The organism is Yokenella regensburgei (assembly GCF_051486985.1).
Lineage (GTDB): Bacteria > Pseudomonadota > Gammaproteobacteria > Enterobacterales > Enterobacteriaceae > CBFFRJ01.
On the sequence record NZ_JAHVDV010000029.1, the window covers coordinates 1 to 56,886 of the forward strand.

The following is a 56,886-nucleotide window of genomic DNA, read 5'->3' on the forward strand; positions in this document are numbered from 1 at the left end:
GTTTTATTCTCATGACGCCGTGTTATCGCTGTAAATTGTGAGGGGTAAAAACAGTGAAAAACCACTCGAATGGCTCCTCGCCCCTTTAGGGAGAGGGAGAAAGGCTAGCCCAGCTGATTTTTTGAAGGTGGGTGCTAAGTCTGCAAACCACTCGAACGGTTCCCTCGCCCCCAGGGGAGAGGGAGAAAGACTGGTCCAGCTTGCTTTTTGAAGGCAGGTGCTAAGTCTGCAAACCGCTCGAACGGTTCCCTCGCCCCTTTGGGGAGAGGGGCAGGGTGAGGGGAACATGCGGCTCTGAGGGTCATTCCGTTCACCTTATGTTCCTTGTTTCTCTGTCGCTCCAGAACCCGTGAACGTGCCAGGGTGGTTCACCGCCACCACCCTGGCGACCCGGGCTCCCGGCTAAGAAAATCGCCGCTGCGCGGTTCACGACGCTTCATCCTTCAGGCTTATCGGGGGCGGGCGGAGGAAACCTCCCTGTAAAGCCGCCCTCGCCGCGCATCCCTGCRCGGCGCCCCGGCCTTGCGGATACGCGTCGYCGATTTTCAGCCGGACCTGGTCATCGCGGTGACGGTTTTATTCTCATGACGCCGTGTTATCGCTGTAAATTGTGAGGGGTAAAAAYAGTGAAAAACCGCTCGAACGGTCTCCTCGCCCCTTTGGGGAGAGGGAGAAAGACTGGTCCAGCTTGCTTTTTGAAGGCAGGTGCTAAGTCTGCAAACCACTCGAACGGCTCCTCGCCCCTTTGGGGAGAGGGGCAGGGTGAGGGGAACATGCGGCTCTGAGGGTCGTTCCGTTCACCTTATGTTCCTTGCTTCTCTGTCACGCCAGAACCCGTGAACGTGCCAGGGTGGTTCACCGCCACCACCCTGGCGACCCGGGCTCCCGGCTAAGAAAATCGCCGCTTCGCGGTCCACGACGCTTAATCCTTCAGGCTTACCGGGGGCGGGCGGAGGAAACCTCCCTGTAAAGCCGCCCTCGCCGCGCATCCCTGCGCGGCGCCCCGGCCTTACGGATACGCGTCGCCGATTTTCAGCCGGACCTGGTCATCGCGGTGACGGTTTTATTCTCATGACGCCGTGTTATCGCTGTAAATTGTGAGGGGTAAAAATAGTGAAAAACCGCTCGAACGGTCTCCTCGCCCCCAGGGGAGAGGGAGAAAGACTGGTCCAGCTTGCTTTCTGAAGGTGGGTGCTAAGTCTGCAAACCGCTCGAACGGTTCCCTCGCCCCTTTGGGGAGAGGGCCAGGGTGAGGGGAAAACATCAATCCCTGTCAATCGCAAACGGCTGCCAGGCCTGACGCACCGGCATTACCTCCACACGGTTGATATTCATATGGTCCGGCAGCGTGGCGATATAAAACATCTGCCCGGCGATATCCTGCGCGGTCAGGGGCGTGGTGCCACGGTACAAATTATCGGATGCCGTCTGGTCTCCTTTGGTACGTACCAGCGTGAATTCTGTCTCCGCAATCCCTGGCGCCAGATCCGTCACGCGCACGCCCGTGCCTAACAAATCACAACGCAGGTTGTAGCTGAACTGCTTCACAAAGGCTTTGGTTGCGCCGTAGACGTGGCTGCCCGGATAGGGCCACTGCCCGGCAATGGAGCCGATATTAATGATGCTGGCACCAGCACCGTGTCGGATGAGCGTCGGCAGCAGGGCATGTGTCACATTCACAAGCCCCGTCACGTTGGTGTCAATCATCGTCTGCCAGTCTTCCAGCGCGACCTGTTGTGCAGGCTGCGGTGCCAGCGCTAACCCGGCATTGTTAATCAGCGTGGTGATGTCAGCAAATTCCGCGGGCAGGGCGGCAACGGCCTGCTTTACGGCAGCGTTATCGCGCACATCAAGTTCGATGATATGAACGGGCACGCGCCCCTGAAGCGACTCTCGTAGCGCTTCCAGGCGCGACAGGCGACGCCCACTCAGCACCAAAGACCATCCCGCGTCAGCAAACACATGGGCGGCAGCTGCGCCGAACCCGGATGTTGCGCCAGTAATAAAGACCACTTTGTTTACCTTCGTCATTGCAAGCTCCTGTTCGGGTTTCGTTCTCACTATAAAAACGCGCGTGAGGGGCATACAGAGCCAGTTAGTCAGCGGGGATGTGACACCCGTGTCACAAGCCACTAACCAGACTGGCTCTACCCGCCTGAGAAGGGTGCGCCGCATGATGAATCTTCCACAACGGTATGAGAGGAGCAAGGCATGAAACTGGCACTTCAGCGAGAAATGGCGATAACCAATGATGAGGTACGTCAACTGGACCGCGCATACGTTTTCCATTCGTGGTCCATGCAGGGCAACCTCAATCCCCTGGTGATTGCCGGGGCACAAGGCTGTGAGCTCTGGGATTATGAGGGCAACATCTATCTGGATTTCAGTAGCCAGCTGGTCAATGTGAATATCGGCTACCAGCATCCGCGCGTGCTGGCCGCCATGAAAGCGCAACTGGAAGCACTGACCACGATTGCACCGGCAACGGCAAATCTGGCGCGCGGCGAAGCGGCAAAACGCATTGTCGACCTGGCTCCGGCGGGCTTTAGCAAAGTGTTCTTCACAAACGCAGGCGCGGATGCCAACGAAAACGCCATGCGTATGGCGCGCATCTATACCGGGCGTGACAAGATTTTTTCGGCCTACCGCTCCTACCACGGCAACACCGGTAGCGCCATTGTGGCGACCGGCGACGCACGCCGCATTCCGAACGAATATGCCCGAGGGCATGTGCACTTCTTTAACCCCTATCTCTACCGCAGCGAATTTAATGCCACTACTGAAGAAGAGGAGTGTCAGCGTGCGCTGGCACATCTGCGCCGGATGATTGAGTGCGAAGGACCGAACGCCGTGGCCGCCATTTTGCTGGAGTCGGTGCCGGGTACTGCCGGGATCCTGGTGCCGCCGGCAGGCTATATGCAGGGGGTACGAGCGCTGGCCGATGAGTTTGGCATCCTGCTTATTCTTGATGAAGTAATGGCCGGTTTTGGGCGTACCGGAAGCTGGTTCGCCTTCGAGCAGGATGGCATTGTGCCGGACCTCATCACCTTTGCTAAGGGCGTGAATTCCGGATATGTTCCCGCAGGTGGGGTGATCATCTCAGAAAAAATCGCCCACTGGTTTGACGACCACTTCTTTGCGGGCGGCCTGACCTATTCCGGTCACCCCCTGGCGATGTCGGCGATTGTTGCTACCCTGGATGCAATGAAAGAGGAAAACGTGGTGGAGAACGCGGCAACCATAGGTAATGGCGTGTTGCGTTCCGGGCTGGAAGCGCTGGCCGCCAGACATCCTGTCATTGGTGAAGTGCGTGGACGCGGTATGTTCCAGGCGCTTGAGCTGGTGACGCACCGGGGCAACAAAACCCCGGTTGCCGCCGCTGACATGGGGGCGATAAAAAACGCACTCATCAACGCAGGTCTGCTGCCTTTCGTGGTGGAAAACCGCATTCATGTGGTACCGCCCTGCACCATGAACGCCGCCGAAGTACAAAAAGGGTTGGCTATTTTTGACCGGGTGCTGGGGCAGTTTAGCGCTCTGGTGGAGTAAGGGGCATACCTTAACTGGCGGTGGCGTCCCGCGTGTAGAGCCTGGCGTGGAAGCGGGTCAGGGTAGCTCTGATGCTATTCGCTGACTGGATCCTGTCCAGGCTTGTGGCTATGCTCAACCTCTCTTTAATGGCGAGACATAGCGATGAGTCCAACGCTTCCAGAGGTTATCAGCTTTATCCGTGAGTATGCAGGGCTGCGAAAACAACCTATTGATGCAAATGCGTATATTGAGAAAGATCTCCATATTTGCGGTGATGATGGTGTGGAGCTTTTACAGGAGGCAGAGAAATTTTTTGGCGTCTGTTTTGAGACGGATGAGCATAATTTAAGGACGCTTTTTTCAATGAAAGAAAATGAGTACCTCTTTACTAGTGAGGGTCTGGATCTGCTCGGCATTAGCTATTTTTTTGAATGGGTACGCGGCATCCCGCATCCGACGACCCGGGATCTTACAGTCGGTGAATTTCATCAGGTATTAGTGAAGCTCAGGTCACAACAAGAGAGCGAGAAGCGTCGCTAAAACCGGGGCATATCAGCGCTACGGCTGGTGGGTAAGCGTTAACAGAATTGAGCTTCCAGCCCACGTCTTTATACATTCAATTATATATGTTAACTTATTTAACATTATTTCAAGTTGTGGAAGGGTTTCCACACTTTTAATGATAAAGATGAACGATGAAATCAATCTCAAAGGAAAGAAGATGAAAAAGAATTTATTTGCTTTGTCACCCGCTCTTTTAATCGCTCTGCCCTGGCTTGTTGCTCCCGCCTATTCTGCGCCGCCCGTTCGTTCTGTTGACGTCAAATCTTTCGATGTCGCTGGCGTAAAGACCGGAATGAGTGTTGAAGAAGCTCGCGCGGCAATGCAAAAAAATTTCGGTGTCTCAGCAGATAAAATCAGAGCCTCTGAGTCCATGAAAAATCAGTACGCTACCATTATTACAGGTAGCCCGCAGATTCAGCACCTTGTGTATGAAAATAATGGCACAAGAATGCAGGTGAATTTTCAACCGCGTATCCCCTACAACAAAGCTAACCCCATGGCCGCTTACCTCATTACCTATGAGATCCCCTGGACTAAAGAAAATGAGAAGGCGATGAAAGAGGCCGCCATCGCAAAATATGGCCCAATTTCAAGTGGTGGAATGAATCCGGTATGGTGTGAAAAACCGTTGCCTACGTCAGGTATGGGTTGTGAAACCAATACCGCTCAACTGACGGTTGGCAGTACCTCGTTGAGATTATTTGATCCTGCCTGGCAAAACGCTGCCACTGAATATATGGCGCAGCAAAAAGCGACCAAACCTCAATTCTAATTTCGCCTGCACCTTTTATCGCCCTTGCCCTGCAAAGTGCGGGGGAGGGCGATGTGGTATCAGACGTCCTTTGGCGCTAACAACCTTCTCGCGCGCCAGCACTTACCCCATCCGGTGCTCACCACGCGTCATGGCTGCCCGGTCAAAAAAGCGTTCAATGCGGCCATTTGCCATAAACGCTGCGCGATCGGACATATGGGCAATCACATCGGCATCGTGGCTCACCAACAGATAGCTCATTCCGTGCGTGGCCTTCAGGCGGTTGAGCAGATTAAGGATTTCCGCCTGCACCGACATATCCAGCGCCGAGGTTGGTTCGTCGAGCAGCAGGATCTGCGGATGCAGCAACAGCGCACGGGCAATGGCGACACGCTGGCGCTGACCACCGGAGAGCTGATGTGGGAAACGCCGCGCCGCATCTGCCGGTAGCCCGACCTGTTCCAGCGCCGTTGTTACCTTTTGCTCAATCGCCTGCTCACCATGAATTTTTAATGGTTCAGCAAGGGTGCGATAGAGGGTGTGATTGGGGTGCAAAGACGCATAGGGATCCTGAAATACCATCTGCACATTGCGCCGCAGGTTTCCCTGAAAACGGGTTTGCGCTTTTATCGGGCGACCAAACAGCGACACCTCACCCTGCCACTCCCGCTGTAAGCCTGCCAGCACCCGCAGCAGAGTGGATTTACCGCAGCCGGAGGCGCCGATAAGACTAAAGGTTTCCCCTTTTTCGACGGCAAAACTGGCGTCCGAAACCACGGTTTTTTCACCGAAGCTCACCTTCAGGCCGCGAATATCAACGACTGCCATGATTAACCTCACTAAAGGACAAAGCGCGATCGAGGGTAGGTAGCATCTGACCAAAGGTGCGCGCATCAGGGCGGCAGGTCCAGAGGGTACGGGTATAAGGGTGGGTGGCATGAGGCAAATCAGAGGCCGCCATCGCATCCACACACTCGCCCTGGTACATTACCATCACGCGGTGACAGTGCTCCGCCACCAGCGGCAGGTCGTGGCTTATCAGCAACATCGCCATTTGCCGCTGTTCGCACTGGGCGACCAGCAGTTCCAGGATCTGGTTACGCAGCCTGGCGTCCAGCGCAGAAGTGGGTTCATCGGCAATCAGCACTTTAGGATCGTTAATCAGCGCGATGGCAATCATCACGCGCTGGCCCATGCCGCCGGAGAGCTGACCGGGGTAGCGTTGCAGTACGTCAGCAGGCAGTTCCACCGCCTGCAAAACCGCATGAATTTTCTCCAGCCGTTGCGCGCGGTTGAGCCGCTGATGCAACGTCAGGGCTTCATCCAGCTGCGACAGGACGGATTTGACCGGGTTGAGCGCGTAGCGGGGATCCTGCAACACCATTGCCACCCCATTGCCGCGCAGACTGCGCCAGCCTTTCGCAGACAGGGTGCGCAGATCCTTACCCAGCACATTAAGTTCTGTTGCACTGACTTTTCCAGGCTGGCGCACCAGCCCCATCAGGGCGCGGGCGGTCATGGATTTCCCGGAACCGGATTCGCCCACCAGCGCCAGACGCTCGTTACCCAGGGTTAAGCTCAGGTTTTTTACCACCCTGGCACCGGGATAATCTATGTTCAGCCCCGATACCTGAACGCGTGTCTCAGTCATGGTGTGGCTCCAGTACGTCCCGCAGGCCATCGCCCAGCAGGTTAAAGGCAAGGCTTGCGATAAGGATAAGGGCGCCGGGGGCTGCGGCAATCCACCACTGGTCAAAGATGACCTGCATGCCATCAGCTATCATCGCCCCCCATTCCGCCATTGGCGGGCGGGCACCGAGCCCCAGGAAACCCAGGCCGGCGGCGGCGAGAATAATGCCCGCCAGGTCGAGCGCCAGGCGCACGATAGCAGAGGGTAAGCAGAGCGGCAGAATGTGTCCTGTTAACAGTCGGATTCCCCGGATACCCATCATTTCCGCTGCCGCCAGATAATCACTGTGCCGCAGGCGCTGGATCTCACTGCGTGCCTGGCGTGCATAGGCAGGCCAGGTGGTGAGAGCCAACGCCAGCGCACCATTCACCAGTCCCGGTCCGAGCATCGCCACAAAAGCAAACGCCAGAATCAGGCGCGGCATCGACATCACCACATCGGTAAAGCGCATTAATATACGCTCCAGCCAGCCGCCGTAATAACCGGACAAAATACCCATCAGTAACCCTGCGGGAAGCGTAATGACCGTGACCAGCGCCACCAGACCCAGCGCCGGGCGGGTGCCATAAATCAGTCGGGAAAGCAGGTCCCGCCCGTAGCTGTCTGTCCCGAGCCAGTGTTCGGCATTCGGGGCCTGCAGGCGCGAGGCGGCATCCTGCCAGTTCGGATCAAGTGGTGCCAGCCACGGAGCAAAAAGCGCCAGCAGCAAAAACAGCATGACAATCAGCAACCCTGTCACGGCGGCAGGGGAGCGGCGCAGACGGCGCAAAAAGAGAGACGTCGGCATCAGTGCACCCTCGGGTCGGTTAACCGTACCAGCAGGTCGGTCAGGTTATTGATCAACACAAAGCACACGCCAATCACCAGCGTACCGCCCATAATCGCGGTTGTGTCTCCGGCAAAGAGGGCGGTCGTGAGGTAGCGGCCAATGCCAGGCCAGGAGAAGACGGTCTCCGTCAACACTGCCCCTTCGAGCATCCCGGTGTAGGCCAGCGCCACCACCGTCAGCAAGGTGCCGCGAATATTCGGCAGCACATGGCGCAGCAGAATGGTCATCTCCCCGGCACCTTTAGCGCGGGCCAGCAGAATGTACTCTTTATTCATCTCCCCCAGGCATGCCGAGCGGGTAAGGCGCGTGATGCTGGCAAGAGAGTAATAGGCCAGCAGCAGCACTGGCAGGATCAGATGACTGATAGCATTTTTGAAGGCGGCAGGATCGCCGGAAAGCCAGGTATCGATTAACGCAAAGCCGGTTTGCGGCGTCACCGTGTACTGATAAATATCATCCAGACGGCCCGGTCCTGCACTCCACTGCAAACGGGCATAAAACAGCGCCAGCATCAGCAGGCCAAGCCAGAAAATAGGGACAGAATTACCCAGCAGCGTAAAGGTACGCACCGCCAGATCCCAGGGTGAACCGGCAAAACGTGCACATAATACGCCGGCAACCACGCCGAACACTGTGCCCACAATAAGCGCCAGGGTCGCCAGCTCAAGGGTGGCCGGAAAGGCAGAGAGTAAATCCTGTAATACCGGCTGCCCGGTGGCGCTGGCGGTGCCTAAATCACCGTGGAAAAGAGCGAGCAGATAGTGCCAGAACTGCACGGGCAGGGGCTGATCGAGCCCAAGCTGGTGGCGAACCTGGTCGTAGGTGGACTGGCTGGCGTGATCGCCGACTATCTGCAGCACCCGGTCAACGGGAGAGAAAGCGGACAGCGAAAAAGTGACCAGCAACAGGCCAAAAAGGGTCAGGGCGAGAGTGAGCAGCGCCTGTACGACGCGGATCACGCTGGGTGAAATAGCGGACATGAATAACTCATTGATAGCAGCTGTCTGGAAAACTGCCCCTCATCCCGCACCTTTGTCTTAAGCGGGTAAACAGGTACAACGTGCTTTGTACTGCCCCCTCTCGCGTGGGGGAGAGGGGCAGGCTGAGGGGCATAATAAGCATTACTTCGTTACGCGGTCATACCACACCATATCCGCATTCAGACCCTGCTGGTAGCCCTTCACGTTGTCTCGTACCACGATCTGGGTTTTACCCTGATCCACAAACACGTACGGTGAATTGTGCTGCAGTTCCTGCTGCATGTCTTTGTAAAGACTCAAGCGCTTCGCCGCATCCGGCTCGGCGACGGCGGCCAGCGTGGCTTTACTCAGTTCCGGGATCTGCCAGCCGTTCAGTCCGGCAACGGTGCTGGATTTGCCATCGTTATAGGCAAATGCGCTGGCGTTGGAGTGCGCGTCAAAATAGTCCGGGATCCACAGACGAATCGCGGCCTGGTGCTGTTTGGCGCGAACGCGGGCATAAACCTGGCTACCGGCAGCCGGCAGCAGATCCACTTTTACGCCGCCCTGAGCAAAGCTCGCCTGCATGGACTGGGCAATAGTAATGAACGGAGGCTTGTTCTCAACGTCCAGCGTGAAGTGAGCATCTTTAATTCCCGCTTTAGCCAGAATCTCTTTCGCTTTGGCTGGATCAAATTTGAACGGATTGTCTTCCAGCGCACCCGGCAGCCCCACCGGCAGGAAGCTCTGGTGTACAAAGTACTGACCTTTCAGAAGGTTTTTGGTAATGCCCTCGTAATCCACCAGCCAGCGCGAGGCTTCCCAGAACGCCGGGTTACTGAGTAGCGGATTGGCATTGTTACCGGCGTTAAACACCAGATAGTTCTGTTCAGCAGAGGGAATACTCAGCACTTCAATGCCTTTTTTACCCGTCAGGGCGCTAATCTGATCCGCCCCCAGGTCACGGGCGATATCCGCATCACCCTGTTCAATCAGCAGACGACGCGAGGCAGGGTCCGGCACGTTCTTAATAATAATGTTCTTCACTTTCGGTGCACCGCCCGGAGAGGTCGGGTTCGCGTCAAGCACAATGGCCTGATGTGGCTGGTACACGCGCATTTTAAACGCGCCACTGCCTGCGGAATGCAGCTTAAGCCAGGCGTTGCCGAAGTCGTTCGCTTTCACATTGGCGCTGACCAGTTTCTCATCCACGATTGAGGCAATCGGGGTAGAAAGAATGTTGAGGGCCACCGCAGGGCTGACGTCTGCCGTCCAGTGAAGCTGCACGGTATGCTCATCCACTTTCTTCAACTGGCTGGCGATGTTACTGGCTTCCCATCCCAGGACGTTGAGGATAAATGCCGGTGATTTGTTCATCGTCACCGCACGGGTGTAGGAGAAAATCACATCATCGGCGCGCAGCGGGTTGCCGGAGGCAAATCTGGCATCGCTTTTGAGTTTGATAGTCAGCGTTTTCGCGGCGGCATCAGCCTGCCAGCTCTCGGCCAGCACCGGGTTAATCTTTTCAGGGTTCTCACGATCCGGCTGCACCAGGCGCTCATACAGGCTCGGTACGGTCTGAATACTGGAGAGCTCATTGGCCTCTGCCGGATCCAGACTGACGATATCGTCCAGGCCTTGCGCCACGACCAGCGTATCCGGCGGCGTTGCGGCATAGCTGGTGGCAGAGAGCAGCGTCATGATGACGAAGGACAGCAGTTTTTTGGTCATATGAGATCCCTGTAACGTTAAGAAAGTATGTGTATTTTGTATCGCTAAAGTAGGCTGCTTCCGATTTTTCTTAAAGTCCAAATTCGTCTTTCTTTATGCACTTACGGCATAAGACAGAATTTTTTGGCATGACCGAAGCGCGGATGGCTGAGGTTTACTGCGTCCACCGGTTACAGGAGCCAGAAAGGCCAAAGCCAGAGGTTAACTTAAGGCCGTTTCACCCTTTGCGAAAACCTGAAGAGAAATAAAGGTGCAGCCTGTGGGTTGCGGGTGAAGAGGGAGTAGCACCATGCGCTGGAGAAACACACTCACAACAGATTTTTTGAGCGCTTTAGCCAAACGTAGCCTTAAGAAACGGTCAATGTTAATCGGTGCAGGACCCTGAATAAAAGGCGGGAAGGCAGGGAAATAGGCGATTTAAATTTATCTCCTTCAGGTGAAGAAATATAAGCTGACAGCCTTAGGCTGCATCAGCGAACGCCTGAAAGCTATCACTGGGTTATCAGAGGATGCCATCATGCAGCCTATAAAAGAATCGTATAATTTTTATGCTGATAATGGCGCTCTATTCTGTACGGCTTTCAGCACCATCCGGCGAAAATATCTCATTAGCCTTGCCTGAAAACTATCAGTCCAAATGGCCTCGGCGTGACAAACGTCAAAATTATGCCAGGATTATTTTAAGATTTATAAAATCGCTTTAAAAATTAGGGAGGAAAAATGATAGTACGTGGTATTGAACATATTGGTATTACCGTTAGTGATCTTAAGCAAGCAGAGAATTTTTTTGTTAATGCATTTAATGCGGTAGTGCTTTATCGCCTTGTTCCACCAGACTTCCCCGGTAAAGAGATTACGGGTGACAATATGTATCCTTTGAATGGTTTCCCGGTCGAAATGAATGTAACGGGTTTATCTATGTTACGCCTTGCCAACGGCTGTAATATTGAACTCTTTCAGACATCACCTTCAGCGCAGGATCATCAGGCTAACCCTGCAACACCGGGAATTAACCATTTTTCAATATATGTTGATGATATCCTTCTGGCGGGTGAAAGAATGCGTGAGAATGGTGCAAAAATGTTTGAGGGGCCGTCGGACTGTTTTGCTCAGGAAGAGGGAAAGGGCAATCAAACATGGTTTGGGATAACGACTTTCGGTGTTCTTATTGAATTAATTACCCTTCCTGCCGGGCTAAATTATGATGAGCAATCGACAGCAGCGCGATGGCTGCCATCGTCTTAATTGTAATAATCCAGACGAGCTTTAAGCGCGTTTAACGACAGTGCGTGATAATGTTAATTGCATTCTGCGTTCCCTGGTGGCATTAGTGCTTTTATTACCGGGGGCGTAGAAAATTCCCCAAAAATGGATTTGGTTGCTTCTGAAAAATCTGCGCGACCGCATGTGGCTCTATCTTTAACACCCGTCGAGGAATTCAGTTTTCCAGTCAGCGAGTTTATATTCGCAAGAAAACCCTGGTGATAATAACAGCAATAATGGCAGGCCGCATGAAGTATAGGTTGCACTGTTTTGCCAGCATTCATCAAAGACTCAATCCTGACAGGACGCTGAAGCACTCAAAAGGTAATGCATTAATTATGTTTTTATTTTTTAAATTATTATGCGACCTGACGAAAGAATGTCGCACCATTGTTTCTTATATTCCCAGCCTTTTAAATATATTCCCAGCGAGAAAATAGTCGGGATCTTAGAATGGGAACCTGACATTTTTGCTTCTGTAATATTTTGCCACAAAAGCGCCGTTCCTGCTCCTACGTTCATAAAGTTAGGATCCACCCCACCATTTATATCATCAAAATATAACCAAGTGGATGATTCTGCACGATAAATAAGATCATAAGCAGCTGGCTGGTTATTTATAAGCAAGACGTTGCCAAACAGTAGATCGTTTAGTTCTTTAAAAACATCTTCCAGAAGCGTTTCATCAAAGCACTTTATTTTACCATTCCAGCGCAAGTTAAAAAGCTCACAATAAATCTGACTAAGCGCTTTTGCAGAGAAACCAGAAATGCTTTTAAATTCTCCCCCTGATTCTTTAATTTTTCTTATCTCAGCGTTTCGCTTACGCACAGTTGTTTTTGAGAAATCCTCTTTTACGTAAGCAATTTTGTGCTTTAAAAGATCTGAGTATATACCGTTATGGTAGCTATGCTGTGCAAGCGGAGAGAGCCGTTTAGTTTTATGTGGCATAAATACTTTGCTGCCAGGAGCAACTGGAAAAAGCAAATCATCAAAAATAAAAGGAATTTTGGGATTATGATACACCAGAGAATCATTGAAGGTGCAATATGCAGCATTGTGTCTATTATAATAATTTATTTCAATACCCAGTGTCGCCCTTAGATAATTGAGAACGCGTGGGTGAACGCAGACACTACCGCCGAATTTATAGTAGAAATTAGCATAAACTTCAGGTGTGCAAGTATTCCAGCCGTATAAACTTCTTTTAAACATTTGAATGCTCATTAGTTAAGCTAAAAGAGATTTGCTAAAAAATAAGGAAGCGAGTGTTTTTATTAAAACGTTGTTGTGCTTTATTGGACTCAGTGTAACAGAAAGGATTTTATACTTTCAATCACCTCACGCATTTTTAAAGATTAATTTAGATATGGGGCTGCCCCCACTTGCATTGCCCCTTATGTTTGGAACATAATCTTTTGTTAAAGTAATGCCAGGAAAATCATGCAGCTTCCATTTATCTGAAGCATCTCAAAACCATCATGTTTAGTTAGTTTAATACCAAACACTGTTACAACTTGATGATGTAAAGTGTGCAATACGTGTACGGCACCGCATAATTAAAAGCTAATAAAAATATTGTGTTATAAATACTAAGATATTATTTACTTAACCCAGTTTCTGTGTTTGTTTTTATAAATTTCACTAAAAGTTAGCCGGGTAGCCCCGGCTGTCATTTTAAAAAGTATACGAGAACCCTGTCCAAAATGTTAACAGGGAATCTTTTGCAACCATTGGGCTTTTGCTTACTTCGTTGGGAATGAAAGTATACCGGGAACCACCATAGATATTCCATTGCTCTGTCAAGCTATAAATAATATTGAATTCAGCAAAAGGTGCCCAGCTATCCCCGGGCGTATATTTAGTGTTCCCACTTCTTGCAGCTTCATCTGAACTAATACCGTAATAGTAGCGGTTAAATTTACGATCGCTCCAGTTAACACCTACAGCAGGTAACAAATTGAACATACCCAGCTGAATGGGATAGCTCCATGTTTGACTAAAGTTGTATCCATTACTGTTATTCAGAGCATCAGCAGCCAAAACGGTTTCAAATATGCCCCATTCATCAGATTGATGCGTATAACTTACACCCGTCATTATGCTGCTGCGACGATCGTTAAGTTTACGCATTTGCGAGGAGTGGCTATCTGTTGCCTTATAAGAAAGTGGCAGATAGTAACCTAATATTGCCATTTGGTCTGAGGGCGTTTTGAAAAAATCATATCCTGTACTCAGTCCATGAAACCAGAATCGACCCGTTTCATATTCTATATTAGGGAATAAAAGATTATTTTTATTCTCATTAACGCCTTTGTAAATTTTAGAAGACCAGCTTCCTGTTAAACCCAATGAAAACTCATCAGCCTGAGCTGTAGTTATCAATAATCCATTGAGAATAAACGCGGTCAGCGCTGGATTAATGAGGGACTTTCTATTTATAACCATGATACCTTGCCATAAAAATATTTAACTAAAAATCTTTAGAATAAACCTACGTTGAAGATAAAACTCAAGGGTTATTCATGAATAATCACTAATTGACTTTTTAAGAATGCATTTGTATGCATTTCATACTCGTTATCGCCAAATTCTTCGAACTGAAGCCCCAGCACCCCGTCCAGTCCGCATGAGTAAGCAATACAATCCCATGCTACCGATTTGATTGGCCGAAGAGTTTTAAATTCACCATTTTTAGTACCCGTTTCAAGAAGGTCTACCAACGTAGCATGCCATTCCTTAATAGCTTTCCTTAGTGCGTTCAGCATAACTTCATCGTGATACGAAAGCACTTCCGCTTCCTTCCATAACTGGCTGTAGTGACGAACCTCTTCAATGTTTTTTGTGAAAAGGCACCAACCTATCATTTCCAGAGTTCCTGCATTTTCCTGGCAACCGGATTTTTTAAGCAGCGCCAGGGAATCTGTCACAGATAATAAAAATGCTTCCGCTTTGAGTTCAGATGCAGAAGAAAAGTGACGATGAATCTGGCCCAGGGCTATCTGCGCCTCTTGCGCAATTCTTCTCACAGTCATTGCGGTTAGCCCATCTGCAAAAGCGACTTTTACAGCTGTTTCAAGAATCATCCGGCGTCTTTCATTATGACTTAAGTATGACATATCAAACTTTTCCTCATTTCACACCAAAAGGTGGACAAGCGTTCATCTTCACTATAAATTCAAGCTGAACAGTTGTCCATCTTTTTGGTTTGTTAATGGTGTAATCAGATGTTAATCAAGTGGCGTATTCTTATTATCATTATATTCATATACTTACCTGTTTCGCTTGATGCTACTATTCTGTATGTGGTTGCGCCTGTTTTAAGTACTCAGCTCAAAACCACATACACAGAATTGCTGTGGATTATGGATATATATCCCATCGTTATGGCTGCTTTATTGATACCAATGGGTGCGCTGGGTGATCGCCTTGGCTTTCGAAAAATGGCTTACCTCGGCAGCGCACTTTTTGGCGTGGCCTCGGTGGGTACAGCGCTCGCTGATACACCGTTGCAGCTCATTTCCGCTCGTGCATTACTTGCCGTAGGGGCAGCAGTAATTGTTCCAGCTACGCTTTCAGCCGTAAGGATTTACTATCCGGTAGAAAAAGATCGTAATGTTGCTCTGGGGATTTGGACGACCATTGGCACGGGCGGCGCACTGGCAGGTCCTCTGCTAGGTGGAATGTTACTGGAAAAGTTTTATTGGGGATCGGTTTTTCTTATAAACATACCCGTTGTACTTGTCGTATTTATGTTGCTTCGCAAAGTGGCTCCGAATGCTCAGCGAGAGAGTAAACAGCCACTTAACCTTTCTCAGTCATTATTGCTAATGAGTGGACTTCTGCTGCTGATTTACGCTTTCAAAGGTCTTGCCAGGCAGGAATCTATGACTGTTATGTATATTTATATCAGTCTTGTTGCCATTGTTTTGCTGGGTCTTTTCATCATCCTACAGCTTGTGTTGCGTACTCCTTTACTTGATATGGGACTTATCAAACAGCGCAATGTCATAGCAGGTCTTATCCTTGCTTTAACCTCGATGATCTCACTAGTTGGATTTGAACTGGTTATCTCTCAGGAACTTCAGTTTGTTCATCAGTTTACGCCTATCGAAGTCGGTATTTATGTATTACCGCTGATGCTGGCATGTTGTCTTACCGGCCCATTCGCTGGGTATTTAATAAATCGTTTTGGCGTTAAAATCATTGCCACCGCAGGGCTTGGCGTGTCAGCTTGTTGTCTTTATGCCTTGTCGGGTATTGATTTTGTTAAGGAGTCCTTCAACGCGAAAATCTGGATGTTTTTATTAGGGATTAGCGATACCGCTGCATTAATGGCTTCTTCTTCAGCCATTATGACGGCAGCGCCAGAAAATAAAGCGAGTATAGCCGGGTCGATAGAAGGTATGTCTTATGAACTAGGAACAGGCCTGGGAATTACTATTTTTGGTTCTGTACTTGCGAGCATTTACTCTACCTCATTTCGGCTTCCCGAAATTTTTTCTGAAACTATTTCGCTTACGGCTGGAACTTCATTCAGTGAAGCGGTGACCATTTCAGAACAACTCGATGAACCAGCACGTACCGCGCTTCGTAATGCTGCCTCATCTGCATTTATTCATTCTCACTCCATTACACTCCAGTCGGCAGCATTAATTTTAGTTTTACTCATGATGCTTACCCTTTTTATTTTTAAGCATAAATGCGTGTCTGGTTATTAATTGTCACCCTTTACTTGATTTTAATCGGAAATATTAAATGAATATCAGAAAGCTGGCTATTTACACAACTTTTTGTCTTGGTTTTATCACGGGTTGTGACTCTTCTGAGCTTTCCGGGGGCCCCTCTTCACCTCCAAAAGCAAAGGTTGTCACTAAAACGCTTGAAGCTGAGGACATCTACCTGATTCGTTCTTTCCCGGCTCGTATTTCTGCGGTTAAAACCGCACAGATTCGCCCGCAGGTTGGAGGTATTATTCAAAAGCGATTATTCATGCAGGGCTCAGAAATACGCCAAGGGCAACCATTATTTCAAATCGATGCCGCGCCTTTTGAGGCAGATGTCGAAATGGCTAGCGCAGCGGTTGCAAAAGCGAAAGCAACCTATCAGCAAATGAGTAAAAAAGCTTACCGGTTCTCTTTACTCAAAAAAAATTCTGCTGTGAGCCAGCAGGATCTTGACGATGTTCAGGCCAGTAGCGCCCAGGCTGCGGCAGACCTTGCAGAAGCGTTAGCTTCATTGAACAGAAAAAAACTGGATCTGAATTACGCGACCGTAAAGGCACCTATAAGCGGGCGTATCGACCAGGAATTCGTTACAGAAGGTGCACTGGTAAGCCCGGGGGATTCACAAGCTATGGCTGTAATCCAGCAGCTTGATCGCGTTTATGTTGATGCCAGAGTTCCTACAGAGGAGCTTCGCTCAATTTATTTTGCAGATGATAATGAGACTTCTGTTCAGAAAAGTCGAGAGGCAACGGCGGCTGTTCTGGATGGAAATAATAACTCCTACGATGTCGACACTCATCTGCTTTTTTCAGGCATCAGTGTTAATGATGAGACCGGAGATGTTGTGCTTCGGGCAGAAGCGGATAACTCGCGCCGGATTTTATTGCCGGGAATGTTTGCAAAATTGCAAATTACCCGCCTTATCCAAACAGGTGGGCTGGCTATTCCAGAACAGGCGATAAGCAGAGCTGAAGACAAAACTACCGTATGGATTGTTGGTCAGGATAACAAAGCGAAGCGCATCGAGGTCAAGACCGGTGAACAAACAGCGAAAGGAATAACGGTAACAGCTGGCCTGAAAGCTGGCGATAAAATAGTGATCGAAGGTCAGGACAAGCTACATGAAGGCGCAGAGATTATTGATCTTTCAAATAAAAAACATAGCTAACTTGGTAATGACTCTTTATCACGGGAAATTATGATGTCACAGTTCTTTATACGCAGACCTATATTTGCCTGGGTTATTGCGCTTTTTATTATTCTTTTGGGTGTGATCGCTATTCCGCAACTTCCGGTCGCTCAATATCCGTCCGTTGCACCACCGAGCCTCTCTATTACGGTGACTTATCCTGGGGCAACCCCTCAGACGATGAATGAATCGGTTATTTCACTCATTGAACGTGAGTTATCAGGTGTTGACGATCTGCTTTATTATGAATCAACCAGCGATACCTCCGGCGTTGCTTCTATTACCGTTACTTTCAAACCCGGTACAGATATCCGGCTTGCACAGGTTGATGTGCAGAACCAGATTAAAGTCGTGGAACCTCGACTGCCACAAGCTGTCCGACAGAATGGATTAAGCGTAGAGGCTGCCTCTTCAGGATTTCTGATGATGGTGGGCCTCAACTCGCCTGATGGCAAGTTCAGCGAAGCCGACTTGAGTGATTACTTTGCGCGAAAAATTACAGACGAGCTTCGTCGTATTGATGGCGTCGGAAAAGTACAGGCGTTTGGCTCGGAGAAAGCCATGCGCATCTGGGTTGATCCTGCAAAGCTCATTGCTTACAAGCTCTCCATCAGCGATATCAATACCGCCATTACAGAACAAAATGCGCAGGTCTCCCCCGGCAAGCTGGGAGATTCTCCAGCAACCGCGAATCAGTTGACAGCCTATCCCTTAGACGTCAATGGTCAGTTGGGTACCCCAGAGGAGTTTCGTAACATCGTCCTCAGGGCGAATCCGGACGGCTCGCGGGTATCATTGGGTGATGTGGCCCGGGTTGAGCTTGGATTACAGTCTTATTCATTTGCCATCAGAGAGAACGGGCACGGTTCAACCGCCGCCGCTATTCAGCTCTCTCCCGGCGCGAACGCCGTTCGGACGTCTGATGCGGTTAAGGCAAGGATGGAGGATCTTGCAAAATCCTTCCCGTCAGGCATGGAATACTCCATACCTTTTGATACTTCGCCCTTCGTAAAAATCTCGATTGAAAAGGTTGTTCATACCTTTATCGAAGCGATGGTGCTTGTTTTCCTGGTGATGTATCTCTTTCTGCAAAACGTGCGCTACACCTTTATACCCGCGATCGTTGCGCCGGTTGCGTTGCTGGGCACTTTCACGGTGATGATGCTGGCCGGTTTTTCCATCAATGTTCTGACGATGTACGGCATGGTTCTGGCCATAGGGATAATTGTCGATGACGCCATTGTCGTGGTGGAAAACGTCGAGCGTTTAATGGCGGAAGAAGGGCTATCACCTAAAGAAGCTACGGTTAAAGCCATGAAGGAGATCACCGGCGCGGTCGTTGGTATTACCTTAGTTCTGACTGCCGTCTTCCTGCCAATGGGGCTCGCTTCTGGCTCAGTGGGCGTAATTTATCGCCAGTTTACACTGTCGATGGCGGTTTCCATTCTGTTTTCCGCGTTTCTGGCATTAACGCTGACGCCTGCGCTATGCGCAACGCTACTGAAACCCGTTACTGCTGATTCTCATAAAAAGAACCGGTTCTTCACGTGGTTCAACACATCCTTTGATCGCCTGACAGGCCGTTACGAAAATGGCGTGACCCGGGTCATACGTAAGACAGGAAGGATGTCATTCATCTATCTGGCATTGTGCGGTGTTCTCTATTTCGCCTTTAAATTCTTACCGTCGTCATTCCTGCCAGAAGAGGATCAGGGATACTTCATCACCTCAATACAACTGCCAGCCGATGCCACGATGAAACGTACTGAGGCGGTGGTGAAGGCCTATGAGAAACAGGTGATGGAACGTCCGGGCGTGGAACGTAACGTTTCAATTCTGGGGTTCAGCTTCTCCGGTGCGGGCACAAACTCTGCGATGGCGTTTACCACGCTCAAGGACTGGGACCAGCGCAACGGCGCAACAGCGCAGAATGAAGTGACAAATATTCAGAATGTGCTGGGCGATATTCCTGAAGCGACTATAACCAGCCTACTTCCTCCCGCTATCTCTGAGCTAAGTACCTCATCCGGTTTCACCCTACGTCTGGAAGATCGTTCCGGGCACGGTTATCCGGAGCTGGTGAACGCTCTCAATATGCTGCTTGAGAAAGCGGGGCAAAGCGAAGCACTGTATGGTGTTTATATGGATGGCCTGCCTGATGGTATGGGTCTCAGCCTGAAAATTGATAGACAAAAAGCGGAAGCGATGGGGGTCTCTTTCAACGAAATTAATCAGACGCTTACTGGTGCACTTGGCTCAAGTTATGTAAATGACTTCCCAAATAATGGTCGTGTACAGCAGGTCATAGTGCAGGCTGAAGCGGAATCACGCATGCAGCTGCCCGAAATTCTCTCCCTCAATGTGCGCAATAAAAATGGCGGGATGGTGCCGCTGTCGGAGTTTGTCCGCCCACAATGGCAAGTCTCGCCAGTTCAGATGGTTCGCTACCAGGGCTACCCGGCCTTCAGGATAACCGGCTGGCCAAACTGGGGTTATTCGAGCGGGGATGCAATGGCTGAAATGGAGAAAATTGCCGCAGATTTACCGGCGGGTTTTGCCATCGAATGGACGGGGCAGTCGCTACAGGAACAGCAGTCAGCTTCTGAAGCGCCGATGTTAATGCTGCTCTCAATGCTGGTTATTTTTCTGGTGCTGGCTGCACTTTATGAAAGCTGGTCGATACCGGTTTCAGTCATGCTTGTTGTGCCGTTGGGGCTTATCGGAGCAATGATTGCTGTCTACCTCAGAGGTATGCCAAATGATGCCTTCTTCAAAGTAGGGATGATCACTATCATCGGTCTGTCCGCTAAAAACGCCATCCTGATCGTTGAGTTTGCACGTCAGTTGCAACAAGACGGTGAAAGTCTGCTGAATGCTACGGTTAAGGCCGCACGGATGCGTTTAAGACCGATCATGATGACATCGCTGGCCTTTACTCTCGGAGTCGTGCCCTTAATGCTCGCCTCAGGGGCAAGTGCCACGACTCAGCAAGCGATTGGTACAGGGGTATTTGGCGGCATGGTCACCGGAACGCTACTGGCGATCTTTTTCGTGCCTGTATTCTTCATGACAGTGTTAACGCTGGTTGACAAATTTAAAAAGAAATCTGGCATCTGATTGTTTGTAATTTTCAGGAGAGGTTTGCCTCTCCTGTCGCCAATTATTGATCCCTTTACGGGTAGAAATGGCATTTTTCTCACATCTACAGCACGTCTTAAGTTGCAAAGCGTATATAAGATGACCTTGTGTAGGAGCGTAAGGGGAAGAAAAAACGATATAAACATTTTATCATCAGATGTTGTGATTATCAGTCCGGATTCGCCGACTTTTCAGCGAAAGAGCGGCGTACCGGCGCTGTCTACGATCTCATTAAGGAATAAATTTCGTGTTATCAGGCCGGGGGGCTGAAGAAGTTATCAGGTGTCTCGCTCCGATTAAGCAACCTTGATGACATTTATATATTCTTCTCCTGCCCGCTAACCGGAAGGAAATAATCTGGGAACATGTCAGCTTATTTTATTAATCTAAAAACATGGAGAGTGCTGGCATGCTTTTAAGAGGGGGAGGCTTTACTGTGGCTGCATCTGTAAACATGCGGGTTAGACCATTAAAGTAATGGCGATGTAACGCCATTACTTCTTATATCAGAGGTAGGTGTGCAAATATTCGGCCATACAAAGTACCGCCATTGCCTGCCCGTAGGGCATGGGGGTGAGGGGGATTTGACGGTAGTAGTCTAAATCGGGTCCCATTTCAGTGCCAAACGAGGATTGAGTCAGTTCCCCTTGCTCATTAATACAGCTGACTACGCCCCGAATCGCCTTTTCTGCCGTAAGAGCATATTCAGGACTAATGTAACGTTTACGTACGGCTTTCAACATTCCATAGGCGAAACCTGCAGTCGCTGAACTTTCAAGATATGATTTCTTGTCATTAAGAAGCGTATGCCACAGGCCACTTTCATCCTGAAGTTGCGCCAGCGCGCTTACCTGGCTCTTTAGCACTTCCAGTAAAAAACGACGCGTTGCATCAGACTCTGGTAGCCCAAGTAAGTCTATAAAGTCCGGGATCGCCACCGTCAGCCAGCTATTACCCCGTGCCCAGAGTGCGCGCGAGAAATTATGATTACCCTCGAATGTCCATCCGTGAAACCACAGGCCAGTCTCACGATCCATCAGGTACTGAATATGGGTAAGAAACTGGAACTTTGCCTCTTCGATATACTCTTGTCGCCCCAATAACTGACCAATTTTTGCCAGTGGCATGACGGTCATCATCAGCGTGTCATCCCACAATTGTTGATTATTTTCTTTATGTATAACGACGTGCTGAATCCCACCTTTTTCAGTACGCGGCATATAGTGCATCACCCATTCAGCCCAGCGTTCGAGCAGCGACAGCCAGACCGGGTTACGTGTTTCTTCATAACGATAGGCTAAGGTCAAAAGCGGGCAGACAGTATTAACATTTTTAGTGGGCGTACCTTCCGCTAATCGCGCGGCGAACCAATCGTCGATTATAGCAAGCACCTCTGGTTCGCCAGTTTGCTGATAGAACTGCAAAATGCCGTACAGCCCAATACCGTGCGTCCACTCCCACCCGGCTGCCCAGCCTTTGGCATCGATAATTCGGCCATCATCCAGATGCAGAGCAAACTCGCCTGTTTTGTCTTCAATTGAAATCAGATTCTGTGTGACTTTATGAATTAGTGTGGTTAAAGAATTACGCGAAATAAAGTGTTCTTGCTGACGTAATAGCGCGCTGTGCTTTACTGGATAAATCGTCATTGTCTCATTCTACCTGTTTGTCATTTACTGAAGAGGTAAAACCGTTATTCGGTGTTTCAGGTTTAATGCCCTACCGCTACGACTGTAGTGAAAGTAAACATAGGTTTCCCTTACTCTCCGTTCGGAACCAGAAGCACTTTTACAGCCTCCGGCGTGCCGAAGGTTTGAAAGGCGCTCACCCAGCTTTCAAGAGGAAATTTATGCGTAACGATGCCATCAGCGGTTAATAGTTTGCGACTGAAGAGATCGATAACGGTCTCATAGCAACCCGGGCTTAAATGCGCGCCACGAATATCAAGTTCTTTCCGATCGCCAATAATTGACCAGTCCACGGAAGTTTCCCGGCTAAACACGCTGAATTCAACAAAGCGGCCCAGTTTGCGGATCATCTGTAGCCCCTGCGTGACAGCAGCAGGATTACCTGACGCCTCAATATAAACATCGCAACCATAACCGCCTGTCAGCGCTTTTACCTCTGTAATGACATCCTCTTCTAGTGGATTCATGACCACATCTGCCCCCAGCCTTTTTGCCAGTGCCAGACGGTAAGGCATGGTATCGATAACAATTAGCTTTTTAGGTGTTTTCAGTTTGATAGCCTGAATCATTCCCAGCCCAAGCGTTCCGGCACCAGCAAGCACGACGACATCATTAAACTGAATGTCTGCGCGGTTTACAGCATGTACGGAACAGGAGAAGGGTTCAATGAGTGCACACTCTTCCAGCGATAATGATGGAGGGATTTTATGCACCCGGCTTGTGGGTTTGAAAAGCATGTATTGCGTCATGCCACCATCAGCATCCTCTTTTTGAAAGCCGTAAATATCATGCTTTTCGCACATCCAGTACTGACCGTTACGACAGAACCTACATTTGTCGCAGGGAACAATCTGTTCAGCTATAACCCGGTCGCCCTCCCTGACGCCAAAGTGCTCCAGTGCATTTGGACCTGCTGCCTCCACCGTACCAAAAAATTCATGGCCGCTTACGACGGGGGTTTTGACATAGGGTGGAAAAGTTTCATTTCCCCAGAACATTGGGGCACCGTGATAACAGTGAAAATCAGAAGCACAAATGCCGCATGCGCCAATCTTTACAAGAAGCTCATTGCGTTGAGGTTCAGGCAGAGGCGAAGAGACTAAGCGATAGTCATGAGGGCCATAATTGACCAGTTGTTTAATAACGGTGGGGGTAGTGTTCACATCAACTGTCCTTTAATCGATGAAGTCGATTCAACATACAATGTTTTCGTGAACATTTTTAAGTGCAAAACTGATTTTGTGATAAGGGTAACATTTGAATTTTATTAGTTATTAAATATCAATAACTTAAAAATGAAACGCCGTTTCTATTTTTAATTAAAGAGGGTTGAATCATGTGTGGGAAAAGGATTAAAATGTTTATGTAAACATCAGGTGATCAGCGGGAAAATTTATTAATGCTTTGAATTAACGAAAGTTCTTCAGGAAGCCATTTATTACGGTACGCGGCTGCCAGGGCTTGCCTTCAACGGCTGCAATGAGATTTTCAGCCACGATTTTGGCCCACAGTTTGTAATCATGAACAACAGAAGGGTAGAAAAATCCAAAGGCTTCCGCATTGGGGATATCGTCAATGGAAAGAAAGTCGACGTCCTTCAGAGACCAGTTTATCGAGACATTGTGCGCCGCTAACGAGATAGCACCATTGATGCCAACTATTGCATCATAGTTACTTACGCCCGCAGCAAAATGGGCCGCAATCATATCACGCGCGTTTTCATAGCGGTAATCGGTATAAAGATATGTGATTTGCGTTGCAGATGGCAGGTTCTCGCCGATGCTCTTTGTTCGGGCTCTGGTGATCCGCGACTGTTCCGGACCACCAATGATGAGAACTTTTTGGTGCTTCTTTTTCTTTATTACGGTAGCAATCATTTCTCCGGCGCGTTCATCGTTGACGTAGACGGCAGGCAGTGTGGTATCAAACTGTCGATCAAACTGAATAAGCTTTATGGCAGAGTTGCAAAGTATCCTCAGATGGCTGGTATCATAATCGGGTGAGTCATCAATAACGGATAACACGACACCTGCCGCTTTATAGCCTGTGAGTGTATTGATTGCTTTTACTTCTGAATCCCGGCTACCTCCGGTAGTAAAAATCATTACCGAATAGCCTTTCGACTCCGCATGTTTGCAAAGCTCCTGAATCACGTAGGAATAACTTTGATTAAAGGTGTCATCCGTCACGATGCCGATTATAGGGCTAAGTGTGGTCTTAATATTCTGCGCGAAGATGTTAGGGACATAATCGACTTCAGCGGCAATACGCAATATCTTTTCTCGCGTATCGATTTTTACTTTCTCAGGGTCGGTAAACGTCCTGGAAACGGTAATGCTGCTAACCCCCGCAAGGCGAGCAATGTCGGTGATGGTTGGTGCTTTTTTACCCGTTTCTTTCATGTCTACACATTTATCCAGCCAGAAAAAGTCACTATACCATCATAAGAGGTGAGGTTCTGAAATTCACCTGTTACAGCGCTACGTAAATAATGACTGGATGCCTGACCGGATGTTGTCTTCAGGGCGATACGCTGGCGTGGTGCTTAAATCAGAATTTTCCACGCAGGATAGGGCGTGAATAACGCAAGGGTAATAACTAATCAAGATAGCGTAAATGTGTGGCAATCCCCCATCTGAGTGAGGTGCATCTTCCGTTAATCAGGTCGAAAACCGAGTAACTCGCGTTGGGCTGCGCATATCTGGGGAAATCACTGACAACCCCACTTTTAAGCCTCGCCAGAACGCCCTGAATGACATGCCCGTGAGAAACAAGACAAAGTGTTTGATGATGTCGTGTTTTTTCCAGACTGTATAAAAAATCCAGCACCCGCTGAGAAGCATGCAGGAGAGACTCACCGCCTGGTGGCTGATACTGCGCATCACATTTGAATAACGCATTTGCATCGTCAGGGCGCTGTTGCAGGAGCTGTGCTGATGGCATGCCTTCAAACTCACCCAATGCCTGCTCTTTCAGGGCGGGCTCAGCGAGAAGTGAGCAACCAAAGCCCTCGGCCAGGCTCTGACCCATTTGCCAGGCACGCCCAAGCGGAGAGGCGTAAACAGATTCTACCCGGTACGCACTTGCTGCCAGGGTTGCCAGCAAGGCTGATGTCTGACGCTCCCCCTGTTGGGTCACCGTACTATCACTCTGCCCCTGAATAATTCCTCTCACGTTCCACTCTGTTTGCGCATGCCGGACAAGTATCACTTTCATCAGTAAGGGCCATGTCAGTTTTTGAATTAATTACACCAGACCAAAGCTGTCTGTTTAATGTAGCGGGATGCGTTCTGCTCCGAAAAAAACAGCGTCAGAGGTGGCTGAGTACCGTTACGTTCAGTCTCAGAGGTGAAGTGTTACATGTAGTTAACGTTCCCTTCTGGCTGGTCAAAGACAGGAAGCACAAGGATAAGGTTTGCTATGCGCTAAAAACAGAAATATATCATTCGTCTTAGTAGACGATAACGTGCTCCTCTGTCCTACTTCAGCAGCAATCGTATTCCAAGCAAGGCCATAATGCCTCCGCTTAGTTTATCTATAAACTTACGGTATTTAATGTACGCCTGGCGTGGCCCGTGAGTTGATAATAAGCATGCAACGACGGCATACCAAAGCACGTCAATAACAAATGCCATTGTAGGCAGAATGATGTACATCACCGGCTGAATATTTTTGCTAAGCGCAGCGGAAAAAATACTGGCAAAAACCAGTGCCGTATGGGGATTGCTGATCTGGGTAAATACGCCAGTCATAAAAGCTTTTGTGGCGCTGAGTTCCTCTGCTCTGGTGAAGTCATTAAAATGATTTGGAGGACGACGAAACATTTTTGAAGCTAACCATAAAAGGTAACAACCCCCTGCCACCTTGAGGCCGGTGTACAGTGATGGGATCATCGTCAGCAGGGTGTGAAGGCCCGCTAACGCTATGGCAGCAAAAACAAACGCACCAAAACCCATACCTGCAGCAACAGATAACGCGGCCCGTCTCGAAGTGGACATAGCCGTTCGGGCGACAAGAAGAAAGCTCACTCCCGGGCTCATTGCGCCAAACAGGATAGCTACGCCAATAGCAGAAAGCGCAATCACATCACTTGTCATTCATCTTCTCCGTCAGTAAAGAGTCCAGGCAGCTCCCTCATTACGCTAACCGCCATCCTTAAACGGCTTGTGATTAACAACATAACACAATGCCAATAATATCTGCCCCTGATACAAAACAAAGGCAGGAAAGGGAAACACGCATGGGGTCTGAGAGGGCTACACGCAGATAATTTTATTGAATTAACTAATTAAATCTGAATATCTTTATCGAAAGCAAAGTAAAGAAGCGATCACAATGATTTCAATCAGGGCAGCGGAACTCAAAGATATTCCATCGTTAAAACGGCTTTTCCTGCAGTTAGGCTACAAGCCAGACAGCGCGAACTTAGAACAACGTATCAGTGAACAGCATGACAGGCTATGTACTTTAGTTGCTGTATCAGAGAATGAAGTTTGTGGCGTGATTGTCATAAACTTCATTATGCCTGTTCATGAAGATAGTTTATGGGCATTAGTTTCAGCGCTGGTAATAGATGAGTCGGCACGCGGACAGGGAGTAGGGCAGCAACTTCTCATTGCCTCTGAACACATTGCGGCTTTAAAGAAATGTTCTCAGATTGAGCTTTCAAGCAGTGAAAAAAGGGTCAAAGCGCATAACTTTTATGAAAAAAACGGATATAAAGAAGTAAGAAAGCGCTTCGTAAAGCTCCTTCGCAATCTTCCCCCCGCTTGATTAACACCAGGATGGAGTAAGTAGCCTCCGCCTCTGGCACTAAGCGGGCCATCCGGTACACCGCGAACCCGGTCTGTCGCGAAAAGCAGGCGTCAGTGCCCGCAAGGTTTTTGTGCGCCTGGCTACGCTGAAACCTCAATGAATGAACTGACTGCACAGGCGGGGCTGACCCGCGGTGCGCTTTTCCGCCATGTTTAAAAGTAAAGTCCGGATATAATCATTTACTCTGCTGCACAAGTTTTTAAAAAGAGGCATCAATAGATTATATCAGGACATAGTAATTCTAAAAATTACACCTGCTGTTTACGTTTCGGTAATAATTCTCGCGAGAATATCCTGGTCATAACGGCCGAAATTTTTCCCATATAAGGTGAAGCCACGCGCATTTTCACTTTCTGGCTGGACACTAAAGCGTAGGGTGAAAGGTTCAGATTCTCTGTTATGAAGTATTTTTTCAATCGTGATGTCAGATATTTTTCGTCCATCAATGAACGAGCCGCTTTTATTTATTCTTAATAATTTTAAAAAACCATATTGGTTTAAATGAGGCGGCCACCACACCGGGTTTCCACTGTATTTAACACCACCGATATCACCCGGGCTTTGCCAATAACCTAAATCCACATCGTTAAGAGAGAAATGTATATCAGAAGGCCAATCGTTATTGTAGTATGGAGCCTCAGAGCCAATCTCGAAAGAAATTTGGATCTCACTTACTTTATTACCAGCAGAATAATTAGGAATGCGATATTCTAAATATCCGGTCGTAAACCAAATAATACCGGCATCGATATGTTTTGGATCGGCAAAAACCTGCGGATTATCAAACTCACCAATAATCATCTCTTTGGTTGCCATTCCACAAGTTGGCATTACTTTGAAATTACTATATTGCCCAACTTTAAGCTCGGATTCGTAAACATTATCTTTGTTAGAACCTCCAAACTCAATAAGGATTTTGTCCTCAATGACATAACAATTTTTCTGAATACCATTCTTGGCGTAATTAGAGATGGTTTGTACGATCCCTGCGTCTTCAAGTTTTTTAATGTGCATTGTAACGGCGCCGTTTGTAATCCCTAAATGTTCGGCTAGTGCATTCATATTCATGCCATTACGTTCACTGAGTATTTCTATGATGCTGATACGAACAGAAGAATTAAGTGCTTTAAAAACTGCAGCTCCGGTCGATAATTTATTAATAAACAACATTAATAGCACCTACTATATATACATCACATATGGGCAAGTATAAACCTTTTTAGGTTTTTGTAAAACAGTATTTGGGAACAGGAAAATACTGGCCAATATAATGTACCTGGAATAAGGTCCACTACGGCATTGTGATTAACATCACACTTCATACAGGGCATACCTGTTGTTTAATCGAGCAACAGGTATGCCTGGCATGAGTGAATCTCTCAGGACGTCTTTTGCTTACGCAGGTACCCGCGTTTTTATTTCATACCGCCATATTTTATAACTAAAAATATAATCAGGATAATGATGATAAAGGTAACCGTTACACCTGTAAAATGCGGCATGGATGACCTTCTGATAATCACAAAAAGTTGAGAACGGACAGCACGACCATCTTCCCTCTAAGCTTCGCTCACTTTTTTTGCTGTCGGCGAAAAATTTTCAACGTCCATTGAACGATAGTATTTATCATTTATGATGTACCTAAACATTACCAGCCCCGTAAGAAGATGAAATACGCCCGGGATAATGGTTAACATTAATGTTATACCTAATATTGAATTTGATGACTGAATTGCGTTTGGTACATAACCAAAATTGGTAAATAAGAAGCCAACAAGCGCACCAGCAATGCCCATACCAAATTTTTGACAGAACGCAATCCCTCCAAATGTCAGGCCTGATACGCGCTTGCCTGTTTTATGAAATCCATAATCTATAGTGTCAGGGATAGATGCCCAAAATATTGGCGCATAAAGTGTAGAGCAAAATGATAACAGGAAAAACAAAGCGTAAGATAAAAGATTGCTGCCCGTTCCCGCCAATGCAAAAAATAATACTGATATAATAAAAGTCGCTATCTGGCTGTATCTGAATACTTTAATTTTACAATACTTTTTAGTCAGCCATGTGGAAATAATTACCGAGCAGATAAAGGCGCAAACGCCAACGGTCAGGAAGTATGAAACCGTTGAAGCATCTCCCCCCATATTGTATTTCGCATAATAAGCAGCCACCGTTCCTCTTAGTACTGATCCAACAGACACGAATATACATGCCAGGCAAAGAATGATCCATTGCTCATTCTTAAAGAGTGTTCTTACCTGATCTTTAACCGGGATATCTTCTCCACCGTGATGTATACGTTCCTTTGTTGAAAAGTAACAAAATAAAAGGAACAGGGTTCCTAATAACCCCATCAATCCCATTGCATATTGATATCCTGACTGAATATCGTTTTTCCCCAAATAGGCAGCCAATTGCGGTACGACTATTGACACCATAAATGCTGCCGCTTTGGCAAAGAATAGACGATAGCCATTTGCTGATAACCTTTCCTTAGGATCGTCTGTCAATACGCTGATTAATGATATATATGGAATAGTTATTGCTGTGAACATCAGCGTGACAAAGATATAGGAAGCATATGCATACATCAATTTTGCGTTATAATCTAAATCAGGTGTGCTGAAAGCAAGGTAGATAGAGATTCCAAAAGGAACGGAAAAATATAAAATATAAGGACGGTATCGCCCGTTTTTTGTAGAAAATTTTTCCGTCAGCAGCCCCATAAGCGGGTCGGTTACTGCATCTAACAATCTTACGACAATAAAAAGTAAAGCAAGGTCTTCAGAACGAATGCCGAATACGTCAGTATAAAAAAAGGTGATAATCAGCATCATGGAAGAGAAAACCAAATTAATGGCCATATCCCCAGAACCAAACCCAATCTTTTCGAAAACGCTCAGCTTATATTTATACATAGACTCATGCCTTCAATGATAAAGTTTATCTGCCAATAACTGCTACCGCGTATACGTAAAAATATTAATTAATTTTCACTGCAATCATCTGCTTCGTATTTTTTAAATAGTAAACTGGCGTGGCAAAACCTACGCCAGCTCCATGATCTATAAATAGATTAAATGTTATAACATTTTTACTGGCAGTGGATTTTATACCTGACCATATTCCACGAAAGAGGTTCGAGCATTAACCTATTTATTTCGGCTCCAGTTTGTTTCTCACAAGGTAGCACTTTCCCTGGGTTTGAAAGCGTGTTTGTTGCGTATACATCATCATTTTCTAAAGCTATATGTTGAATCATCTCCAAATGTCCAAACGAGCGAAAATCACACTGAATTTCTAACCTTTCGGTTAAGGATTTATTGATTGAAAATAAGGTTAGCTCGGTTTCATTTTCACTCAACACGGCGACAGCATCCAGCATGGGGACATCGGTAAAGTCCTTACTGTCATATTTAGGAGAATCAATAATCCCTTGAATTGCGGTGCCACGGCCATACTTTGAAGTATAATAAATGGGATAGAAAATTGTGTTTTTCCATAATTTACCATTTTTATCGGTCATTACCGGCGCAAGTACATTCACTAGTTGGGCATAAGCGGCGATTTTTACACGATCACAATTGCGTAATAGTGAGATTAACATAGCCCCGGCAACCAGTGCATCTTCAAAGTTATAAGGTTCTTCTAACAAAGCGGGGGCTATCGGCCATTCGTCACCGCGGTCGCGAATACTCGCCATATCATCCTTACGTGTATGGTACCAGACATTCCACTCGTCCAGAGAAATATAAATATCATTGTTTGATCTGTTTTTAACTTTCATATAATCAATCAAACTACCGATGGATTTAATGTAGTCATCAAATGCCAGCGTTTTGGCCAGGAAATTGGCCGTATCTTTTTCCACATTCAGGTAGTATTGGTGTAATGACAAATAATCAATAAAAGGGTGTGCTTCCTGAAGAAGCGTTTGCTCCCAATCACCAAAGGTTGGATATTCTTGTCCAGCGCTACCTGCCGCCACTATCTCAATCGATCCATCCTGCCGCTTCATTGCCTTTGCAGTCTCGCGCGCGACGCGTGCATATTCAAAAGGTGTCTGCTGACCAACTTGCCATACGCCATCTAACTCGTTACCGATTGCCCACGTTTTAATACGATGCGGTTCTTTGTAACCGTGAGAGATGCGTAGATCGCTGTAATAGGTACCGGACTCTCTGTTGCAATAATCAAGTAAATTGAGGGCATCAAGGATCCCCCGGGTGCCGACATTGACCGTCATCATGGCTTCAGCACCCACTTTTTTTAACCAGTCCATGTATTCATTTGTTCCGATCTGATTGGTTTCTATACATTTCCATGCCAGATCGGGTTTACGGGGTCGCTTTTCTTTAGGACCTACGCCATCTTCCCAAACATAGGTAGCTACGAAGTTACCCCCAGGCAGGCGAATCATTGGAACATTCAGTTCATTGACTGCTGCAATGACATCCTGACGAAAGCCATCACTGTCGGCCGTTGGATCTTGCGGATCATAAATCCCGCCATAGACGCAGCGCCCTAAATTTTCTACAAAGGATCCATAAATACGGTTATCGATTTTTGAAATAATATAATCTTTGTCAAAGACGAATCTGGCTTTTTTAGTCATTACGTATCTATCCTTTTCTGTTATTTAGCGGAATATGTATTGTTTAATCTGATATTTTTTGCAGCAGTATCTAATTCAGGACTTCTTAAGGTTGCCAGCAGTAAACCTGCCATTATTTGTACGCCGACAATAAAGAACAGCCCCATTTGGGTACTACCTGTAAGATCTATCAGATAGCCAAAAAGGTAAGGGCCGACAAATCCACCGAGATTCCCTACACCGTTTATTAACCCTGTGGCTGCGCCAATAGCTGCGGAACTGATAACAATTGAAGGAATTGTCCAGAAGACGGGACTAAAACCGGCCCAAATTCCCTGAGCAATAAGAATGAATATAATTGAAACGAAAGGTGCACTACCCGTCATAGCGGAAACAGCGAGCGCCACACCACAGATTAGTAATATAGAAACGGCATGCCATTTACGCTCTCCGGTTCTATCTGAGTGGCTGGAGACAAAAAACATGACTGCCAGACCGATGAGCGGCGCTATCGTGGATAAAATACCTACCAGCGTATAACTCGATCCGGTTACTGAATTTGCTATGGTTGGCCACCATATACTAAGACCATAGTTAAACATGTTGTTAAGAAGGAAAACGATTGTCAGGAGCCAGACAAATTTATTCTTGAGCACGACTCTCATTACGCTCTTGTCTTTATTTTTTGCCGAGTTTTGCTCATCGTTTGAAAACTCTCTTGCTAAATATTCTTTCTCGGTTTGGCTAAGGAATTTTGCTTCAGTCGGGGTTTCAGCAATTAGCCATACCCAAAACAACACACCAATTAATACCGGGATGCCCTGGAAAACAAAAAGCATCTGCCATGAAAAATGATCAACTAAGAAGCCAGAGAGAGGTCCTACGATAAAATTGGAGACCGTTGCGCCAATCGACCAGTAACCGATGGCTCTTGCTCGTTCACGTTGTGGAAACCATTTACCAATCAAAATCAATGTGGTGGGATACAGCATACTCTGACTCAAGCCCAGTAAAAAACGCATCGTCAGTAGTTGCCCACCGCTTTGTACAAAACCCATTGAAACGCAGACTACGCCCCATGCCACCATGCAGTAGGTGATGATTTTTTTAGCGCTTACTTTCTGCGCCAAATGTCCACCGGGGATTTGCAGTAATAAATACCCAATAAAAAATATTCCTCCTACCAGACCTGAGATCGTGGCCGATAGATCGAACGACTGTCCCATCCCGTGGAAGGCATAACCAATGTTATTGCGGCAGATCAGAGCCAGGAGGTACATGACTGCCAGCATGGGAATAATACGGGTAAATCTTTTTCTGTCTGACCAGGACTGAGTCCCCGAATCGCTGTGCACTGAATTCATCTTTGCAACCTTGTAGTGTTTTAGTAAAACCTAAAATATTTATCAAAAGTCTAAAATTAAATTAATTTCGACACACAAGGTTGTCAATGTTCAGTCGCTGATTGCTTTAAAGATAATTGCTTTAAATATCAAATATTTAAATATTGTGATCAAAGCCGAGATCGCCATTTATTTTTCATAAAATACAATAGGTTAAATTTTGTTTAGCGCTGGGTTTGCGGGAGACTTGTGGAATATCAATTTTGTGATTTATCTATCTAAATTTATTTAGCTGTTTTGTGAAATGGTGGGTTTTCTCAAGGCAGGTGAATGATGAAATTTTGTACAGTGGTTAGCGCGTTGATTATCCAGCAGATGGCTTACACCATGTTGATCCAGGCGCTGCGTTTACATCTTTGTGATGCGAGCCGTTCCAGTGTGGGCTGGCTTTTTGCACTCGCCGATAAGCAACTAAGCGCAGCCATTAGCACGATGCACAGGAATCCTGGCCATAACTGGACGCTGCAAACACTGGCTGAAAATCTAGGTATGTCACGCTCAAGCTTTGCCAGACATTTCAAAGAAAAAGTCGGCACCTCACCGATGGAGTACCTTACCCGCTGGCGCAGGCTGTTGGCCTGCGATCGTCTAAAAAACATCCGTCACTCCGTCGCAGTGATTGCCAACGCTATGGATTACGAATCTGAGAGTGCATTTGGTAAAGCGTTTAAACGTGTGATGGACTATTCACCCAGGCAACATCGTTAGATGGCGTCTGAAAAGGGAGGAGGTCTGCAGTTTTTATATTCCCGGAGTAGCCTGAGCAGGGTGACTTGACCCCACCATGCCAGAGAGCCTTCATTTGCACATCTCGATTTCGCAGGAAAAGGCGCCTACCTGCCGCTTGTCGGCGACTTTCTCAGCTTCAGTGAGATTACTGACACGCTTAATCAGCTTGGGCACCCGGTAACCTTTAAACAGGCTCCACGCGACGTCTATGCCGGTTTCTTCCCTGGCGCTGAAGCACTGGACGATACGCTGGCCTATTACGAAAAATATACCTATCCTGGCCCGGGTTCACACGAAGCTGCGATTGCACTGGCAAATAATGTTGCAGGCTTTCAACCAGCCACTTTTCAATCCTGGGCCAGAGAGAATTTTGTACTTAACAGGAAATAGATCCCCTCAGATTGCCTTAATTTACCCACGAAGGGGATGAATCATTTTGCGGCGATCCTAATTTAGCCCCGCTTTGAGCGCTCCCGGATTGATGCGGAATTAACTTTATATTTCCGCGTCTGGCACTAAGCGGACAAGCTGACTGAGCTAAGGGCCCGCTGTGAGTGAAAGCGGGCATTGACCGAACGTTCCTGCGGCTAACGCTACCACTTTTAAATAAAAAGGCCACCTATGGTGACCAGTTTAATGAGCCTTTTCGTCATAAGGGCTATTCAGCAAAACACTTCCGGGCATGCTCTTCCACGAACGCCGTGACGGTTTCCGGCGCTTCAAGCGGCGGGAAATGGTTCACGCCTTTCAGGATTTTCAGCTCCGCGCCACCGCCCAGCACCTGCTGCAGCGCCGTTGCAAACGGAGGCGGGTTAGGCGCGTCATTTTCACCCTGCAGAATCAACGCAGGCGCGGTGATTGCATCATACTGATCGGCCATTTCATGATTCAGGAACGCGGCGGCATTGGCCTGCATCGAGTGCGCTGGCCATTTTGCAGCCTCTGCGCCCATACTTTCGGTAACCCCAAACGGCTCATAAAACGCTACAGCGCCGGAAGGCGTTGATACCGCCTCGCAGACCATATCGACCGTCATACCCGCTTCACGCATCTGCTTCCCATCCACATAACAGGCGGTATACACCAGCCCGGCAACCTGCTGCGGATAGTTCACCGCAAACGTGGAAATGATATTGCAGCCGATGGAGTGAGATACGAGCACGACCGGGCCCTTGATGCCAGCGGCATCAATCACGGCTTTTAAATCTTCAGCATGGCGGGGGATGCTGTAAGCCTCCGGCTGCAGTGGTTTGGCCGAGCGCCCGTAGCCGCGGCTGTCGTACGCAACCGTGTGGAATTTTGCAGACAGCGCGTCAGTCTGCGCCTGCCAGATATCACTGATGCCAAAGTAGCCGGCGACAAAAACAACCGGCATGCCCTGGCCCTTTGCATCAAAATAAATCTCAATGCCGTCATCAGTAGTTGCGTAAGACATTCTTTATTCCTCATGTATTAACCGTCAGGAAAGTTTAAAGAGTGTTCGGCGCTCTCCGTGAGTGGCAGAAAAGTCAAAATGCGATGCCTTCGGGTCAAATTAACGGCAGCCGGAAGATTACCAGGAGTGCACGACAGATGGCCTTACGGTATCTGCTGGCGGCTGTGCCGGATATAAACGCCTCGTCCAGCACCATAAAAAGCGTAAGGTTTACGAAGAGGTATTTTTGTCCCTATTCCATCGAATGTTGTGCTGGGCGTTTCTGGAAAACCATAACAACACAGTACAACCGGACCTTCACCGGCTTCGAGATACAGGAGTGTTATTTCGTTCACATTGACTGACTTACGCTGCATGGAATTCTCCCGAATTAATAAAGTGTTCATGCGCATCGTCGGCTTAAAAGCAGCATACACGCTGTGTTACGAAAGTCCGCTTCTGGCACGCGCTGGGCATTGCTGGCTGAGCTTGAGCTCCACTGTGAGCGAAAAACGGACATTGCTACCAGCATGGCGTGTGAAGCAACGGGGGGCAGGTCAGAACTTACTTTCAGGCTCACTATTTTCCTGACGCTTTGCTTTTCTGTATTTGTTGCAAAAGGCGTTATGCGCAAAGCAGGCTCAGGCAATATGTTATTTGATATATTATGTTTCCTCCGCAATTTTTAAATTTTCTGAGCTATGAAATGGTTTCTGATCTGTCCTCAACCAGTCAGTGTCGTGACATCGAAGAATATTCCCTTGAGCTTATATTAGCTATCCCTTTGAAAATTAATCGGTAAGAAAGCAAAAGTGAATATATCTTCCTGACTGCATAATTTTTGTCGGTTTTAGTTAAAGTCAGAAAAACTCATGCCGATATTTTATATGTTTTACGTCTCTTCAGGCTGCTATCTCAAATTATGTGGATCGAGGTTAAAATGTTCAGGAACTTGGCTATCAAGAAAAAATTCTCTTTTGCCTTTGGGGTCGTTTTAGTTTTGTTATTGGCGCTGTGCGCAGCCTTCTACAATAATTTTTCCAACATCGTTAGTACCAATGAATGGAACATTCATAGCTGGCGCGTCATTGATAAAAGCCGCGCCCTGACCCAAAGTCTGGTGAATATGGAAACCGGTCTGCGCGGCTATGCCATTAATGGTAAAGAGGAAATGCTGGCTCCGTGGAACTCGGGTAAAGAGGATTTTGCTAAATTTTGGCAGGAAACTAAAGACTTAACGGCGGATAACCCTGCACAGCAGACACGCCTGGATAATTTGCTTAATCAGGAGAAAGAGTGGCAGGAGAAGTTTGTCGCTGAGTTGCTTGAGCACCGTCGCGCATTAAATGCCGGGTCAATGACGCAGGGGGATTTCACTACCGCCTTCGAAGCCAATACCGGTAAGCCGCAAATGGATCAGATGCGTAAAACCATCGATGAAATCGTCCATGATGAAACGCGTCTGCTTCGCGAACGCCAGAATTCTGTCGATTCTGTACAGACACAGACCGGGCTTACCTTGTTTATCGGCGCGCTGTTGGGAGTAGTCATCGCTTCCGCTTTAGGCTATATCCTTGCCCGCACCATAACCCTTCCGCTTGGGGAGGCGGTAAAAGCAGCTAAGGCGATTGCCGCAGGCGATCTCTCTTCCCGTTTGGTAGCACGTTCAAAAGATGAAACCGGTGTACTGATCGGTGCCCTTACCGCCATGCAGGAGCAGCTCAAAAAAGTGGTATCGGATATTCAGAACGCGGCGTCCTCCATCGATAGCGCTTCTAAAGAAGTCGCGATGGGCAATACTGATCTCTCTGTACGAACTGAACAGCAGGCTGCCTCGTTGGAAGAAACCTCAGCCAGCATGGAGCAACTGACGGCGACCGTGAGGCAAAACGCCTCTAATGCGCAAAACGCCAGCAGCCTGGCTTCCAACGCGTCCGAGGTTGCGCAGCAGGGAGGAAAAGTGGTGGACGAAGTCGTCTCGACCATGGCAGCCATTTATGACAGCTCACAAAGCGTGGTCGATATTATTGGCACCATAGAAAGCATCGCTTTCCAGACCAATATCCTGGCGCTCAACGCTGCGGTGGAAGCCGCCCGCGCAGGCGAGCAGGGCCGCGGTTTCGCCGTGGTGGCAAGCGAAGTGCGTGCACTTGCTCAGCGTAGCGCGACTGCAGCAAAAGATATTAAATCGCTGATTGAAGCCTCGAATCACCGCGTATCCGTAGGCACAGAGCTGGTCGCACAGGCAGGCAAAACCATGGCTGAGATAGTCACGGCGATCAGCAATGTCTCAGTGATAATGTCAGAAATCTACACCGCCTCCGGCGAGCAGGTTAATGGTATTGAGCATGTAGGTATCGCTATCACGCAGATGGATGAAGTGACCCAACAAAACGCCGCGCTGGTTCAACAGGCCGCCTCAGCTGCCGCGTCGCTGGAGGATCAGGCTGCTCAGTTAAACCGCTCGGCTGCGATTTTTAAACTCGCCTGATAACTGGATTTACCTTTAAATAACTGGCACATATGTTTACGTCCGCTCTGAGCAAGGAGCGGAAGATATTGCATGACCAGGCTCGTAGATTCACTTCATCGATAATTAATATTAAATGAAGGGGTTTATTGCGAAAAGAGTGTCTTCAATATGAACCCCTATGAAAAACACTACAGGCAACTGATAGCAGACGAAGCTAACGCCTGGGCAGGTAAAGGCTATGCCAGGGCTAAAAACAGCAGGAAAAAATCTTTCACTGGCTCAACACGCATCAGTATTTTCCTAAGCCAGGCACGCGGGTACTTGAGAAGGGGTATGGGAATGGAGCAATGGCAGCCCAGTCTCTTGCTGAACGGGGATATTCTGTCTGGGGATAGACTTTTCGGAAAAAGCTATCCGGTGGGCAAAAGAGCATTTTCATCAAGCTGGTCCCTCTGCACATTTTTTTGTAGGAAATGTTTGTCGTATCCATCATTTTAAGGACTCATCGTTTGAGTTAATTATTGACGGCAATTGTTTGCATTGCCTCATTGACGATGACCGGGCTCTCTTTTTTTCAGAGGTGAAGAGATTGCTCAAACCCGGAGGAAGGGTTGTGATCAGTTCTATGTGCGGAATCCCTGATTATTCTTCAGACATTAGCGCTTATGATCCGGTCAGGTACCATTTACTAAAATAAGGTCAACCCTGGCGTACTCTGTAACTACTCGCGGCTTTAACTGATGAGGTACAGGAAGCACAATTTAATGTGCTTGCAATAGGAGTTAATAACAACCCGTGGTGGGCTCATGCCACACGGGTATGTGCATCATCCGGTGCTTCTTAACAGGAATTGAACAGTCAAATAATTACCCTTTGTCCGTTTTGAGCGAGTGGCGACATGATACTAGTTGGTGTCAAAGGATGGACCCTCAACCAGTACAAATGTTCCGGTTGCAGCACCTGCCCGTATTGACCTGGCTGCCTGATATCCAGGGCTTTTATAAAAACGTTTGGCCTCGGCATAAGAAGCAAACTCAAAGACAACATGCCGTTCATGTGAATCACCCTCAAGATTTTCATACTGCCCAGACCAGGCAATTATCTTCGGATTGAATTCCTGCATTGCCTCTTTGGCAGCTCTGGCATATTCAGCGTAAGCGACAGGGTCTGATACAGTTACATGGGCGATTAAATAACCTTTATTCATTTTTCTTTGTCCTTCGTGGGTGATGTTGTATTTCAGTGTAAACGCCCAGACATAGGTGACGAAGCTGAGATGTTTACAATGGTTCAGGTTTAACTCTGCGTTTTAAAAGTGAAAGGGTTCGGATAACGTTCTGCATCCTGATGTTCGATCATCCATCCCGGGTAATGAGGAGACATCGCGCTTATCGCATCAAGATGCGTCAGTTCTTCGGCTGTCAGAGTGATGTCTGTCGCGCCAAGATTATCGGTGAGCTGGGTGACCCGTTTTACCCCGATAATCACGCTGGTAACCCATGGCCTGGCAAGTAACCATGCCAATGCGATTCTGCTTACCGATACAGCGTATTTGTCTGCAATGACTCGCATTTCAGCAACGCATCGCCACGCGAGATCGCGATCAACGGGGGGAAAATCTTCTATAGGTGTGATGGGATCACTCGCATGTATCTGGAACAGATCAATATAATCGACCTGCAGTCGTTCCAGGCTTCGCTGCACTGAATCCATGATGTGTCCGCGTGAGGCACCCTTATCGTTCGGCCCGGATCCCATCACACCACCCGTTTTTGTGGCAAGAATGATATCGCTACGTACCACGCCAAGCTCTTTAATCGCCACTCCCGTTATACGCTCAGACTGACCAAAGGAATAAATGTCAGCGGTATCAATAAAATTAATGCCGGCAGATAATGCCTGCGCGATAAGCTGGTTCGCTTCTTTCTGCGCGACAGCACCGATTGAGGACCACATACCCGCATCCGCGTTTCCACCCAGGGTCATCGTACCGAGACACAATTCCGAAACGAACAGGCCTGTCCGGCCAAGCTGGTTATATTTCATTTGATCAGCCTCTTTTTATTTAACATCTTTAAGCTTTAGCGGGATGAAACTGCGCGGCAATATTTGCGACACGTGCCCCATACCGGCGTGCCGTTTCGAGATCACCGATGGACATCTCTTCAGGCGAAGCGTCAGCGGGGGTTTGTGCCATTGGACCGATATTTGATCCCATCCGGTTAAGATCATCACGCAACGACGCTTTGGTGTTTGAGGATTTGATATCCATGTTCACCCAGATACCGCCGTGCTGACCAGCCAGTAGAAAGAAATAGGCCAGGGTATTCAGTTTGTCACCATTGATGCTGGCGCTGTTGGTAAAGCCGCCAAAAATTTTGTTAACCCACTTACCCTCAAACCAGGGTTTTGACGAGGCATCGGCAAATTTTTTGAACTGCCAGCTTGGCCCTCCCATATAGGTTGGCGAACCGAGCAGAATGACATCGGCCTCGCTGATTTTCTCCCATGCGTTTTCAGCAATATTTCCTTCGGAGTCGATGGCTATCAGTGTGGCACTGGCACCGTCCGCGACAGCCGCTGCCATCCGTTCCGTATGCCCGTAGCCAGAGTGATAGATAACAACGGCATTAATCGTTCTCATGGGATGAGACATTTTGATTACCTCCAGAGAGAGTCAGTGGGATATAAAGTGTTAATGCAGTCTATTAGGTATTAATATCCGCATAAATGGCCCAAAAAATAACGCACTGTTACCCGGATGGTGAACAATGAAAAACCTCGAATCACTGATTATTTTTGCGCGTGTGGCAGAAATGAAGAGTTTTACTCAGGCGGCTGAAAGTCTGGGTATCAAGAAAGGACGCGCTTCAGTGGTGGTCCGTGAACTGGAACATGACGTAGGAACTACACTTTTGCACCGCACAACGCGAACCGTGCAGCTAACGGAGGACGGACGTGCTTTCTATACACGCGCACGCGATCTGTTATCGGAAGCTGAAGATTTGCGGTCAATGTTCACAAATTTCGGTAGGCCATTGCGGGGCCGGTTACGCGTTGATATGCCAGCCGTGCTGGCGGAAAGCGTGGTAATCCCGGCCCTGCCAGCGTTGCTAAAAGCACACCCTGAACTGGAGCTTGAGCTTTCAAGTACCGACCGTCGTGTCGATTTGGTTCCTGAAGGGTTCGATTGCGTGGTTCGTCTGGGGCCCATCGTGGATGAAACACTTATTGCCAGGCCCCTGGGACATTTACGCATGATCAATGCAGCAAGCCCGGACTATCTGGATTGCTTCGGTATGCCGCTGACGATTAATGATTTGCTTAACCAGGGACACAGAATGGTTCATTACATGCGGAATTTTGGTTCAAAACCTGACGGATGGGAGTATCCGACAGGCGATGGTTACAAGTCTCTTATGTTACCAGGCACAATGAGAGTCAACAGCGTACCGGCTTATCATGAGGCCGGACTGGCGGGTTTAGGTTTAATTCAGGGAGGGTATTCCTCGCTCATGCCGCATATCAAACGTGGTGCCCTGATTGAGGTCCTTCCTGATCTACGCCCTGAGCCGCTCACCGCATCATTTGTCATCGCGCACCGGCGCAATTTGTCGCCGCGTGTAAAGGCTTTTATGAGCTGGACAGAAGCGATTCTAAAACCTTATTTTGACTGATAATTCTGATAGTCGAAGATACATTTCAGGCACTATTGTGTATTAATCAAAAGGGAGCAGAATAATTTTAGGTCGTTGAGTTCTGTCACTAAAATGCCCCCTGCCTGCCACACATATTTACCATAATGTTACAGCGGCGAACTGGTTGTTTTGCTCATTTCCTCAACCCATCTATCACCGTTACAGGAAGGATCATGACTGACTTCACGCTGACTTTAATCCGATCGATGATTGCCGTTCTTGGTCCCTTCTGCCATGCCTCACTTCCGTAAAATGCTTCCTGCGATACCTTCATATGTTCAATATTATCGAATGCCCGGAACAGGTAGTACGAATCCTCATCATGCAGGGAGCAGCCAAAGGCAACGATATCGAGCCCAGCCTCACGATGGAGAGGCGCACTTATCCCGGACATAATTTCATGGAATTCCTGCCTGGTACCGGGTTGCAGGACATACTGCATTAACTCAACGGCTTTCATCAGTTCGGCTTCATTGGTATGCATACTTAAATTAACCATACTATCCCTGTTGCGAATTAAGTCCCGATGACTACAGGCTGATGTTTTTTCAACAAGTCCTGCCTGCCCGGATTACATTCCTGTTTTGTCCCTGGAAGATAAAATTTACCAGAAAAATCAGGAGCAGTACCGCCCGGACACCCCGGCCTGCCGGGCGTGTTACTCGCGCTACCGCCGTCTGAATCGTTCCCACCATCAGCGCCGTCTGCACTTTTATTCCCTATATAACCACCCGCCCCCGCTTTTCCGACAGAGCCGCCATGACCGGCGCTCACAGAAAAAGCGAACATGGCGAAAAAACAGGCCAGAAAATATTTACACATCTGTATCTCCCCATTCGTAAAAATCAGCCTTTGCGCCTGTTAGTATCACTGAGAAAGATACCCTAACTAAAGCTTTATACCGGCTGGATTAACTGTTTCTAAATGTCAAATTTACCGTAACACCCCTGCAGCGTACTGCATCAGCAGGAGTCACCGCCTGGCTGTTTACATTGCAGAGACAAGTAATTCAGCTTCATCTCCATAATCCACCTGTGCGCAACCTCCATCAGCAGTTCAGGAACATCAATTTTGTTTGCAAAAAAAGCATAAAATGAAAGCTCCATACCGGCACCCTTGGCCGTAATTTTTGATTTAAATGTCCTGATAATCTTTTCCCTTCATTTCTACTGCACGCGCTCTCCTTTTTCAGTTGGCTGTAGGTGACTTTATTTACCGATAACATCAGTCACCCGTACCTTTTGAGAGCACCTCAGTGCGTCTCTACGGCCTGTCGGCACTTTCCAGCACATTTTCTTTGACGAATGCCCAGAAAACGCCACTATTGATTCCGCTAAGTCTGCATGCCTGTGCAGTGAGATCTATTCTCCACCAATTAATGCATGCAGATGCTGGAAACGTCTGATTCTGGCACAACGGGGCGCCTGTCGTGGATATCCACCATTCCCTGGTCACTGGATGATGTCAGGATGACAAAACCTTCCTGACCATGCTCAATGTTAAAAATTGCGCGGCCAAGTGCCGCCATAAACAGCGGCCGGAGCGGGAATAGCAGGCAAAACTGGTTGAATATCAGCTGTTGATCGCCCTGCAACAGCGGCAACGTGTCCAGGAGAGCGTACACCGAAACGGCAGGGCGGGCGCGGGATGAATATGTATAAATAAAGAATTTTATTAGATAGTTTATCTTGTGTAACTTAATAAAATTGGCTAATTTTTAAGTTACACAAAATAAACTATACAGGGAGAAAGGTTTGTGAAAACGAAAAGTTTTAATTATTCACAGATTGCAGATTCAAGGATTGAAGGTGTTGGTCCTCACGCGAGTTATTCAGTTAACCTTAATGTAACTGAAGAAAATATACCAAATGGGAAAAGCGTAAACATATCAGTTACAGGTAAAACAACCGCTGCAAGGGCGGCCGGAAGTGGTAGCGTTTTGTTCTGGTGTAACGTCAAAGATTTTTTAAATAATAAGATATATAAACTTGACAGGAATAGAGGCGAATCTTTTGTTATAGATGTTAATGAATATTTTATCGACTCTGCTAAATTTCAAACCCCCAAGAAAGATCTTTCATTACCTAAAATAGAGATCGAGTCTGGTTATATTTATGATGGAGGTTATGTTGGTAGCGCCGTTCCTTTTCCGCCATCTATGAAAAGAAAAAATAGTATTAACCCAGTTTGATAGGGACTGATATGATTTATAAAAAAATTGTAAGTGTTATTTTAATGTTTCTGTTACTAGCAATGAATGCTTATGCTGTTGAAAATAAACATGAGAATTCAACTAGAGAAGCTTCTTTGTTGCTAAAGGAATATGTCAGCTCAACTGATAATGATGAAAAAAAATCCATATTAAATAGGTTGTCTTCTCTTTATCATGACGATCCAGAGAACATTAATGTCGTCAGGATGTATACTGGAATTTTATCTTCAACAGGTGACTATAAAAAAGCTATTTTTGTACTTGAATCATTTAACAGAAAAAATGAAAGCCCTTCTTTGCTGTTGCATGAGTGTATGTTGAAAGATCGGGTTGGTGATTACGAAGAGTCCTGCTATAGGAAAGTTATATCATTAAAAAAAAGCAATGGAATTAATGATGCTGATTATCTCATGGCTTTATTTATGGTTGGGGATAAAGGCTTCGATAAGGAAAAAAATATTTACATGAAGGGAAGGGGTGATAATGATGATCTTAAGATTTTTGAAAATAAGAAAGAAGATATTCTAAAAGAATTTTTTCCAAACTAAGATCTTATTAACAGAGTATTAGATAAAGGTTATAAACCTATAAATAATATTAGGATTATTAGCGAGCAGACAGGGGTGTGGCGAAATGAACGACGTCGCAGAGCTAAAGAAGCCATCGAATACCGAAAACTGTCTGAAGATCAGGACTATCCGGTGAATATGAAGTTTTGAGCGGCCTTGTTTCCTACACACCTCCTCTGCATCAGCTGACCCAGTTACCGATAGTCATCACTTTCCGGCGGCGCTGCGTCAGAAGGTGCCCCTCCATGCCGGACTGCCATAATATATGCTGGCGCCTGAAGTGAGTGCCCTGTCCCAGTACGTACCGGATCTTGAAGTAGAGGATTCAGGTGTAATCCTCATTATGTTTTCGCTACCGGGCTTTAGGGGGCCGCTTGGGAAACGGAAAATATCCTACGTTAAGCCTGTTTTTTGAGCAGGCATGACGGGCAGCTATGAGCGATAAGCGGACCTGGCAGAATTAATTTAATCCCTTTTAACGAATCGGATCTCCCCACCGTCAACTATGGGTACGTAATAGCACCCCCGGAGCCCTGAAACACCTTCGAGATGCTCTGCTTGACTTTCACAGAAACAAATCTTGCCCCGACCGGCGGCCTTGTTTCCTGAATGACATAATATGTCTGTAAATATGTAGCCACATTTCCATAAGTTGTGCGCGTTCCTCTAATAGGGAAACGCAGGTACATTAATGAACTGTTCGTGCCGGGCTCACTTTCTGGAAAATGCCGCCGGTTCATCGTTACTAATAGCACCTGAAGTTTACCTATACAGAGCACGATTAAGCCGAACAAGGAAATCAGCATCCGGGTTTGTTTTACTGTCACCCATACGTTCCTGAATCGCGGCCACGGCAAGGTTGCGGCGTGCCGGTAGTCGGGCAAGTGGGCTCACCTTGCTGACTGCGGCGATCTCACTCTGGAATACGGTATATATAGGCAGACGGCTCTATGGAAATAGCTGAATATCTGGGCTTCAGTCGGCAACAGGGGCTGGGTTTATATAAATCAGTTACGCTTGCGGGAGAAATGTATGGCGTTTACGGACTCAGGCTCAAACCAGACGCGCAGCGCCTCTACCGCTGGTTGAAACCTGATTTTTTCCGCAAGGTTAACAACATGCCACACCACTTGCAGACAATTAAAATAGTCGGCTGGGGTGTGAAAGCAAAAGTTGCCATAGACCTTTTGTCAGCAGGGCCAACTACAAATTGAGTTTACGGAATCGCCGGGCTTTACGTGACAGTGAGACGGGAATGGCACCCCAGACGATCAGTAAGGTGAGCAGGATCGCCAGGCCACTGGTCAGAATGTGAGTCCGGTTTCCCACTACCATCGTTAAGATGTAAACCAGAATCAGTACAGAGGTTATCCACATCGCGGCCCTTAAACGGTTTGAAAGCGTGGTGAGCAGCTCCTCGAACGTTCCCCCATGCTGCGCAAGGGTACGTTGTATTCTTGCGATATCCTTGCTGGTGAAGCCTGCTTTATGTAAGTCATTTTCATTAATGGCCATAACATTCTCCCTTGTGTCTGAGAAGTTTATACCCCTATCAATCAGCAGCAATAATGCCCCGTCTTCTGTTTTGTACATAACGATCGTCTGATGGCTGCTTGCTCCCTTGCCGGCGCGATGTTTCCTGTCGGAGAAAGGCAACACCCGCAAGGGGATGGTTCAGCCCTGCAGCCTGGTCTGTACTTGTTGCGGATACCCGATAGCCAGTAAGGCAGGGTACAGAGAGGGATCACTCCCGGCCTGCCGGTAGCGCGCTTTAACCAGTTCAACCGGGTGCTTAGTCCTGCCTGTTTCCAGGAACAGGCCAAACATCGCAATGTAGAACATGATGTCATCAAGAAGATCGGTTGTTTCCGGTAGCGTCAGCCCTTCAGAATGACGACATCTTACTGCCAGCGTCATGAACGCCGGTATATGCATCGGGATACACTCGTCCATGGGAAGAGAGCAGAAATATTCCGCTTCAGTCATATTCAGTTGCACGCACCGGTATCGGGTCATGCGGGAGAGACGTGAGCGATTCAGATCATGATCAGACGGATTCATATATCATTCCAGAAGCATCCCCGGCCCAGCGGGTATGGTAAGAGCAGCCAGTCTGATTGCTCCCAGGGGGAAAAACAGTGTGGGCAGAATGGTGTAGATCAGCGCAGAAAGCGTATTGTCCAGCAGATGTGACGCGCCGTTGAGCAGCAACAGGGCCAGCAGAGACAGATAACCCAGGCCGATTCCTGGAGATGTGGAGAAATCCGAAAGCCAGACGGCCAGTGATAACGCCAGCACAAGACCAGGGATTCCGTAGCTTGCCGGCATCAGAGGCCATGCCAGCAGGCACATCAGACCGATGCCGGTGAAAATGCCCCGCTGACCATCTTCAAAAAAAGTGTGCCGGAAAAGAAACAGAACAACATCTACGGTAACGTCGTCGCTTCAGTTGCTGGCAGGACTGTCACCAATTCCGTGATAGCGGGAAAACTGGCCACGATGATTGCTCAACGCAGCTCGCTGTTAATCTCACTGCGTGGGGGGGCTGATAGGTAATCTTCGTTTAGCCAGGGGCATGGCAGAAAGATCAATTTACACGTCTGAGCGTTTGCGGCAGAGTGACCCGGAAGTTTACTACGCGCTCCGACAACGCAATTTTGACCTGCTGTATTTTCTGGTTGAGACTGCACTGAATCCATTCCTTGAAGCACTGCACGTCAGGCGGACGCAGGGGCAGGGAGCGTTTGAACAGATACTTGACATGGTAGAGAGTGAACTACATGCAACAACGAAATGAGCCACCAAAGCTGAGCGTAGGGCGACGAATATTCCATTCGTTGCTTGAAACCGGAGCTGCAATCCAGGGGGGATTGCTTTTCTTCTTATGCTGCTACTGGTTCTTTCATTACGAAACCTGGCATGAACGCATTATCGCAATTAGCCTGTCGGTGCTGGTTGTTGCTGTCATCATCAAAATCCTGCCGGAAAGACCTGACCAGTAAAAATGGCCGCTCAATGCGGCCTTTTGGCCATGTTGTTAATTGTCCATAGTAGTAAGATTTACAGGACAAAAAGTTACTTAACGCGTGAAACCGCTCCGTTAAGCGTCAGCCCCTTTTACGTCCTGTTATCAGCAACGTACCGGCAGGCCAGACTATCGTTCACGGTCCCCCTGAAATGGTTCAGCAATAACGCCAGGTTGAATAAGGTGCCGAATTCAGGATTGGTCACTATATGGCTGCAGCGATGCATGACCGTCCCCTGTTTATGCGCGTATGCCCGGTATCGCTGAACAGCGTAAACTTCAATATGGCCCGATTTCTAAGAGCGAAACAGGCAGTCGTGCTCCACGATCAATATTGGCTTATCACTATGCTCTTTTCAAAACAATAGAAGATAAATCGACAAGCCCTATGCTTCCAGTAGTAATTGACTCGCTTAAATAGCAAGATCCAGATCCGCGCACAGAGCGGACGATACGTAATTACTGTCATCCTGAAAAAGGGCAACCAATTACAGGACCATCCTTTTTCATGCATGACATATCTGGTCCATTGCTTACCCCGGATTGTTTCAACAGGTTATGCAGGTATATCGCCTGCATCCATGTTTTCGATCCTGTTTTGTAGAAAATCAATAAATGCCCTCACTTTTTCTGGCACATGGCGTGTATGAGGGTAAAGCGCGTAAATGCCTTGTCGGGGAAAATTATGGTCTGGCAGTAAGCGAATTAAATTCCCTTTGGCTACCTCATCTTTTACCAGCCAGTCGGGCAAAATCGCAACGCCAGCTCCTTGCAGAGTAAAAGCCAGTAATGAGGAGGCGCTATCGGCCATTATCATCGCGGGGCTATCGGCACTTAAAATCACTTTTTCTTTCTCTGGTGTGGTTACCTGCCAGCTTAATGGCGTGGATAAACGGCTGTGAGCAATCCATTTCGCCTTAGCAAGCTGTGCCAGTTCCACGACAAACTGCTCTCCCAACGTATTCAGATAGTCAGGCGAAGCGACCGGATAAATATCGAATCGATCAATAAGACGGGCGTGGTGGCTGGAGTCAGCAAGATGACCCAGCCGTATCGCGACATCAAAACGGCCGGAAATGAGATCGTCATTTTGCGATGATGAAACATGCTGTATACGTAACTGCGGATGGCGGGCGCTGAAGGCCGCCAGTGCCGGGACAACCACGCGCACGCCATATTCTGCTGTTGTGGTAATTCTGAGTGAACCGCTTAATCCAGAGTGATCGCTACGAATGTCGTCCAGAACACGTTCGGCTTCCTGAAGAAGGCGCAGACAGTGCTGGTAAAATCTTTCACCGGTATCCGTCGTTGAAACGTGCCTCGTGCTTCTCGTCAGTAATGAAACGCCCAACTCTTTCTCCAGCACTTTGATACTGGCGCTGACGACCGCTTTAGTCAGACCCAGCGTCTGGGCTGCGTCGGTAAAACTTCCCGCCTCAACCACCGCAACAAAGATTGCAGCGCGTTGCATATTAATCATTTATTTGTGCTCGCCGAAATAACTACTGTCAAAATTATTTTGACAGTGTAACAACAGAGAGGAAATTTATCCTGATTTCCGCCGCGCTTATACTGCGCGCCTGATGTGTACTTCTTTGAGAACAGAATGAATTATCGTGCACGCGTTACCACCGTCTATCTGCTGGGATTTTTTATTGATTTAGTCAATATGTTTATCGCCAACGTTGCTTATCCCGATATTGCGCGACGTTTTGATGCCACCGTCAGCGAGGTAGCCTGGATAAGTAATGGTTACATCTTAGGCCTGACACTGGTTATCCCCCTTAGCAGCTGGCTGGCAAGATGCGCTGGCGCTAAACGTCTTTTCCTGTTTTCCCTGCTTATTTTCATTGCTGGCACCTGTGGTGTTGGGGCGTCATCATCTATTTCTCAACTGATTGCATGGCGCTGGATACAGGGGGTTGGTGGCGGATTACTCATCCCTGTCGGTCAGGCAATGACCTATGCACTCTATCAGAGTCATGAACGTGCAAAGCTCTCTTCCGTTGTGATGCTGATTGCCCTGCTGGCTCCGGCACTGTCACCGGTAGCAGGAGGGGTTCTGGTCGACAGCCTCAGTTGGCGCTGGGTGTTTCTGGCAAGCCTGCCGTTAGCCGTTGTCGCCCTGATACTGGCCTGGGTCTGGCTCAAAACTGAGGCGCGGGAAGGATCACGCGAGCGGTTAGATCTGGTGGGTTTGCTGAGTGGCTGCGCAGCGTTAACCCTGATACTACTGGGGCTGACATATCTGGGTGAACCCAATCATCATTTTCGTGGCGCCTTGATACTGACAGGTGGCCTATTTTGTCTGGCTGGCTATGCGCGGCAGGCCCTGAAAAAAAGCAAACCCTTACTCAACTTGCACCTGATCAGAGATCCGCTTTTGCAAACCGCCATGCTGATTTATCAGTTTGTACCAGGCCTATTTACCGGTGTGAACATGCTCTGCATGCTCTATCTGCAGAATCAGCTCGGCATGCGTGCCAGCTTTGTCGGCGCGATGATGTTGCCATGGTCACTGGCGTCGTTTGCAGCGATCGGCATGACAGGGAAAAAGTTCAACATATGGGGACCTCGCCCCCTGTTTATCACGGGTTGTCTGGTTAACGCTTTCGGTATGGCTCTACTGGCTCTGACGGGCCACACTATGGATGTGATCGTTTGTGTCATAGCGTTCACGCTGATGGGTTTTGGCAGCAGCCTGTGCAGCAGCTCAGCGCAAAGTTCCGCCTTCATCCAGATAGCAGATAGCGAACTCGCTGATGCCAGCGCGCTGTGGAATATCAATCGCCAGCTCAGCTTCTGCCTTGGCGTTACCCTGCTCAATCTTCTGTTTAATCTGGTCGCCAATACCGGCATGCCCACAGAAGGGGCTTATCATCTTTGCTTTGTATTAGCAGCATGCAGCGCCGTTATTCCCGTGTTGTGCTGTTATCGGCTCAATAATCAGCGCGTACTTTATTTAGTTAATCAGGAGCAGCAATGAATCGTTATTTCAAAGAAGTGCTGGATACCCACGTATTGATCGGGGATTGGTTAGGCGACGCTGATGCGCATGCTGATATCTGTGACAAATTACTGTTACGCTTCAGCCTGACATTCTCGATGGTGACACCGGGTGGAGTCTTGCTCGATTTTGCCGCATTAAAAGCTTTTTTCAGTACTCAGCGGGGTGCCCGCCCGGGACTAAATATTGAAATCACTGATATGCAGATCATCGCTGAAAGTGAAGGGGGAGCGACGGTCACCTATAAAGAAATACAGCAATTACCCGGAGCGGAAGCAACGCGCCGTTTTTCAACAGCTGTGTTTGAAAAGAGGGATGACAGTCATGCAATCTGGCGCCATCTTCACGAGACGTCTCTGCCTTAAAATCAGGCAGAAGTGCAGAGAGCTGCTGGAAGTAACATAGCATATTGTCAGCAAGGTCCGCCTTTGAGGAGGCGGACACCTCACTTACTATGGTGATGCCACGAAAGTTTCGCTACTAAACCTGCCGGTTGGTATTTTTTGTTGCAAAGAGGGTATCGACCATAAAGTCTATGAACACACGTATTCTGGGCGAAAGGTGCTTACTGGATGGCCAGAGCAACCTGAAAGTGCCCTGATGATCCATATACTTATCCAGAACAGGTAACAGGTCGCCTGTAACCACTGCCTGACGCACCATGAAGTCAGGCAGGCATGCAATACCCAGACCCGCCAGGGCAACGTCCAACAATGCTGCCGATGTGTTACATACCATCGTTACCGGTGGGCTTAATACCTGGCTACCGGTGGGGCTGGTGAGTGGCCAGGGTTCAAGCCTGCCGGTGCTGGGAAATCTGTGATGCAGGCAGGCATGATGGCCCAGGTCAGCGGGAGAGCAGGGCACACCGGACGCGTCAAGATAGCCCGGTGAGGCCACCAGTTTCAGCTGATAGCTGCCCAGCGTGCGGGACATCAGGCGTGAATCGGTCGGCTCGCCGGTACGCATTACGACATCAAATCCCTCTTCAATCACATCTACCATGCGATCGGAAAAATCCACGTCCAGCTCGACAGCCGGATAACGACGCATAAAGGCGGTAATCACCGGCATAACCAGCATGCCAACAAGCGGCAGGCTGATGCGCAAGCGGCCTCGCGGTGTCAGCCTGGTTTCAGACAGTTCAAGCTCTGCGGCTTCAACTTCGCTCAGAATCCGACGGCATCTTTCCAGAAACATTTTGCCCTCAGCAGTCAGCCTTATACTACGGGTGCTGCGGTGAAACAGGCGGACGCCAAGGCGCTCTTCCAGCCGGGAGACACTTTTCCCTACCGTTGATGAAGAAATGCCAAGATTACGTCCGGCTTCAGAGAAACTCAGCGTTTCTGCTGCCTGGACGAAAAACGATATACCGCTGAGTGATTCCATCAAGGATGCCATTTAAGAATATTTGTCCGATATGTTTTGAACATTAGCATTATTGTCCTGAATAAGTAACACCGTCATGATGCCTGACAAACTCATTTTGACGATCCAGCCTGATGAATACCGGGCATCGTCACACAGCAGGGCACAACTATTATGACGGATTCCACTTTCGCTCAACGTCAACATACGCAACAGGCTCGCTTCCCGGTTGCAGCGCTTCTGGCGCTCGCGCTGGCGGGTTTCATCACCATTCTTACAGAGGCTTTGCCTGCGGGATTACTGCCACAGATTAGTGCTGATATGCATATTTCGGGGGCGCTTGCCGGACAGTTCGTTACGCTTTACGCAGTCGGGTCACTGTTAGCTGCCATTCCCCTGATTACCGCCACGCAGGGCGTGCGTCGGCGTCCATTATTACTGATAGCGCTGGCAGGATTCGTTGTGGCTAATACCGTCACGTCGCTCTCCGTCAACTATGTTATTACGCTGGTGGCGCGGTTTATGGCAGGCGTATCAGCCGGACTTGTCTGGGCACTGCTGGCGGGCTATGCAGCGCGTATGGTGTCAGACGAAAAGAAAGGACGGGCCATAGCCATAGCGATGGTCGGTACGCCGCTTGCGCTGTCGCTTGGTGTGCCCGCCGGAACGTTTCTTGGCAGCCTGGTCGGATGGCGCACGTGCTTTGGTATTATGAGCCTGATGGCGCTGGGGCTGATGGTATGGGTGCGCATCCGTGTGCCTGATTTTTCGGGACTGCCAGCGAGTAAACGCCTGGCGCTGGGGCAGGTCTTCACGCTTGCAGGCGTTCGCGCGGTGTTGTTAGTGGTGCTGACTTTCGTGCTGGCACACAACATCTTCTATACCTACATCGCGCCGTTTCTGGCATCCGCGAACATGGCCGAACGAACGGACCTGATATTACTGATATTTGGTGTTGCATCTTTGCTGGGTATCTGGGTTATTGGCGTACTGGTTGACAGATATCTGCGTATGCTGACGCTGATGAGTACGGCACTGTTCGCTCTGTCTGCATTTGTGCTGGGAATGATGAGTGATATTCCGGCTGCGGTTTACATGGCGGTTGCCGCCTGGGGCTTATCTTTTGGTGGCGCTGCAACATTATTCCAGACCGCCATTGCCAGAGCTGCTGGCAACGCAGCCGATGTGGCACAGTCTATGCTGGTCACGGCCTGGAATCTGGCAATAGCAGGTGGCGGTATTATCGGCGGCCTGTTGCTGGATTTAGCAGGGGCTGGCGCTTTCGCACCTGCAATTATCATCTTGTTGCTATTAGCGATGGCAGTTGTATGGACAGCAAAGCAGCATGGATTCCCCGCGAAATCAGCGTAACATTCTATAAAGCCCGCTCAGGCTCTTTGCTGCCCTTTAACCAGACCGTGAAAATATTTACTTCGGCGTGCTGACGGAAAGCGATTAAGACGTCCGCTCCTGGCGCAGAGCGACGTTGAAGCACGGTAACAGGGTCGGTTGTGAGCAAGGCGCGGGCGTCGGGTGTCAACGTTCATCCGTGAAAACCCATCCCTGATGCGTTATGAGCCAAAAAGACAAACAATCAGGTGTTTATGAAAAATTTATTGCTAACTATTATTTTGATGATTTTAGTTCCGTCAGCTTACAGTACTGAACAAGTAGAGATTATTGCTGGGCCGGAAATCGATAATTGTTGGCGTAGTAATGCTGACCGAGGGACAGCGTCAGAATGCTTACGCACCCTTAGTGATAAAAGCAATAATGATATAGACGAATGAATTTCTGAGACTGTCAGGAAGATAAAAGAGAACAATAGTGGTCCCGTTTACAACGCTCATGATACTCAACAGACCATAGGTGATGTTTTCAGTAACCTTTTCCTTGAGTCGCAAAATTCCTGGAAAGAGTATCGAAAAAATCTCTGTTCAGGCGTTGGATCGCAAATCGGGCAAGATGCTTACGACTATTGGCCCTATATCTATCAGTGCCAAATCAATCTTAATAAAAGGCATGCTGAAGAGATAAAAATGATTCATGCAGGCGAAAAGTGATCGAATTCATAAAGTCATTTCGATTACATGCTGACTGAAATTCTATACTAAGCAAACCAACAAATTCATTTAATAAGAAGATGTTGTCGTAATAGGGTGCACCTGCTTCTCATCGAAAAGAGGTTAAAGTGAGCAACGTTCGTTTTAGGCACCGCGCCTCCTGGAAGCACAATAATAAGGTCCGCTTTGAGCGATGAGTGAACTATTCCGCTTGCGCTCACTCATCGCTCTGGATAACTGTACTTCAAACAAAGGTCTTTAACTCCTCAGCATTCATGTCCGCCAGCATTGAAGCCTTTAAATGTGGGTAGTATGTAAGATATCTGCAAATCAGATTAAACCCTGCGGTATATCCCAGCCACCGTGGCAGCTTCCCGGTTCCGAAAAACCAGGCATTATGGTCGTAATCCGTGCGATGCCAGTTTTCAAGCAATAGTGGACGACAGGACGGGAGAATATCTGATGTGAGGCTTTCCCAGGGCTCAGGTTCACCGCCAAAAAGCTCAAGCGAAAAATGCCCGGCAAGCCCCTCAGAGACTATTACCTCTCCCAACGATGAGCCGTAGCCCGGTCCTGCCCACCTCGCAGCATGATGCAGTTCATGAGCAAACATTCTTTCAACTGAGTGCGCTTCATTTTTGCAGAATAGCGGATTTTCAGGATCTACAGTGATATAGACGAGGCCAGCTTCAGGACAATAACCAAGATGTCCCTTTTCCGGGATAACAAATGTCCCGGCTTTAACTACAACATCCAGTGAAGGCACTGGCATCAATCTTTTGGCTTGTTCGTAGGTATGAATCAGGCTGCTTTGAAGCCATTCACAGTGCGCGGTGAGTTTCTTCTGAGCATTTAGCATATGGAGGGTCATTTGAGACATCGCGGCACGCCTTAAAGCAATAGTCGGTATCTCTATGTTAACAGAGATAAAGTGAACCTCATGCTGTTGCCACACCATCTTGTACAGGCACCGGCAGCATCACCGACCGTGTTTATCAAAATAATTGTGTGGTTATACCGCCCGTTATCATCTTTCACTCTGCACAGTGTACAGAATGGCCATGCATGTACGAGACGGCCAGGCCCTTCTGGAGACTTTAAACATACGGTGCTGTTGGTAACGGTCTCGATTTTAGTGAAATTGACTATGATGAAGTCGAGGAGGATATGACTACCTATTATATTCTTTTCGGTATAGATACCAAAAATCAAAATTATGATGTCAAAGTTCACACTGGTTACTACTGGAAGAACAGGGGTTTATCAAAAATAAAATTAAAAATAGGCTATTTTCTTGGCGGTGACCAGTATGTATTAATTATGATGATAAAAAGCATTTTCCTAATGCCAGATTTAATGGAGAGGGTTACTTTTATTGAGTAAATATTAATTTTTCAAGCTTTTTTAGGAGATAAATGAAGCAATGATTTCGCCACCAATGTTTATTATGCATGATGTGTAAATTGCTACTGTTAAATATTTTATAGAAAAATAAGTACGTAATTATGGCTACGGATAAGTCAGCGTGATCTGTATTGGCCATTGATTACAGCATTCTAATACGGGCTGGGGACAAAAGGGGCAGAACGCAGGAATAACCGGGCAGGGAGGAGTGCCTCGCCATGATGATGCTAATCAGGTTGTCACCGGCTACGCTGTTAACCGGCGTTACCCCTGCGGAGGCTGCCTTAGAGAACAACGATGTCGCGTCGCTTCCGCATAAGGTTCGGCAGCCTCCATACGGGCGTCGCCGCGAAGACAGTAAAAGATGAGGACATGCGATAACGAGACCTTAGGGTAAATCTACAAGGGATCATCTCTGATGTGTTTCAGGTAGAGATGACCAGATTCTGATACACGGTAGTAATGCATTCCCGATGGGTTTCCGCTCGGGATGATATCTACCAGACCGGCTTTAGAAAGATTATCGACAAACCTCGCTACGTTACCAGTGCCCTCCATTTTTTTGCTCGTCATTGCCCGATCAAGATTGTACCAGGTCCAGTTTATGGACTCTCTGGAGGCCAGAAGTTTCAGGATATTCAGTTCTGTTTTATTTAGCATAGTGGTGTATCCGGGTGACTGAGAACATTGACCTCACCATTAAAGGGGTAGTCTTCAATCGTAGCGGTGTGGGTACTATTTCACAACTCATGGGCCTCGAAGTATCTACAAGCGCGCCTGTTTCCCATCCTGAATGACAATAACGCTGGCAATGATGCCATTCCTGAGTGTAATTGCTTACACCTACTTGTTGATAGGGAATTTTCTCCTGTTAATCCTGAGTTTATTGACAAGCCTTCACAAACCATAACTTATGTTTCCAACCGTTGCACTTCCTTCATGGAAAGTGGGGACGTTCTTTTAATAATCACTATGCATTCAATCACTAAAAAATATTTAACCTACCAAAGGTAGATTGTTTAGGAAATATGCATTACCTTTCCTACTAGTAGTAGCTTGTCACATAAAAGAGGAAACACGCATATGTCATTTAATCCTGTACTTTTATTGGGTGGCTCAGGTTCGATTGGTCATCAGGCTACCCGGGCACTACGTGCGATTTATCCTGATATTCCCTTCCTGATAGGCGGTCGGGATATTGGCAAAGCGCAGCGTGCAGCGGCAGAAATTGGCAACGCGCAAGCTGTCGTGCCCGATATGAACGCTGCAGACCTGGGGTTGGGAGAGAAACACGTCAGTGCGGTGGTCGTTCTCTATAAAGATCATTCACTCGGCGGATTGCGCTTCGCCCAGGCGCGGAGAATACCTCATCTGAGTATCTCATCAGGCGTCTTCGAAATTGCCCCTGAGATAGCAAGCTTCATGCATGCACCGGCTGCTTCTGCGGTGGTGCTGGGTTATGAATGGCTGGTAGGCGCCACAACGGTTCCCGCGCTCCATCTGGCGAAATCCTTCTCGCTGGTGGAAGAAATTCGTATTGGTGCGCTGGTCGATGAGCAGGATACCGGTGGCCCGGCGGTCGCCGAAGATTTCAGGTATCTGAACCACCTGATGCCTGCCGCGCTTTCGCGCCGTGATGGGAACTGGATATGGCGTGAAGGTGATGACGCAAACGCGGTTTTCCCGCAGCTTGACGGCAACAAAATTAATGCTTCCGGCTTTTCTTCAATCGACGTAGCCGGACTGGCAGCCGCGACAGGAGCGCGCAGCGTACAGTTCGACCTGGGGCAGGGGGTGAGTTCAAGTCGACGCAAAGGTGGACCATTATCAACGGAAATCATTATTGATATATCTGGCCTTGATCACCGTGGGCAGGCGTTTCGAAGCAGACATGCGGTCGTGCATCCTGGCGGTGCTGCTCCCCTGACCGGAATGGGAATAGCACTGCTTCTTGAGCGACTGATAGGGCTGGATGGGAAACCACCGATCGCGCCTGGCCTGTATTTTCCTTATCAGATTCTCGATGCGTCGCACTACCTGGCACGCCTT

The 56,886-nt window shown here is 48.0% G+C and carries 55 protein-coding genes and 3 pseudogenes (1 of these 58 only partly in view); 24 read left to right on the top strand and 34 right to left on the bottom strand.

Annotated elements, in window-relative coordinates:
* Positions 1 to 1,263: 1,263 nt before the first annotated feature.
* On the bottom strand, positions 1,264 to 2,031 hold the full coding sequence (locus KXR87_RS18065; protein WP_437433593.1) for an SDR family NAD(P)-dependent oxidoreductase: 768 nt from the start codon (positions 2,029 to 2,031) through the stop codon (positions 1,264 to 1,266).
* 180 nt (positions 2,032 to 2,211) lie between these two features.
* On the opposite strand from KXR87_RS18065, the gene KXR87_RS18070 reads away from it, so the two are divergent.
* From KXR87_RS18070 to KXR87_RS18080, 3 genes are all read left to right on the top strand, one after another.
* Positions 2,212 to 3,549, top strand: a complete 1,338-nt coding sequence (locus KXR87_RS18070) for an aspartate aminotransferase family protein (protein WP_437433594.1) — start codon at positions 2,212 to 2,214, stop codon at positions 3,547 to 3,549.
* A gap of 144 nt (positions 3,550 to 3,693) precedes the next feature.
* Positions 3,694 to 4,071, top strand: a complete 378-nt coding sequence (locus tag KXR87_RS18075; protein ID WP_437433595.1) for a hypothetical protein — start codon at positions 3,694 to 3,696, stop codon at positions 4,069 to 4,071.
* A gap of 148 nt (positions 4,072 to 4,219) precedes the next feature.
* Complete coding sequence (locus KXR87_RS18080; RefSeq protein ID WP_437433596.1) at positions 4,220 to 4,867, top strand: hypothetical protein; 648 nt, start codon at positions 4,220 to 4,222, stop codon at positions 4,865 to 4,867.
* A gap of 102 nt (positions 4,868 to 4,969) precedes the next feature.
* Here KXR87_RS18080 and KXR87_RS18085 read toward each other — a convergent pair whose 3' ends face one another.
* The 5 genes from KXR87_RS18085 to KXR87_RS18105 all read right to left on the bottom strand — a co-directional run bounded on the left by KXR87_RS18085 (position 4,970) and on the right by KXR87_RS18105 (position 10,055).
* The gene (locus tag KXR87_RS18085) at positions 4,970 to 5,674 is read right to left on the bottom strand and encodes an ABC transporter ATP-binding protein (protein ID WP_437433597.1); all 705 of its coding nucleotides are present in this window, start codon (positions 5,672 to 5,674) and stop codon (positions 4,970 to 4,972) included.
* Positions 5,661 to 6,497, bottom strand: a complete 837-nt coding sequence (locus KXR87_RS18090; RefSeq protein WP_437433598.1) for an ABC transporter ATP-binding protein — start codon at positions 6,495 to 6,497, stop codon at positions 5,661 to 5,663. Before KXR87_RS18090 ends, KXR87_RS18085 begins: the two co-directional genes overlap by 14 nt.
* Positions 6,490 to 7,323, bottom strand: a complete 834-nt coding sequence (locus KXR87_RS18095; RefSeq protein ID WP_437433599.1) for an ABC transporter permease — start codon at positions 7,321 to 7,323, stop codon at positions 6,490 to 6,492. Before KXR87_RS18095 ends, KXR87_RS18090 begins: the two co-directional genes overlap by 8 nt.
* Complete coding sequence (locus KXR87_RS18100; protein ID WP_437433600.1) at positions 7,323 to 8,345, bottom strand: ABC transporter permease; 1,023 nt, start codon at positions 8,343 to 8,345, stop codon at positions 7,323 to 7,325. Before KXR87_RS18100 ends, KXR87_RS18095 begins: the two co-directional genes overlap by 1 nt.
* A 141-nt stretch (positions 8,346 to 8,486) precedes the next feature.
* Positions 8,487 to 10,055: an ABC transporter substrate-binding protein gene (locus tag KXR87_RS18105; protein ID WP_437433601.1), complete on the bottom strand. Its 1,569-nt coding sequence runs from the start codon at positions 10,053 to 10,055 to the stop codon at positions 8,487 to 8,489.
* 720 nt (positions 10,056 to 10,775) lie between these two features.
* On the opposite strand from KXR87_RS18105, the gene KXR87_RS18110 reads away from it, so the two are divergent.
* Complete coding sequence (locus KXR87_RS18110; RefSeq protein WP_437433602.1) at positions 10,776 to 11,300, top strand: VOC family protein; 525 nt, start codon at positions 10,776 to 10,778, stop codon at positions 11,298 to 11,300.
* Positions 11,301 to 11,669: 369 nt separating this feature from the next.
* On the opposite strand, the gene KXR87_RS18115 is transcribed toward KXR87_RS18110, so the two are convergent.
* The 3 genes from KXR87_RS18115 to KXR87_RS18125 all read right to left on the bottom strand — a co-directional run bounded on the left by KXR87_RS18115 (position 11,670) and on the right by KXR87_RS18125 (position 14,437).
* On the bottom strand, positions 11,670 to 12,533 hold the full coding sequence (locus KXR87_RS18115) for a transcriptional regulator (RefSeq protein ID WP_437433603.1): 864 nt from the start codon (positions 12,531 to 12,533) through the stop codon (positions 11,670 to 11,672).
* Between the two features lie 462 nt (positions 12,534 to 12,995).
* A complete protein-coding gene (locus tag KXR87_RS18120) occupies positions 12,996 to 13,766 on the bottom strand; it encodes a MipA/OmpV family protein (protein ID WP_437433604.1) in 771 nt (256 codons plus the stop codon).
* 71 nt (positions 13,767 to 13,837) lie between these two features.
* Positions 13,838 to 14,437: a TetR family transcriptional regulator gene (locus tag KXR87_RS18125; protein WP_437433605.1), complete on the bottom strand. Its 600-nt coding sequence runs from the start codon at positions 14,435 to 14,437 to the stop codon at positions 13,838 to 13,840.
* Positions 14,438 to 14,545: 108 nt separating this feature from the next.
* Between KXR87_RS18125 and KXR87_RS18130 the strand changes: the two genes are divergently transcribed.
* The 3 genes from KXR87_RS18130 to KXR87_RS18140 are packed head-to-tail and all read left to right on the top strand — an operon-like array spanning position 14,546 to position 20,351.
* Positions 14,546 to 16,039, top strand: a complete 1,494-nt coding sequence (locus KXR87_RS18130; RefSeq protein ID WP_437433606.1) for an MFS transporter — start codon at positions 14,546 to 14,548, stop codon at positions 16,037 to 16,039.
* A 37-nt stretch (positions 16,040 to 16,076) separates the two neighbouring features.
* Positions 16,077 to 17,213: an efflux RND transporter periplasmic adaptor subunit gene (locus KXR87_RS18135; RefSeq protein WP_437433607.1), complete on the top strand. Its 1,137-nt coding sequence runs from the start codon at positions 16,077 to 16,079 to the stop codon at positions 17,211 to 17,213.
* Positions 17,214 to 17,246: 33 nt separating this feature from the next.
* A complete protein-coding gene (locus KXR87_RS18140; protein ID WP_437433654.1) occupies positions 17,247 to 20,351 on the top strand; it encodes a multidrug efflux RND transporter permease subunit in 3,105 nt (1,034 codons plus the stop codon).
* Positions 20,352 to 20,878: 527 nt separating this feature from the next.
* Here KXR87_RS18140 and KXR87_RS18145 read toward each other — a convergent pair.
* The 5 genes from KXR87_RS18145 to KXR87_RS18165 all read right to left on the bottom strand — a co-directional run bounded on the left by KXR87_RS18145 (position 20,879) and on the right by KXR87_RS18165 (position 26,157).
* The gene (locus KXR87_RS18145) at positions 20,879 to 22,021 is read right to left on the bottom strand and encodes a glycoside hydrolase family 88/105 protein (RefSeq protein ID WP_437433608.1); all 1,143 of its coding nucleotides are present in this window, start codon (positions 22,019 to 22,021) and stop codon (positions 20,879 to 20,881) included.
* Between the two features lie 110 nt (positions 22,022 to 22,131).
* The gene (locus KXR87_RS18150; RefSeq protein ID WP_437433609.1) at positions 22,132 to 23,223 is read right to left on the bottom strand and encodes an alcohol dehydrogenase catalytic domain-containing protein; all 1,092 of its coding nucleotides are present in this window, start codon (positions 23,221 to 23,223) and stop codon (positions 22,132 to 22,134) included.
* Between the two features lie 246 nt (positions 23,224 to 23,469).
* A complete protein-coding gene (locus KXR87_RS18155; RefSeq protein WP_437433610.1) occupies positions 23,470 to 24,462 on the bottom strand; it encodes a LacI family DNA-binding transcriptional regulator in 993 nt (330 codons plus the stop codon).
* 196 nt (positions 24,463 to 24,658) lie between these two features.
* Positions 24,659 to 25,276: a histidine phosphatase family protein gene (locus KXR87_RS18160; protein WP_437433611.1), complete on the bottom strand. Its 618-nt coding sequence runs from the start codon at positions 25,274 to 25,276 to the stop codon at positions 24,659 to 24,661.
* 263 nt (positions 25,277 to 25,539) lie between these two features.
* A complete protein-coding gene (locus KXR87_RS18165; RefSeq protein ID WP_437433612.1) occupies positions 25,540 to 26,157 on the bottom strand; it encodes a LysE family translocator in 618 nt (205 codons plus the stop codon).
* 238 nt (positions 26,158 to 26,395) lie between these two features.
* Between KXR87_RS18165 and KXR87_RS18170 the strand changes: the two genes are divergently transcribed.
* On the top strand, positions 26,396 to 26,833 hold the full coding sequence (locus KXR87_RS18170) for a GNAT family N-acetyltransferase (protein WP_437433613.1): 438 nt from the start codon (positions 26,396 to 26,398) through the stop codon (positions 26,831 to 26,833).
* Positions 26,834 to 26,866: 33 nt separating this feature from the next.
* Positions 26,867 to 27,025, top strand: a pseudogene (locus KXR87_RS18175) (TetR family transcriptional regulator); the annotation flags it as partial.
* A gap of 111 nt (positions 27,026 to 27,136) precedes the next feature.
* Here KXR87_RS18175 and KXR87_RS18180 read toward each other — a convergent pair.
* The 4 genes from KXR87_RS18180 to KXR87_RS18195 form a co-directional block, all read right to left on the bottom strand.
* Positions 27,137 to 28,045 carry an ArsR/SmtB family transcription factor gene (locus KXR87_RS18180; RefSeq protein ID WP_437433614.1) on the bottom strand — a complete coding sequence of 303 codons (909 nt, stop codon included), beginning with the start codon at positions 28,043 to 28,045 and terminating at the stop codon, positions 27,137 to 27,139.
* 389 nt (positions 28,046 to 28,434) lie between these two features.
* Positions 28,435 to 29,796, bottom strand: a complete 1,362-nt coding sequence (locus KXR87_RS18185) for an MFS transporter (protein ID WP_437433615.1) — start codon at positions 29,794 to 29,796, stop codon at positions 28,435 to 28,437.
* A gap of 176 nt (positions 29,797 to 29,972) precedes the next feature.
* On the bottom strand, positions 29,973 to 31,493 hold the full coding sequence (locus tag KXR87_RS18190) for an alpha-N-arabinofuranosidase (RefSeq protein WP_437433616.1): 1,521 nt from the start codon (positions 31,491 to 31,493) through the stop codon (positions 29,973 to 29,975).
* A 20-nt stretch (positions 31,494 to 31,513) separates the two neighbouring features.
* Positions 31,514 to 32,836 (bottom strand): MFS transporter, encoded by a 1,323-nt coding sequence (locus KXR87_RS18195; protein WP_437433617.1) that lies wholly within the window; start codon positions 32,834 to 32,836, stop codon positions 31,514 to 31,516.
* Between the two features lie 309 nt (positions 32,837 to 33,145).
* Here KXR87_RS18195 and KXR87_RS18200 point away from each other — a divergent pair, with 309 nt between their 5' ends.
* Positions 33,146 to 33,583 carry a helix-turn-helix domain-containing protein gene (locus KXR87_RS18200; protein ID WP_437433618.1) on the top strand — a complete coding sequence of 146 codons (438 nt, stop codon included), beginning with the start codon at positions 33,146 to 33,148 and terminating at the stop codon, positions 33,581 to 33,583.
* Positions 33,584 to 34,262: 679 nt separating this feature from the next.
* On the opposite strand, the gene KXR87_RS18205 is transcribed toward KXR87_RS18200, so the two are convergent.
* Both KXR87_RS18205 and KXR87_RS18210 read right to left on the bottom strand, forming a co-directional pair.
* Entirely contained in the window at positions 34,263 to 35,039 is a 777-nt protein-coding gene (locus KXR87_RS18205) for an alpha/beta fold hydrolase (RefSeq protein WP_437433619.1), read from the bottom strand.
* A 143-nt stretch (positions 35,040 to 35,182) separates the two neighbouring features.
* The gene (locus tag KXR87_RS18210) at positions 35,183 to 35,395 is read right to left on the bottom strand and encodes a hypothetical protein (protein WP_437433620.1); all 213 of its coding nucleotides are present in this window, start codon (positions 35,393 to 35,395) and stop codon (positions 35,183 to 35,185) included.
* Between the two features lie 563 nt (positions 35,396 to 35,958).
* Between KXR87_RS18210 and KXR87_RS18215 the strand changes: the two genes are divergently transcribed.
* Positions 35,959 to 37,509: a methyl-accepting chemotaxis protein gene (locus KXR87_RS18215; protein ID WP_437433621.1), complete on the top strand. Its 1,551-nt coding sequence runs from the start codon at positions 35,959 to 35,961 to the stop codon at positions 37,507 to 37,509.
* Between the two features lie 150 nt (positions 37,510 to 37,659).
* Positions 37,660 to 38,335, top strand: a pseudogene (locus KXR87_RS18220) (class I SAM-dependent methyltransferase).
* Between the two features lie 60 nt (positions 38,336 to 38,395).
* Here KXR87_RS18220 and KXR87_RS18225 read toward each other — a convergent pair.
* The 3 genes from KXR87_RS18225 to KXR87_RS18235 all read right to left on the bottom strand — a co-directional run bounded on the left by KXR87_RS18225 (position 38,396) and on the right by KXR87_RS18235 (position 40,147).
* Positions 38,396 to 38,698, bottom strand: coding sequence for a DUF1330 domain-containing protein (locus tag KXR87_RS18225; protein ID WP_437433622.1), 303 nt, complete (start codon positions 38,696 to 38,698; stop codon positions 38,396 to 38,398).
* Positions 38,699 to 38,787: 89 nt separating this feature from the next.
* A complete protein-coding gene (locus KXR87_RS18230) occupies positions 38,788 to 39,537 on the bottom strand; it encodes an aldo/keto reductase (RefSeq protein ID WP_437433623.1) in 750 nt (249 codons plus the stop codon).
* Between the two features lie 28 nt (positions 39,538 to 39,565).
* Positions 39,566 to 40,147, bottom strand: coding sequence for an NAD(P)H-dependent oxidoreductase (locus KXR87_RS18235; protein ID WP_437433624.1), 582 nt, complete (start codon positions 40,145 to 40,147; stop codon positions 39,566 to 39,568).
* Between the two features lie 115 nt (positions 40,148 to 40,262).
* Here KXR87_RS18235 and KXR87_RS18240 point away from each other — a divergent pair, with 115 nt between their 5' ends.
* A complete protein-coding gene (locus tag KXR87_RS18240; RefSeq protein WP_437433625.1) occupies positions 40,263 to 41,168 on the top strand; it encodes a LysR substrate-binding domain-containing protein in 906 nt (301 codons plus the stop codon).
* Between the two features lie 154 nt (positions 41,169 to 41,322).
* Here the strand turns inward: KXR87_RS18240 and KXR87_RS18245 are convergent, their stop codons facing one another.
* The 4 genes from KXR87_RS18245 to KXR87_RS18260 form a co-directional block, all read right to left on the bottom strand.
* Positions 41,323 to 41,649 (bottom strand): NIPSNAP family protein, encoded by a 327-nt coding sequence (locus KXR87_RS18245; RefSeq protein ID WP_437433655.1) that lies wholly within the window; start codon positions 41,647 to 41,649, stop codon positions 41,323 to 41,325.
* 56 nt (positions 41,650 to 41,705) lie between these two features.
* Complete coding sequence (locus KXR87_RS18250) at positions 41,706 to 42,011, bottom strand: hypothetical protein (protein ID WP_437433626.1); 306 nt, start codon at positions 42,009 to 42,011, stop codon at positions 41,706 to 41,708.
* Positions 42,012 to 42,151: 140 nt separating this feature from the next.
* Positions 42,152 to 42,340 (bottom strand): DUF6500 family protein, encoded by a 189-nt coding sequence (locus KXR87_RS18255; protein WP_437433656.1) that lies wholly within the window; start codon positions 42,338 to 42,340, stop codon positions 42,152 to 42,154.
* Positions 42,341 to 42,564: 224 nt separating this feature from the next.
* Entirely contained in the window at positions 42,565 to 42,813 is a 249-nt protein-coding gene (locus tag KXR87_RS18260; protein WP_437433627.1) for a hypothetical protein, read from the bottom strand.
* A gap of 132 nt (positions 42,814 to 42,945) precedes the next feature.
* On the opposite strand from KXR87_RS18260, the gene KXR87_RS18265 reads away from it, so the two are divergent.
* The 3 genes from KXR87_RS18265 (at position 42,946) to KXR87_RS18275 (ending at position 45,184) form a co-directional block, all read left to right on the top strand.
* Positions 42,946 to 43,380 (top strand): hypothetical protein, encoded by a 435-nt coding sequence (locus KXR87_RS18265; protein WP_437433628.1) that lies wholly within the window; start codon positions 42,946 to 42,948, stop codon positions 43,378 to 43,380.
* A gap of 11 nt (positions 43,381 to 43,391) precedes the next feature.
* Positions 43,392 to 43,949, top strand: a complete 558-nt coding sequence (locus KXR87_RS18270; protein ID WP_437433629.1) for a hypothetical protein — start codon at positions 43,392 to 43,394, stop codon at positions 43,947 to 43,949.
* 971 nt (positions 43,950 to 44,920) lie between these two features.
* The gene (locus tag KXR87_RS18275; protein WP_437433630.1) at positions 44,921 to 45,184 is read left to right on the top strand and encodes a DUF4225 domain-containing protein; all 264 of its coding nucleotides are present in this window, start codon (positions 44,921 to 44,923) and stop codon (positions 45,182 to 45,184) included.
* On the opposite strand, the gene KXR87_RS18280 is transcribed toward KXR87_RS18275, so the two are convergent.
* The 3 genes from KXR87_RS18280 to KXR87_RS18290 form a co-directional block, all read right to left on the bottom strand.
* Complete coding sequence (locus KXR87_RS18280; RefSeq protein WP_437433631.1) at positions 45,174 to 45,485, bottom strand: hypothetical protein; 312 nt, start codon at positions 45,483 to 45,485, stop codon at positions 45,174 to 45,176. The genes KXR87_RS18275 and KXR87_RS18280 overlap by 11 nt on opposite strands.
* 159 nt (positions 45,486 to 45,644) lie before the next feature.
* Positions 45,645 to 46,031, bottom strand: coding sequence for a hypothetical protein (locus KXR87_RS18285; protein WP_437433632.1), 387 nt, complete (start codon positions 46,029 to 46,031; stop codon positions 45,645 to 45,647).
* Positions 46,032 to 46,034: 3 nt separating this feature from the next.
* Positions 46,035 to 46,322 carry a hypothetical protein gene (locus KXR87_RS18290; protein ID WP_437433633.1) on the bottom strand — a complete coding sequence of 96 codons (288 nt, stop codon included), beginning with the start codon at positions 46,320 to 46,322 and terminating at the stop codon, positions 46,035 to 46,037.
* A 27-nt stretch (positions 46,323 to 46,349) separates the two neighbouring features.
* On the opposite strand from KXR87_RS18290, the pseudogene KXR87_RS18295 reads away from it, so the two are divergent.
* Together KXR87_RS18295 and KXR87_RS18300 are read left to right on the top strand one after the other, a co-directional pair.
* Positions 46,350 to 46,767 (top strand): annotated as a pseudogene (locus KXR87_RS18295) (hypothetical protein); the annotation flags it as partial.
* On the top strand, positions 46,751 to 46,972 hold the full coding sequence (locus tag KXR87_RS18300; RefSeq protein ID WP_437433634.1) for a hypothetical protein: 222 nt from the start codon (positions 46,751 to 46,753) through the stop codon (positions 46,970 to 46,972). The pseudogene KXR87_RS18295 and the gene KXR87_RS18300, both read left to right, overlap by 17 nt.
* A gap of 579 nt (positions 46,973 to 47,551) precedes the next feature.
* Here KXR87_RS18300 and KXR87_RS18305 read toward each other — a convergent pair.
* Positions 47,552 to 48,475 (bottom strand): LysR family transcriptional regulator, encoded by a 924-nt coding sequence (locus tag KXR87_RS18305; protein WP_437433635.1) that lies wholly within the window; start codon positions 48,473 to 48,475, stop codon positions 47,552 to 47,554.
* 126 nt (positions 48,476 to 48,601) lie between these two features.
* Here KXR87_RS18305 and KXR87_RS18310 point away from each other — a divergent pair, with 126 nt between their 5' ends.
* Positions 48,602 to 49,981: an MFS transporter gene (locus tag KXR87_RS18310; protein WP_437433636.1), complete on the top strand. Its 1,380-nt coding sequence runs from the start codon at positions 48,602 to 48,604 to the stop codon at positions 49,979 to 49,981.
* Positions 49,978 to 50,367, top strand: coding sequence for a DUF4440 domain-containing protein (locus KXR87_RS18315; protein WP_437433637.1), 390 nt, complete (start codon positions 49,978 to 49,980; stop codon positions 50,365 to 50,367). Before KXR87_RS18310 ends, KXR87_RS18315 begins: the two co-directional genes overlap by 4 nt.
* Positions 50,368 to 50,482: 115 nt before the next feature.
* Here the strand turns inward: KXR87_RS18315 and KXR87_RS18320 are convergent, their stop codons facing one another.
* Entirely contained in the window at positions 50,483 to 51,391 is a 909-nt protein-coding gene (locus KXR87_RS18320; RefSeq protein ID WP_437433638.1) for a LysR family transcriptional regulator, read from the bottom strand.
* Positions 51,392 to 51,544: 153 nt separating this feature from the next.
* Between KXR87_RS18320 and KXR87_RS18325 the strand changes: the two genes are divergently transcribed.
* A complete protein-coding gene (locus tag KXR87_RS18325; RefSeq protein ID WP_437433639.1) occupies positions 51,545 to 52,741 on the top strand; it encodes an MFS transporter in 1,197 nt (398 codons plus the stop codon).
* Between the two features lie 233 nt (positions 52,742 to 52,974).
* The gene (locus KXR87_RS18330; protein ID WP_437433640.1) at positions 52,975 to 53,160 is read left to right on the top strand and encodes a hypothetical protein; all 186 of its coding nucleotides are present in this window, start codon (positions 52,975 to 52,977) and stop codon (positions 53,158 to 53,160) included.
* 517 nt (positions 53,161 to 53,677) lie between these two features.
* Here the strand turns inward: KXR87_RS18330 and KXR87_RS18335 are convergent.
* Positions 53,678 to 54,313, bottom strand: coding sequence for a DUF2268 domain-containing putative Zn-dependent protease (locus KXR87_RS18335; protein ID WP_437433641.1), 636 nt, complete (start codon positions 54,311 to 54,313; stop codon positions 53,678 to 53,680).
* Between the two features lie 287 nt (positions 54,314 to 54,600).
* On the opposite strand from KXR87_RS18335, the gene KXR87_RS18340 reads away from it, so the two are divergent.
* Positions 54,601 to 54,816 (top strand): hypothetical protein, encoded by a 216-nt coding sequence (locus tag KXR87_RS18340; RefSeq protein WP_437433642.1) that lies wholly within the window; start codon positions 54,601 to 54,603, stop codon positions 54,814 to 54,816.
* Positions 54,817 to 55,236: 420 nt separating this feature from the next.
* Here the strand turns inward: KXR87_RS18340 and KXR87_RS18345 are convergent, their stop codons facing one another.
* The gene (locus KXR87_RS18345) at positions 55,237 to 55,497 is read right to left on the bottom strand and encodes a hypothetical protein (protein WP_437433643.1); all 261 of its coding nucleotides are present in this window, start codon (positions 55,495 to 55,497) and stop codon (positions 55,237 to 55,239) included.
* Positions 55,498 to 55,920: 423 nt separating this feature from the next.
* Here KXR87_RS18345 and KXR87_RS18350 point away from each other — a divergent pair, with 423 nt between their 5' ends.
* Positions 55,921 to 56,886 carry the 5' portion of an NAD(P)-dependent oxidoreductase gene (locus KXR87_RS18350; protein WP_437433644.1) on the top strand. Its footprint extends 42 nt past the window's final position, so 966 of the gene's 1,008 nt are visible here — the first part of the coding sequence; its start codon is at positions 55,921 to 55,923; the stop codon falls past the right edge of the window.

Coding starts and splice junctions, on each gene's coding strand:
- KXR87_RS18195 (WP_437433617.1), bottom strand. CDS start 32,836: ATGAATTCAGTGCACAGCGATTCGGGGACTCAGTCCTGGTCAGACAGA.
- KXR87_RS18315 (WP_437433637.1), top strand. CDS start 49,978: ATGAATCGTTATTTCAAAGAAGTGCTGGATACCCACGTATTGATCGGG.
- KXR87_RS18080 (WP_437433596.1), top strand. CDS start 4,220: ATGAACGATGAAATCAATCTCAAAGGAAAGAAGATGAAAAAGAATTTA.
- KXR87_RS18215 (WP_437433621.1), top strand. CDS start 35,959: ATGTTCAGGAACTTGGCTATCAAGAAAAAATTCTCTTTTGCCTTTGGG.
- KXR87_RS18205 (WP_437433619.1), bottom strand. CDS start 35,039: ATGTCTTACGCAACTACTGATGACGGCATTGAGATTTATTTTGATGCA.
- KXR87_RS18160 (WP_437433611.1), bottom strand. CDS start 25,276: ATGAAAGTGATACTTGTCCGGCATGCGCAAACAGAGTGGAACGTGAGA.
- KXR87_RS18200 (WP_437433618.1), top strand. CDS start 33,146: ATGATGAAATTTTGTACAGTGGTTAGCGCGTTGATTATCCAGCAGATG.
- KXR87_RS18290 (WP_437433633.1), bottom strand. CDS start 46,322: ATGTGCCTGCTGGCATGGCCTCTGATGCCGGCAAGCTACGGAATCCCT.
- KXR87_RS18095 (WP_437433599.1), bottom strand. CDS start 7,323: ATGCCGACGTCTCTCTTTTTGCGCCGTCTGCGCCGCTCCCCTGCCGCC.
- KXR87_RS18065 (WP_437433593.1), bottom strand. CDS start 2,031: ATGACGAAGGTAAACAAAGTGGTCTTTATTACTGGCGCAACATCCGGG.
- KXR87_RS18105 (WP_437433601.1), bottom strand. CDS start 10,055: ATGACCAAAAAACTGCTGTCCTTCGTCATCATGACGCTGCTCTCTGCC.
- KXR87_RS18250 (WP_437433626.1), bottom strand. CDS start 42,011: ATGTGTAAATATTTTCTGGCCTGTTTTTTCGCCATGTTCGCTTTTTCT.
- KXR87_RS18120 (WP_437433604.1), bottom strand. CDS start 13,766: ATGGTTATAAATAGAAAGTCCCTCATTAATCCAGCGCTGACCGCGTTT.
- KXR87_RS18325 (WP_437433639.1), top strand. CDS start 51,545: ATGACGGATTCCACTTTCGCTCAACGTCAACATACGCAACAGGCTCGC.
- KXR87_RS18235 (WP_437433624.1), bottom strand. CDS start 40,147: ATGTCTCATCCCATGAGAACGATTAATGCCGTTGTTATCTATCACTCT.
- KXR87_RS18090 (WP_437433598.1), bottom strand. CDS start 6,497: ATGACTGAGACACGCGTTCAGGTATCGGGGCTGAACATAGATTATCCC.
- KXR87_RS18210 (WP_437433620.1), bottom strand. CDS start 35,395: ATGCAGCGTAAGTCAGTCAATGTGAACGAAATAACACTCCTGTATCTC.
- KXR87_RS18135 (WP_437433607.1), top strand. CDS start 16,077: ATGAATATCAGAAAGCTGGCTATTTACACAACTTTTTGTCTTGGTTTT.
- KXR87_RS18285 (WP_437433632.1), bottom strand. CDS start 46,031: ATGAATCCGTCTGATCATGATCTGAATCGCTCACGTCTCTCCCGCATG.
- KXR87_RS18305 (WP_437433635.1), bottom strand. CDS start 48,475: ATGATTAATATGCAACGCGCTGCAATCTTTGTTGCGGTGGTTGAGGCG.
- KXR87_RS18165 (WP_437433612.1), bottom strand. CDS start 26,157: ATGACAAGTGATGTGATTGCGCTTTCTGCTATTGGCGTAGCTATCCTG.
- KXR87_RS18185 (WP_437433615.1), bottom strand. CDS start 29,796: ATGTATAAATATAAGCTGAGCGTTTTCGAAAAGATTGGGTTTGGTTCT.
- KXR87_RS18240 (WP_437433625.1), top strand. CDS start 40,263: ATGAAAAACCTCGAATCACTGATTATTTTTGCGCGTGTGGCAGAAATG.
- KXR87_RS18225 (WP_437433622.1), bottom strand. CDS start 38,698: ATGAATAAAGGTTATTTAATCGCCCATGTAACTGTATCAGACCCTGTC.
- KXR87_RS18230 (WP_437433623.1), bottom strand. CDS start 39,537: ATGAAATATAACCAGCTTGGCCGGACAGGCCTGTTCGTTTCGGAATTG.
- KXR87_RS18330 (WP_437433640.1), top strand. CDS start 52,975: ATGAAAAATTTATTGCTAACTATTATTTTGATGATTTTAGTTCCGTCA.
- KXR87_RS18180 (WP_437433614.1), bottom strand. CDS start 28,045: ATGTTGTTTATTAATAAATTATCGACCGGAGCTGCAGTTTTTAAAGCA.
- KXR87_RS18190 (WP_437433616.1), bottom strand. CDS start 31,493: ATGACTAAAAAAGCCAGATTCGTCTTTGACAAAGATTATATTATTTCA.
- KXR87_RS18170 (WP_437433613.1), top strand. CDS start 26,396: ATGATTTCAATCAGGGCAGCGGAACTCAAAGATATTCCATCGTTAAAA.
- KXR87_RS18270 (WP_437433629.1), top strand. CDS start 43,392: ATGATTTATAAAAAAATTGTAAGTGTTATTTTAATGTTTCTGTTACTA.
- KXR87_RS18345 (WP_437433643.1), bottom strand. CDS start 55,497: ATGCTAAATAAAACAGAACTGAATATCCTGAAACTTCTGGCCTCCAGA.
- KXR87_RS18245 (WP_437433655.1), bottom strand. CDS start 41,649: ATGAAAGCCGTTGAGTTAATGCAGTATGTCCTGCAACCCGGTACCAGG.
- KXR87_RS18070 (WP_437433594.1), top strand. CDS start 2,212: ATGAAACTGGCACTTCAGCGAGAAATGGCGATAACCAATGATGAGGTA.
- KXR87_RS18300 (WP_437433634.1), top strand. CDS start 46,751: ATGCAACAACGAAATGAGCCACCAAAGCTGAGCGTAGGGCGACGAATA.
- KXR87_RS18130 (WP_437433606.1), top strand. CDS start 14,546: ATGTTAATCAAGTGGCGTATTCTTATTATCATTATATTCATATACTTA.
- KXR87_RS18140 (WP_437433654.1), top strand. CDS start 17,247: ATGTCACAGTTCTTTATACGCAGACCTATATTTGCCTGGGTTATTGCG.
- KXR87_RS18310 (WP_437433636.1), top strand. CDS start 48,602: ATGAATTATCGTGCACGCGTTACCACCGTCTATCTGCTGGGATTTTTT.
- KXR87_RS18110 (WP_437433602.1), top strand. CDS start 10,776: ATGATAGTACGTGGTATTGAACATATTGGTATTACCGTTAGTGATCTT.
- KXR87_RS18275 (WP_437433630.1), top strand. CDS start 44,921: ATGGAAATAGCTGAATATCTGGGCTTCAGTCGGCAACAGGGGCTGGGT.
- KXR87_RS18145 (WP_437433608.1), bottom strand. CDS start 22,021: ATGACGATTTATCCAGTAAAGCACAGCGCGCTATTACGTCAGCAAGAA.
- KXR87_RS18115 (WP_437433603.1), bottom strand. CDS start 12,533: ATGTTTAAAAGAAGTTTATACGGCTGGAATACTTGCACACCTGAAGTT.
- KXR87_RS18100 (WP_437433600.1), bottom strand. CDS start 8,345: ATGTCCGCTATTTCACCCAGCGTGATCCGCGTCGTACAGGCGCTGCTC.
- KXR87_RS18075 (WP_437433595.1), top strand. CDS start 3,694: ATGAGTCCAACGCTTCCAGAGGTTATCAGCTTTATCCGTGAGTATGCA.
- KXR87_RS18320 (WP_437433638.1), bottom strand. CDS start 51,391: ATGGAATCACTCAGCGGTATATCGTTTTTCGTCCAGGCAGCAGAAACG.
- KXR87_RS18125 (WP_437433605.1), bottom strand. CDS start 14,437: ATGTCATACTTAAGTCATAATGAAAGACGCCGGATGATTCTTGAAACA.
- KXR87_RS18335 (WP_437433641.1), bottom strand. CDS start 54,313: ATGTCTCAAATGACCCTCCATATGCTAAATGCTCAGAAGAAACTCACC.
- KXR87_RS18340 (WP_437433642.1), top strand. CDS start 54,601: ATGACTACCTATTATATTCTTTTCGGTATAGATACCAAAAATCAAAAT.
- KXR87_RS18280 (WP_437433631.1), bottom strand. CDS start 45,485: ATGGCCATTAATGAAAATGACTTACATAAAGCAGGCTTCACCAGCAAG.
- KXR87_RS18155 (WP_437433610.1), bottom strand. CDS start 24,462: ATGAAAGAAACGGGTAAAAAAGCACCAACCATCACCGACATTGCTCGC.
- KXR87_RS18085 (WP_437433597.1), bottom strand. CDS start 5,674: ATGGCAGTCGTTGATATTCGCGGCCTGAAGGTGAGCTTCGGTGAAAAA.